Source organism: Kitasatospora sp. NPDC001660 (assembly GCF_053596725.1).
Genome location: NZ_JBSFGU010000031.1, coordinates 1 through 57,671, shown reverse-complemented (window position 1 = coordinate 57,671; position 57,671 = coordinate 1). Strand labels below are relative to the sequence as shown.

General features: G+C 72.9%; 35 protein-coding genes (1 of these 35 running past the window's edge). 21 read left to right on the top strand and 14 right to left on the bottom strand.

What is annotated here, in order from left to right; genetic code table 11:
* From ACWCXH_RS27745 to ACWCXH_RS27695, 11 genes are all read left to right on the top strand, one after another.
* Window positions 1–18: the 3' end of a hypothetical protein gene (locus ACWCXH_RS27745; RefSeq protein WP_449804206.1), read on the top strand. It extends 240 nt beyond the left edge of the window; the window shows 18 of its 258 coding nt (coding positions 241–258); the start codon falls outside the window, past its left edge; it ends in the stop codon at window positions 16–18.
* Window positions 19–92: 74 nt separating this feature from the next.
* Window positions 93–737 (top strand): hypothetical protein, encoded by a 645-nt coding sequence (locus tag ACWCXH_RS27740; protein WP_449804205.1) that lies wholly within the window; start codon window positions 93–95, stop codon window positions 735–737.
* Between the two features lie 60 nt (window positions 738–797).
* Window positions 798–1,121, top strand: a complete 324-nt coding sequence (locus ACWCXH_RS27735; RefSeq protein ID WP_449804204.1) for a hypothetical protein — start codon at window positions 798–800, stop codon at window positions 1,119–1,121.
* Between the two features lie 17 nt (window positions 1,122–1,138).
* Window positions 1,139–2,239, top strand: a complete 1,101-nt coding sequence (locus ACWCXH_RS27730; protein ID WP_449804203.1) for a hypothetical protein — start codon at window positions 1,139–1,141, stop codon at window positions 2,237–2,239.
* Window positions 2,236–2,766, top strand: a complete 531-nt coding sequence (locus ACWCXH_RS27725; RefSeq protein WP_449804202.1) for a phage baseplate assembly protein V — start codon at window positions 2,236–2,238, stop codon at window positions 2,764–2,766. The genes ACWCXH_RS27730 and ACWCXH_RS27725 overlap by 4 nt, the downstream gene beginning before the upstream one ends.
* A gap of 9 nt (window positions 2,767–2,775) precedes the next feature.
* Window positions 2,776–3,123 (top strand): hypothetical protein, encoded by a 348-nt coding sequence (locus tag ACWCXH_RS27720; RefSeq protein WP_449804201.1) that lies wholly within the window; start codon window positions 2,776–2,778, stop codon window positions 3,121–3,123.
* A complete protein-coding gene (locus tag ACWCXH_RS27715) occupies window positions 3,120–3,494 on the top strand; it encodes a GPW/gp25 family protein (protein ID WP_449804200.1) in 375 nt (124 codons plus the stop codon). Before ACWCXH_RS27720 ends, ACWCXH_RS27715 begins: the two co-directional genes overlap by 4 nt.
* Window positions 3,491–6,331, top strand: a complete 2,841-nt coding sequence (locus ACWCXH_RS27710; protein WP_449804199.1) for a putative baseplate assembly protein — start codon at window positions 3,491–3,493, stop codon at window positions 6,329–6,331. The genes ACWCXH_RS27715 and ACWCXH_RS27710 overlap by 4 nt, the downstream gene beginning before the upstream one ends.
* Window positions 6,328–9,687, top strand: a complete 3,360-nt coding sequence (locus tag ACWCXH_RS27705) for a putative baseplate assembly protein (protein ID WP_449804198.1) — start codon at window positions 6,328–6,330, stop codon at window positions 9,685–9,687. Before ACWCXH_RS27710 ends, ACWCXH_RS27705 begins: the two co-directional genes overlap by 4 nt.
* Entirely contained in the window at window positions 9,684–11,930 is a 2,247-nt protein-coding gene (locus tag ACWCXH_RS27700; protein WP_449804197.1) for a hypothetical protein, read from the top strand. Before ACWCXH_RS27705 ends, ACWCXH_RS27700 begins: the two co-directional genes overlap by 4 nt.
* Window positions 11,931–12,005: 75 nt before the next feature.
* Window positions 12,006–13,391, top strand: a complete 1,386-nt coding sequence (locus tag ACWCXH_RS27695; RefSeq protein WP_449804196.1) for a DUF6519 domain-containing protein — start codon at window positions 12,006–12,008, stop codon at window positions 13,389–13,391.
* A gap of 224 nt (window positions 13,392–13,615) precedes the next feature.
* Here ACWCXH_RS27695 and ACWCXH_RS27690 read toward each other — a convergent pair whose 3' ends face one another.
* Window positions 13,616–14,068 (bottom strand): cupredoxin domain-containing protein, encoded by a 453-nt coding sequence (locus tag ACWCXH_RS27690; RefSeq protein WP_449804195.1) that lies wholly within the window; start codon window positions 14,066–14,068, stop codon window positions 13,616–13,618.
* Between the two features lie 528 nt (window positions 14,069–14,596).
* Here ACWCXH_RS27690 and ACWCXH_RS27685 point away from each other — a divergent pair.
* From ACWCXH_RS27685 to ACWCXH_RS27675, 3 genes are all read left to right on the top strand, one after another.
* The gene (locus ACWCXH_RS27685) at window positions 14,597–16,660 is read left to right on the top strand and encodes a PEP/pyruvate-binding domain-containing protein (protein WP_449804194.1); all 2,064 of its coding nucleotides are present in this window, start codon (window positions 14,597–14,599) and stop codon (window positions 16,658–16,660) included.
* 98 nt (window positions 16,661–16,758) lie between these two features.
* Entirely contained in the window at window positions 16,759–18,114 is a 1,356-nt protein-coding gene (locus tag ACWCXH_RS27680) for an ATP-grasp domain-containing protein (protein ID WP_449804193.1), read from the top strand.
* A 31-nt stretch (window positions 18,115–18,145) separates the two neighbouring features.
* On the top strand, window positions 18,146–19,285 hold the full coding sequence (locus tag ACWCXH_RS27675; RefSeq protein WP_449804192.1) for a nucleotide disphospho-sugar-binding domain-containing protein: 1,140 nt from the start codon (window positions 18,146–18,148) through the stop codon (window positions 19,283–19,285).
* A 192-nt stretch (window positions 19,286–19,477) separates the two neighbouring features.
* On the opposite strand, the gene ACWCXH_RS27670 is transcribed toward ACWCXH_RS27675, so the two are convergent.
* The gene (locus tag ACWCXH_RS27670) at window positions 19,478–20,155 is read right to left on the bottom strand and encodes a macro domain-containing protein (protein WP_449804191.1); all 678 of its coding nucleotides are present in this window, start codon (window positions 20,153–20,155) and stop codon (window positions 19,478–19,480) included.
* Between the two features lie 156 nt (window positions 20,156–20,311).
* On the opposite strand from ACWCXH_RS27670, the gene ACWCXH_RS27665 reads away from it, so the two are divergent.
* The gene (locus tag ACWCXH_RS27665) at window positions 20,312–21,934 is read left to right on the top strand and encodes an ADP-ribosyltransferase domain-containing protein (protein WP_449804190.1); all 1,623 of its coding nucleotides are present in this window, start codon (window positions 20,312–20,314) and stop codon (window positions 21,932–21,934) included.
* 444 nt (window positions 21,935–22,378) lie between these two features.
* Here the strand turns inward: ACWCXH_RS27665 and ACWCXH_RS27660 are convergent, their stop codons facing one another.
* Genes ACWCXH_RS27660 through ACWCXH_RS27650 form a run of 3 tightly spaced genes read right to left on the bottom strand, consistent with a single transcriptional unit; the run spans window position 22,379 to window position 26,191 of the window.
* Window positions 22,379–23,605 carry a vWA domain-containing protein gene (locus ACWCXH_RS27660; RefSeq protein WP_449804189.1) on the bottom strand — a complete coding sequence of 409 codons (1,227 nt, stop codon included), beginning with the start codon at window positions 23,603–23,605 and terminating at the stop codon, window positions 22,379–22,381.
* On the bottom strand, window positions 23,602–24,837 hold the full coding sequence (locus ACWCXH_RS27655) for an AAA family ATPase (RefSeq protein WP_449804188.1): 1,236 nt from the start codon (window positions 24,835–24,837) through the stop codon (window positions 23,602–23,604). The genes ACWCXH_RS27660 and ACWCXH_RS27655 overlap by 4 nt, the downstream gene beginning before the upstream one ends.
* Window positions 24,838–24,892: 55 nt before the next feature.
* Window positions 24,893–26,191: a hypothetical protein gene (locus ACWCXH_RS27650; RefSeq protein ID WP_449804187.1), complete on the bottom strand. Its 1,299-nt coding sequence runs from the start codon at window positions 26,189–26,191 to the stop codon at window positions 24,893–24,895.
* Between the two features lie 171 nt (window positions 26,192–26,362).
* Between ACWCXH_RS27650 and ACWCXH_RS27645 the strand changes: the two genes are divergently transcribed.
* Window positions 26,363–26,818, top strand: a complete 456-nt coding sequence (locus ACWCXH_RS27645; RefSeq protein WP_449804186.1) for an N-acetyltransferase family protein — start codon at window positions 26,363–26,365, stop codon at window positions 26,816–26,818.
* A 7-nt stretch (window positions 26,819–26,825) separates the two neighbouring features.
* Here the strand turns inward: ACWCXH_RS27645 and ACWCXH_RS27640 are convergent, their stop codons facing one another.
* From ACWCXH_RS27640 to ACWCXH_RS27625, 4 genes are all read right to left on the bottom strand, one after another.
* Complete coding sequence (locus tag ACWCXH_RS27640) at window positions 26,826–27,881, bottom strand: MDR family NADP-dependent oxidoreductase (protein WP_449804230.1); 1,056 nt, start codon at window positions 27,879–27,881, stop codon at window positions 26,826–26,828.
* A gap of 24 nt (window positions 27,882–27,905) precedes the next feature.
* Entirely contained in the window at window positions 27,906–29,546 is a 1,641-nt protein-coding gene (locus ACWCXH_RS27635; protein ID WP_449804229.1) for a phytoene desaturase family protein, read from the bottom strand.
* A gap of 77 nt (window positions 29,547–29,623) precedes the next feature.
* Window positions 29,624–31,330 carry a phytoene desaturase family protein gene (locus ACWCXH_RS27630; RefSeq protein WP_449804185.1) on the bottom strand — a complete coding sequence of 569 codons (1,707 nt, stop codon included), beginning with the start codon at window positions 31,328–31,330 and terminating at the stop codon, window positions 29,624–29,626.
* The gene (locus ACWCXH_RS27625; RefSeq protein WP_449804184.1) at window positions 31,317–40,604 is read right to left on the bottom strand and encodes a non-ribosomal peptide synthetase/type I polyketide synthase; all 9,288 of its coding nucleotides are present in this window, start codon (window positions 40,602–40,604) and stop codon (window positions 31,317–31,319) included. The genes ACWCXH_RS27630 and ACWCXH_RS27625 overlap by 14 nt, the downstream gene beginning before the upstream one ends.
* A 428-nt stretch (window positions 40,605–41,032) precedes the next feature.
* Here ACWCXH_RS27625 and ACWCXH_RS27620 point away from each other — a divergent pair, with 428 nt between their 5' ends.
* Window positions 41,033–42,211 carry a cytochrome P450 gene (locus ACWCXH_RS27620; RefSeq protein ID WP_449804183.1) on the top strand — a complete coding sequence of 393 codons (1,179 nt, stop codon included), beginning with the start codon at window positions 41,033–41,035 and terminating at the stop codon, window positions 42,209–42,211.
* Between the two features lie 46 nt (window positions 42,212–42,257).
* Here the strand turns inward: ACWCXH_RS27620 and ACWCXH_RS27615 are convergent, their stop codons facing one another.
* On the bottom strand, window positions 42,258–42,719 hold the full coding sequence (locus tag ACWCXH_RS27615; protein WP_449804182.1) for a rhodanese-like domain-containing protein: 462 nt from the start codon (window positions 42,717–42,719) through the stop codon (window positions 42,258–42,260).
* A 258-nt stretch (window positions 42,720–42,977) separates the two neighbouring features.
* Between ACWCXH_RS27615 and ACWCXH_RS27610 the strand changes: the two genes are divergently transcribed.
* Window positions 42,978–44,222: a cytochrome P450 gene (locus ACWCXH_RS27610; RefSeq protein ID WP_449804181.1), complete on the top strand. Its 1,245-nt coding sequence runs from the start codon at window positions 42,978–42,980 to the stop codon at window positions 44,220–44,222.
* 8 nt (window positions 44,223–44,230) lie between these two features.
* On the top strand, window positions 44,231–44,566 hold the full coding sequence (locus ACWCXH_RS27605) for a hypothetical protein (RefSeq protein WP_449804180.1): 336 nt from the start codon (window positions 44,231–44,233) through the stop codon (window positions 44,564–44,566).
* Window positions 44,567–45,071: 505 nt separating this feature from the next.
* Here the strand turns inward: ACWCXH_RS27605 and ACWCXH_RS27600 are convergent.
* On the bottom strand, window positions 45,072–45,986 hold the full coding sequence (locus ACWCXH_RS27600) for an NAD(P)H-binding protein (protein ID WP_449804179.1): 915 nt from the start codon (window positions 45,984–45,986) through the stop codon (window positions 45,072–45,074).
* Between the two features lie 1,020 nt (window positions 45,987–47,006).
* On the opposite strand from ACWCXH_RS27600, the gene ACWCXH_RS27595 reads away from it, so the two are divergent.
* The gene (locus tag ACWCXH_RS27595; RefSeq protein ID WP_449804178.1) at window positions 47,007–48,290 is read left to right on the top strand and encodes a vanadium-dependent haloperoxidase; all 1,284 of its coding nucleotides are present in this window, start codon (window positions 47,007–47,009) and stop codon (window positions 48,288–48,290) included.
* Window positions 48,291–48,474: 184 nt separating this feature from the next.
* Here ACWCXH_RS27595 and ACWCXH_RS27590 read toward each other — a convergent pair whose 3' ends face one another.
* The 3 genes from ACWCXH_RS27590 to ACWCXH_RS27580 form a co-directional block, all read right to left on the bottom strand.
* Window positions 48,475–52,656 (bottom strand): glycoside hydrolase family 38 N-terminal domain-containing protein, encoded by a 4,182-nt coding sequence (locus ACWCXH_RS27590; RefSeq protein WP_449804177.1) that lies wholly within the window; start codon window positions 52,654–52,656, stop codon window positions 48,475–48,477.
* A 127-nt stretch (window positions 52,657–52,783) separates the two neighbouring features.
* A complete protein-coding gene (locus tag ACWCXH_RS27585; RefSeq protein WP_449804176.1) occupies window positions 52,784–54,856 on the bottom strand; it encodes an endo-beta-N-acetylglucosaminidase in 2,073 nt (690 codons plus the stop codon).
* A gap of 155 nt (window positions 54,857–55,011) precedes the next feature.
* Window positions 55,012–56,103, bottom strand: coding sequence for a LacI family DNA-binding transcriptional regulator (locus ACWCXH_RS27580; protein ID WP_449804175.1), 1,092 nt, complete (start codon window positions 56,101–56,103; stop codon window positions 55,012–55,014).
* Between the two features lie 171 nt (window positions 56,104–56,274).
* Between ACWCXH_RS27580 and ACWCXH_RS27575 the strand changes: the two genes are divergently transcribed.
* Window positions 56,275–57,564: an ABC transporter substrate-binding protein gene (locus ACWCXH_RS27575; RefSeq protein WP_449804174.1), complete on the top strand. Its 1,290-nt coding sequence runs from the start codon at window positions 56,275–56,277 to the stop codon at window positions 57,562–57,564.
* Window positions 57,565–57,671 lie beyond the last annotated feature (107 nt).

Genomic DNA, 57,671 nt, shown 5'->3' with positions numbered 1-57,671 from the left:
CCAGGAGGAGGCCGATGAGCGGGCGGGCGAGCAAGACCGCCCCGGCCCGGGCAGGCGCTCCGGCCGGCAACCACGCGCAGAGGAGGTGACCGGTGGTACCCACGTCCGCACCGCTTCGCGGCGGCTTCGTCCTGCTCGACCCCGAACAGGGACGCGTCCTGCGGGTCATGCCGTTCCAGTACAACCCCGACAGCCTGACCCGCACGCTGCAGCCGCAAGCGGTCGGCGGCGAGGCGGCGGACCGGCTGGAGGCACTGCGGCTCAAGGGCCCGCCGCACGAGACCTTCAAGTTCGACGCCGAGTTCGACGCGGCCGACCGGCTCGGCACCGGATCCCGCCCCGACCCGACGGCCGGCACCGGGCTGTTCGGGGTGCTGTCGGCACTGGAGACGGCCGTGTACCCAGCCAGCGCGCAACTCCTCCACGAGAACGGGCTGGCCGCCACCGGGATACTCGAGATCGCGCCGACGGAGGCGCCGCTGACCCTGCTGGTCCTGGGCGTGCGCCGGGTCGTGCCGGTGCGCATCACGGACCTCACGGTCACCGAAGAGGCCTACGACGGGGACCTCAACCCGATCCGGGCCAAGGTGGGCGTGACCGTCCGGACCCTCACCGTCGACGACGTCGGCTTCACGCACAAGGCCGGGCTGCTCTACCTGCGCTACCACCAGGGCAAGGAGCAGTTCGCCGGGCTGCCGGCGAACGACCCGGCCGCGGTCGGATTCACCGGGATCTGAGCCCTGCACCCCGGCACCGGGATGCGAGGACGGAACGGGACAGCCCCGAGAGAGGCAAGGATGCTCGAACCCACCAGCAGGTACCACGGCCTCCCCACCGCCACCTGGACATCGCCGGACGGACGGCCCGTCACTTACGTACGGCGACGCTTCCTGCCGCAGCCGGACGACCTGGCGTTCGTCGCCGAGCAGGTCGTGGCACCCGGCGACCGGCTCGACCGGGTCGCCGCCCGGCAGTACGGCGACCCGGAGCAGGCCTGGCGGATCGCCGACGCCAACCGCGCGATGTGGCCGGAGGACCTCACCGCGGTACCCGGCCGGCGGCTGCGGATCGCCCTGCCCTACGGTCTGCCCGGGCCGGCCGCGGGACCGGCCCTGCCGTGATCCGAAGCCTCCAACTGATGCTGCTGGTGGGAAAGGTCCTGCCGGTGCCCGCCCCGGCCGTGCTCGTCGACGCCCTGCAGTCGGCACAGGTCACCACCTCCACGGTCGGGGCGAGCGGCTTCCAGCTGACCTTCGCCGCGGGCCGGAGCTCACCGGTGACCCAGGTGCTGCTGCCGACCGGCCTCCTCGACCCGAAGACCCGTGTGGTGCTGACGGCCCTGGTCGGCGGCCTGCCGCAGGTCCTCATCGACGGCGTGATCACCCGCCAGGAACTCGTGCCCGGCCGTGACCCCGGCACCACCACGCTCACCCTCACCGGCGAGGACCTGTCCCTGCTGATGGACCTGAAGCACAACGAGCGCTGCTATCCGGGAATGCCGCACCACCTGCGGGCGATGACGGTGTGCGCCCTGTACGCGGAGTACGGCATCATCCCGTTGGCCGTCCCCCCGGTGATCGCCGACCTGCCGAACCCGGCCGTCGAGATCCCCGTCCAGTCGAGCACCGATCTTGCGTACCTGCGTTCCATGGCCGCCGACGTCGGATACACCTTCTTCATCGAGCCGGGGCCCGTGCCCGGGACCAGCCTCGCCTACTGGGGACCGCACGTGCGGGCCGGGCTGCTCCAGCCGGCACTCACCGTCGACAGCGGCCCGGCCACCAACGTCGAGTCGCTGAGCTTCGGCTTCGACGGCCTCGCCCGCACCCAGTACACCACCAGGCTGACCGAACCCATCACCAAGATCTCCTTCGACGTACCGATCCCGGACATCAGCCTGCTGCGCCCGCCGCTCGCGCTGAGGCCCGCCCCGGCCCTGCGCGAGGAACCGGTACCGGACCAGACCGGCCGCTCCCTCCCCGAGATCCTCCTGCTGGGTCTCGGCGGCACCGCCGAGTCGGCCGACGCCGTCACCGGCCAGGGCAGCCTCGACGTGCTGCGCTACGGCCACGTGCTCCGGGCCCGCCACCTGGTCGGCGTGCGCGGTGCGGGCCTCGCCTACGACGGCGTGTACTACGTGCGCAGCGTCACGCACAGCATCAAGCGCGGCGAGTACAAGCAGAACTTCACGCTCAGCCGGGACGGCCTCGTCCCGATCACACCGGCGGTGATCCCGTGACGACCCCGCGCACCAGGAAGTGGCACGGTCTGTACCAGGGCGTCGTGGTGTCGAACGTGGACACCTCCGACATGGGCCGCCTGCTGGTACGGGTGCCCGACGTCCTCGGTGACCTCCCCTGCATCTGGGCGGCGCCGCTCTCGCCCCTGGCGGGCACGGCCAGCGGCATGTACGTGGTGCCGCTGCCCAACTCCGGCGTGTGGGTGCAGTTCCTGGAAGGCGACCCGAACCGGGCGGTGTGGGTCGGTTTCTGGCGCGGCGGCGCCGACGAGGTGCCCCCGGCCGCCCGGACCACCCCGCCGGGCGTCCCGCAGATCGTGCTCGCGACACCGTCCCAGAACGCCCTGGTGATCAGCGACATGACCGCTCCCACGGGCGGCATCATCCTGCAACTCCACGGCGAGGCAGGCCCGTTCATCAGGATCAACGAGGCGGGCATCGAGATCTCGTGCGGCCCGGGCCTGGCCAGCATCATGCTCACCGGAACCCAAGTGATCGTCAACAACGGCGCCCTGATGGTGCAGTGAGAGGATGCGATGCCTGGACTGATGCTGCACTCCGGAGCCCTGATCATGTGCGCGCACCCACCGGGCGTGGCGAACATCCCCGTGCCGTCGCAGGAGAGGGTGCTGGTCGCCCTGCAACCCGTCGCCACCGTCGCGGACACCCTGCTCGTCGCGGGCTGTGCGCTGTCGGCCAGCGGCGGCTCCCCGTGCACCGCCCTCACCTGGCTTCAGGTCTCCACCAGGGTGCTGGTCGACGGGCAGCCCGTGCTGCTCCAGCCCGGTCCGCCCCCGAGCACCGGCGCCGCCATCGCCATCGGGAGCCCGCCGCCCAACCCGCCCCTGGTCCAGGCCATGCAGATCCGGGTCTGGGGGATGTGAGGACGGTGGACATCGCCTTCCCCTACCGGATCGACGCCCGCGGTCGCACCGCCGCCGCCACCGACCACGCCGCCCACGTCCGCGACCTGGTCGAGCAGGTGCTCTTCACCTCCCCCGGCGAGCGGGTGAACCGACCGGACTTCGGCTGCGGCCTGCTCGACCTGGTCTTCGGCGCCAACGGCCCCGAGCTGGCGGCGGCCGTCGAGATGACCGCCCAGGCCGCCCTGCAGCGCTGGCTCGGCGACCTGCTCACCGTCGAGTCGCTGAGCGTCACCGCCGAGGAATCCGCCCTGCGCGTCTCGGTGGATTACCGGCTGACCGCCACCGGGCAGAGCCAACGCGTACTCATCGACGGGGGAACGACACCGTGAACGCACCACTGAGATGCGACGACGAACGGCGGCGGGCGGCCGTCCGGGCCCGCGGGCTGGCCGGCCTCACGGGCGTGACGCCCTCCGCCGACGGACGCAGTCTCACCGTGGCCCTCTTCGGCACCGTCCCCGACGGACTGGACCGGCACAGCTTCCGCGTCGAGGGCGGCCGGCGGGTCACCGGCATCCAGGTCGTCTCGGTCTCCCGGGCCGAGCCGAACAGCGGCGACGAGCTGACGCCCTTTCTCCATCTGGCCCTCGACCGGCGCGGCGACGGCTCGGCCTACCGGCTGCGCGCACTCGGCGCCGGTTTCGACGCACGGTACGCCTGCCAGGAGTTCACCTTCCGGCCGGCCCCGCCGGATGACCTCGACTGCGCTCCGGGACGCGACGACTGTCCGCCGCGACTCCGTCCCGAGCCGGCCCTCGACCACCTCGCCAAGGACTACGCGAGCTTCCGCCGGCTGCTCCTGGAACGGCTCGCCCTCACCATGCCCGGGTGGACCGAACGCCACGCACCCGACCTCGGCATCACCCTGGTCGAACTGCTCGCCCACGTCGGGGACCAACTCAGCTATTTCCAGGACGCGGTGGCGACCGAGGCCTACCTGGACACCGCCCGGCTGCGGACCTCCGTCCGCCGCCACGCCCGCCTGGTCGACTACCCCATGCACGACGGCTGCGCGGCCCGCGCCTTCGTCCTCGTCGAGACCGCCGCGCAGATCACCCTCGAACCCGGCGACATCGGGTTCACCGCGGCCCCGCCGAGCGGCTTCCCGCAGACCGGCCCGGTGATCGACGCCGGCGAACTGGCCCGCAGCCGGATGCCGGTCTTCCACCCGCTCCAGCAGCACGAGATCGTCCTGAGGCCCGAGCACAACCGGATCAGCCTGTGGACCTGGGGCGACCGCGCGTGCTGCCTGCCCGTCGGCGCGACCGAGGCAACCCTGCTCGACGAAGTCGTCGGCGCCGGGGCCAGGGCCGACCACGACGGCTACGGCGACGACGACGACAACGGGCAGCGTCCCGCCCGGCCACTGCGGCTCGCCCCCGGGGACATCCTGGTCTTCGAGGAGGTGCTCGGCCCGGTCACCGGCGCCCTGGCCGACGCCGACCCGGAACACCGGCAGGCCGTCCGCCTCACCCGGGTCACCGAGAGCATCGACGCGCTCTACGACACCCGGGTCCTCGAAATCGCCTGGGCCGCCGAGGACGCCCTGACCTTCCCGCTGTGCGTCACCGCCCCCGGCAGCCCCGACCGGGAGGTCTCCGTGGCCCGCGGAAACGCCGTCCTGGTCGAGCACGGCACCTGGAACTCCTGGGCGCCGGGCACCGCTCCGGAGCAGCTCCGCGTCCCCGCGGCCGACGGGCCCGCCGCACCGATCGCCAGAGCGTTCACCCCGGTGCTCGCCGGGACCCCGGTCACCCGGACCGCGCCCTATCCCCGCCCGGCCGAACTCTCCGCCGCACAGGCCCGGCAACTCGCCCGGCTGCCCGACCTGATCCGCGACCGGCTCCGCGACATGAAGCACTCCGGCACCCCGCTCACCGCATCCGACCGACGTCTCCTCAGCACTCTGCTGCCGGCCGGCCGGCGAAGCCGGTACCGCCCCGACGACGATCCCGGACGAACCGTCGCCACCCTGCTCGCCCGCTTCGACGAGATCCTCGACACCAGGCTCCGGCGCCTGGAGGTCCTGGTCCGGCGAGCCCGGTCGGGCCGCATCCTCGACCCCGCCGACATCGGCTGGGAACTCGCGCACACCTGGGGCGAGGAGGCCGCGGCGTCCGTCGACCCACGGAACCCCGCACTGCACGGCCCGGCCCGCGACGCGGTACGGACCGACCCCCGCGCAGCCCTGCCCGACGTCCGGATCCGGGTGGAGGGCACCGCCGACGACCAGCACCCCTGGCAGATCCGCCGCGACCTCCTCGCCAGCCGGCCCCGGGACCGGCACATGGTGGGAGAGACCGACGACGACGGACTGCTCCGACTCCGGTTCGGCGACGGCCGGTGCGGCGCCGTCCCACCCCCGGGAACGACCCTGCTGGCCGCCTACCGCACCGGCAACGGCCGGGCAGGCAACGTCGGCAGTGGGGCCGTCAACCGGATCGCCTCCCGCACCACCGGGCTGGAGGCCGTCCTGGGGGTCCGCAACCCGCTGCCCGCCACCGGCGGCACCGACCCCGAACCCGTGGCCGACGTCCGACTGGCCGCACCGCGCGAACCGTTCCGCAAACTGCTGCGCGCCGTCACCGCCGAGGACTACGCGACCCTCGCCGGCCGCCTGCGCGGCGTGCAGCGCGCCGCCGCCGCCCTGCGCTGGACGGGCAGCTGGTACGAGGCGGACGTCACCGTCGATGCGATCGGCCGCAGCGACGTACCGCGCCCGCTGCTGGAGGAGATCCGGCACGAGCTGCGCCGGTACCGGCGGATCGGACACGACGTGGTCACCGGGCCGGCCCTCCAGGTGCCGCTCGACGTCGCCCTCGACGTCACCGTCGACCCGGACCACATCACCGGGCACGTGCACCGGGCCCTGCTGCTGGCCCTGCGGCCGGGCCGGCTCCCGGGCGGCGGCCTCGGCTTCTTCGACCCCGACGCCCTCACCTTCGGCACCCCGGTACGGGCCAGCCGGCTCGTCGCGCTCGCCGTCGGCGTCCCCGGGGTCCGGCACGCCGAGGTGACCCGGCTGCGCAGGCTCCACGACACCGCGGAGGGCGTGCCGGCCTCCGGGGTCCTCAGGCTCAGGCCCGAGGAGATCGCCCGGCTGGACGACGATGCCGCCCACCCCGAGAACGGGCGGCTCACCCTCAACCTGCGAGGAGGACGATGAGCGGCCCGACCTGCCGCGGCAGTTGCTGCAGCGGCATCGGCACCAGCACGCCGACGCCGATCTGGAACCGGCCCGGACTCCCCGCACTCGGCTACCGGGTCGGCACCTACGGCCAGTTCCTGGACTCCATGCTGGCGCGGCTCTCCGGCGACTCGCATCCGCAGCTGGCCACGCTGACCACCCGTGAGCCCGACGACCCGTCAATCGCCCTGCTGGACGGCTGGGCCGTCATCGCGGACATCCTCACCTTCTACCAGGAGCGCATCGCCAACGAGGGGTACCTGCGGACCGCGGTCGAGGAGGAGTCCCTGGCCCGGCTCGGCACACTCGTCGGTCACCGTCCCCGCCCCGCGCTCGCCGCCGGCACATTCCTCGCCTACACCCTCGACCCGGGTACCCGCTCGACCGTCCCGGCGGGCTCCCAGGTCAAGAGCGCCCCGCCGCCCGGGGGACTCCCGCAGACCTTCGAGACCTCGGAGGACCTCACCGCCCGCGCCGAGTGGAACCGGCTACCGGTCCAGCAGACCGGCCTGCCCGGCATCACCCCGGACACCGCGGGCAGCCTGCCGCTGCTGGAACTCTCCGGCGTCCACCCCACCATCGGCGCCGGAGACCGTCTGCTCTTCACGTTCACCACCCCGGACCACAACTGCCTGCGCGTGGTGTCCGCCGGCCGGCCCGACCCGCAGCCCGGCCGTACCGAGGTCGACCTCGAAGTGCCGGGCGCCGTCGAGCGCTACGCCGATTCCCTCGGCCGGCTCGCCGGGGCCATCGAGACGGCGACGCCGGAACCGTCAGCCGAGGGGATCGCGGTGCGCGACGCCATCGAGCTGTCCGCGGAGGCGGCCCAGGCCCTGGCGGGCCTGCTGGACGCGGCGCACGGACGGGGCAGCCTGCCCGACCCGTCCACCATCGCGCCTGCGTTCGGCAGCCCGCTCACCGCCCTCACCCGAGAGATCGGGGCGGCCCAGACGCAGGGGAAACACGAACTCGAGAAGCACCTCAACGCAGTGGCCGAGGCGGCCCGGGCCGCCATGGCAGCCGCCACGGAAGCGGCTGCCGAGGCGGGTGCAGAGGCCGCCGCCGAAGCGGCCGACACGGAGGCCGTGGCGCCGACTCCCGCCGAGCCGGAGCCCCCGGAACAGCCGGCGGCCGGCGCAGCGGAGGCCGTCACCGTGGTGCTGCCCGCCCCCGGGTTCGCCGCAGCGGCCGCGCCGGGCACCCTTGCGGCAGCAGCCCCCACGACCGCACCTGCACCCGCCCCCAGCCTCCCGGGGCCCCTGCAGGCCGGCCAGGTCGCCACCGCGCTCGACGCGATCGTTCCGCTGCTCGACGGCCTCGCCCGCCCACCCGCGCGCCCTCCGGCCGGCCGGAACGAGCCGCTGCCCCCCGTGGCCGACCTCTTCCGCCCCGAGTCCGACACCCTGCTCCGGCTCCTCGCCGCGGCCCGTCCGGGAATCGCCGGGCAGCTCTACAGCGCCGTCGCCGGCGCCCCGCCCGCCGCCTCCGACCAGTTCACCGGCGTGTTCCGCTTCCGGGTCAAGGCCGCGCCCCTGGGTGCCACCATCCCCGACGCAGTGGACGCCCACGATCATGCCGTGCCAGGCAGCGGCATCGGACAGCTGTCCGCGGAGGCCCGGTCCGGTGACGGCCGGGACCTCACCCTGGACGCCGTGTACGACACCATCCTCCCCGGCAGCTGGATCGCCGTACGGACCGTCACCGCGGAGGACTACGTCCCGGACCGCACCCCCAGGATCATCAAGGTCACCGACGTCACCCAACTGGCCGTCGCCGGTCAGAACTACGCCACCAAGGTGACCCAGCTGCGCCTGGAGAAGCCCTGGACCAGGCGGCCCGCCGAACCCGTCGTCCGACGGGCCACCACCGTCTGGGCGGCGGGGGAGCAACTTCCGGTGGTCGGCCCCCCGATCACCGAGGACGTGTCCGGACGCCGGATCGAGCTCGCCGGCGCCTTCGACGGCCTGGCTCCCGGCCGATGGCTGATCGTCTCCGGGGAGCGGGCCGTCGTCTCCGGGGAGCCGACCGGCCTCGGGCCCACCACCCGGGTGCCGGGCACCGAACTCGTCATGCTCGGCGGAGTCGAGCAGTCCTTCATCCAGCCCTCGCTGCCCGGCGACCGTGTCCGCACCACACTGGTCCTCGCCACCGACCTCGCCTACAGCTACCGCAGGGACACCGTGGTGATCCACGGCAACGTCGTTCCCGCCACCGCCGGCGAGAGCCGCAGCGAGGTGCTCGGCAGCGGCGACGCCACCCAGGCGGGACAGACACTACCTCTACGGCAGAGCCCCCTCACGTGGCTGCCCGCCACCACTCCTGACGGATCGGCACCCACCCTGACCGTCCGGGTCGGCGCGGTGACCTGGCCACGGACCGAGGACCTCACCGCGCTCGGCCCGGCCGACGCCGGATACCGGCTGCTCACGACCGCCGACGGAGGCACCGCCGTCGGGTTCGGCGACGGCCTGCACGGCCGCCGGCTGCCGACCGGTGTGGAGAACGTCACGGCCACGTACCGCATCGGCGGCGGCAGCGCGGGCAATCTCGCCGCGGACCAGATCAACCAGGTGGTGAGCAGGCCCCTCGGAGTCAGCAGCGCCACCAACCCGCTCCCCTCGACCGGCGGCACCGACACCGACGACCCCGCCTACACCCGTACCGCGATCCCCCTGCGGCTCGGCGCGTTCGACCGGCTGGTGTCGGTCCGCGACCACCAGGACTTCGCCCTGGCCTTCGCCGGCATCGGCAAGGCCCTCGCGCGCCGCTGCTCGGACGGCCGCCGGTCACTCGTCCAGGTCACCGTCGCCGCCGTCGCGGACGCCGCCCTGGACGCCGGATCACCCCTGGTCGCCGCTCTGCAGGCAGCGCTGAACCGCTACGGGGACCCTCAGCTCCCCGTCCTCGTGGACGTGTGCCACCGGGTGCGGCTCGTCCTCGCGGCCGGGGTCCGGGTGCTGCCCGACCACGGCTGGGACACCGTCGAACCGGCGGTCCGCGCCGCTCTGCTCCGCGCTCTCGGGTTCGCCGCCGCGGACATCGGCCGACCGGTCTACCTGAGCACGGCCATCGCCGCCGTCCAGGCCGTGCCGGGCGTCGACCACGTGAACGTCGACGTCTTCGCGGGCCTCCCCGACGACCTCCGCCCGGACGACCTGAAGGCGGTCGCGGGCCGCCTCACCACCGCTGCGATCTGCGTACCCGCCGCGCCCGCCGGGGACGGCCCGCAGCAGTCCGCCGGGGACGCGATGAACCCGCTCCGCCCGGACCCGGCCCAACTCGTCCTGCTCGACCCGGCGTTGCCCGAGACCCTCATCCTGCGGAGAATCCCATGACCCCGGACCAGCTGTACGAGCTGCTGCCCGCCGTCCACCGGCGGCGGGACGCCGAGACCGGCGGCCGGCTGGCGGCGCTCCTCGCGGTCATCGCCGAACAGGCCGACGTCGTCCAGGCCGACATCGAGCGGCTCTACGCCAACTGGTTCATCGAGACCTGCGAAGACTGGGTCGTCTCCTACCTGGGCGACCTGGTCGGCTACCGGATGCTGCCCGGCGCGCTCGCCGAGGTCGGCGACGACCCGGCCGAGGCCCAGCGGCTGCGCTCCGTGGCTCTGCCCCGCCGGGAGGTGGCGGCCACCGTCGCCAACCGCCGCCGCAAGGGCACCCTCACCCTCCTCCAGGACCTCGCGGCCGACGTCGCCGACTGGCCCGCGCGCGCCGTCGAACACCGCCGCCTGCTCGCCCTCACCCAGCCGATCCGTCGGTACACGGCCGACGACCACGACATCCGTCGCCGACTGCGCGCCGGAAGACTCGTCGACCTGCGCCGCATCGACGCCCTCGACCGGATCGACGGGCCCTTCGACGAGCTGGCCCACACCGTGGAGGTCCCCCGCACCGGGGCGACCCGCCGCCAAGGGAGGTACGGCATCCCCGACGTCACCCTGCACGTCTGGCGCGTTCGCGCCCACCCGGTGACCCGCGCCCCCGCGTTCTGCATCGACCGGGCCCGTTCCTGCTACACCTTCAGCGTCCTGGGCAACGACGCCCAGCTCTTCACGCGGCCCGCCCCGGAACCGACCGCCGGTCACATCGCGGACGAGACCGACGTGCCGGCGCCGATCAGACGGCGAGCCCTGGCGGAGCGGCTCGCCGATTACTACGGCCCGGGCAAGAGCATCTGCGTGTGGACCGGACCGGGTCGCGGCGACCTGCTGCCGTTGGAGCGGATCGTGCCCGCCGACCTGTCCGGCTGGGCCTACCACCCGCACGGCGGGCAGGTCGCGCTCGACCCGGTGCTCGGGCGGCTCGCGTTCCCCTCCCGGCACGCCCCTGAGGAGGGTGTCTGGGTCAGCTACCACTACGGCTTCCCGGCCGACCTCGGCGGCGGCGAGTACCCCCGGCCCGACACCACGCCGGACTCGCCCGGCACCCGCCGCTACCTGGTCGGCCCGGGCGGGGAATACGCCCGGATCACCGACGCACTCGAACAGTGGCGGACCGACAAGCTCGGCCACCACCGCCGGCACCGCCGTCGGCACGAGCATCCGGACCACGCGTCGGACCACCGCCCACCATCGGACACGCCGTCCCACGCGCCGTCCGACACCGCCACGGCGGCCCCGAGGCCCGCTCCCGTCGAAGCGGTCATCGAGATCACCTCCAGCGAGACCTACCAGGACCTCCTCGACATCCGCCTCGACCGGGGGGACCGGCTCACCGTCCGCGCCGCCGACGGCGCCCGGCCCGTCCTCCGGCTGCTCGACTGGTCCGGCAACCGTCCCGACGCACTGCGGATCACCGGAACGGGCCGTGGCACGGGACCACTGCCCGCCGTCGTCCTCGACGGGCTCACCGTCACCGGTCGCAGCGTCCAGATCCGCGGACAGATCGGGCACCTCACCCTCCGCCACTGCACCCTGGTGCCCGGCTGGGACCTCGACGCGCGCTGCCGGCCGCAGCAACCGGAAGAAGCCAGCCTGGAACTGTTGGACACCCCGGCCGACGTCCTGGTCGAACACACCATCCTCGGCACCATCGTGGCCGGCCGGCACGAGATGCCGTGCGAGCCCAACCGTCTCCACCTCTCCGACAGCGTGCTCGACGCCACCGGACGGCAGTACGCCGCGCTGACCGGTGTGGAGGGCAACCCGGCCCCGGTGGTGCTCTCGGCCAGCCGCAGCACCGTGATCGGAACCCTCCGCGTCCACGCCGCCGGACTGCTGGAGAACTGCCTGCTGGACGGCGAGGTCCAGACCACCGACGTGACCGCCGGGTGCGTCCGGTTCTGCTGGCTGCCCCCGGGCTCCCGCACCCCCCGCCGGTTCCACTGCGAGCCCGACCGCTCCGGGGACCCGGCCCGGGTCTCTCCCCGGTTCGCCAGCACCCGCTACGGCACCCCCGGGTACATCCGGCTCAGCGACGACTGCGCCGACGAGATCCGTCGCGGCGCAGAGGACGGATCCGAACCGGGGGCCCTGCACGACCTCTTCCAGCCGCTGCGGGAGGACGGCCTGCGCGCCAGGCTCGCCGAGTACACCCCGGCCGGCTGTGACAGCGGGATCCACTTCGTCACGTGAGCCTGCCGCCCACCGGGTACGCCGTCTTCCATCATGGGGCAGGTATCCAGCCGCGGTTCAGCCAGGGAGCCAACCATGCAAGGCGACTTCTCCCGCATCACCTTCGATCCGGCCCAGCGCTTCTCGGCCGTCCTCTCCCAGCAGGGACGGGTGCAACTCGACTCCGAGATCAACGAGCAGACGGCGATCCTGCTGTACTACCTGCGCAGCCTGGCCGCCGACGTGCTCGGGCCCGCCGCCTACCCGGCCGGCCCTGACGGAAAGGCCGGCGGCGGATTCAAAGTCGACTTCACGGACGGCGACCTCACCGTGTCGGCCGGCCGGATGTACGTCGCCGGCATCCTGTGCGAGTGCACCGGCGCCGAGTACTGGACCCAGCCCGACGGCTACCTCGACGACAGCGACCCGCCCCTGCCCGCCGGAGCGTTCCTGGTCTACCTGAGGGTCTGGGAGCGGCTGGTCACCGCGAACGAGGCCCCGGCCATCCGGGAGGTCGCCCTCGGCCTGTACGGACCCGACACCACCGTCCGGACCAAGGTGGTGTGGCAGATCTGCTGGCTGCCCCTCGGCCCCGACCTCGCCATCCCCGACAAGGAGACGGCATCCCGGTTCCTCTCCGCCCGGCTCGCCCGGGCCTTCGGCACCGGCCCACTGCTCGCCGCCCGGGCCCAGCGCCCCCAGGCCGAGAGCGAACCCAGCGAGCTGTCGCCCGACTCCGGCTACCGCGGGCCCGAGAACCAGCTCTACCGGGTCGAGGTGCACCGCGGCGGCACGGCCGGAACGGCGACGTTCAAGTGGTCCCGGGAGAACGCCTCGGTGACCCTGCCGATCCGGCCCCTCTCCGGGGCCACGGTCGAGTTGGACACGCTCGGCCGGGACGGCAGGCTCGGACTGGAGACCGGCGACCTCGTCGAGATCGTGGACGACAGCTGGATCCACCGGGGCCCCGACGACACCGCGGACCGGCCGAGCCCCCGGCTCTACACCGTCGCCGAGATCGACCACACCACCCGCCGAGTCGTCCTCGACCCCGACCCGGCCTCGGACCCGAACCGACGGGCCGTCGGCTCCGACCCGGACCGCCACCCCCTGTTGCGCCGCTGGGACCACCGGCTCCCGACGCCGCCGAACGGCGACGGCACCACCGACACCGGCGGAGCCCTCCCGATCCGGGAGAACGACTGGCTTCCGCTCGAGGACGGCGTGGAGGTGCAGTTCGCAGCGAGCGACGACCCGACCAAGCCCCGTACCTACCGCGCGGGCGACCACTGGCTGATCCCTGCCCGCGTCGTCACCGGCGGCGTGGACTGGCCCACCGACTCCCAGGACCGGCCGCAGTCGAGGCCGCCCGACGGCATCACCTACCACTACGCACCGCTCGCCCTCGTCGAAGAGGCCGGTGCCCCCGTCCGCCAGGTCGTCGACCTGCGAATCCCGTTCCCCCACTCCAGCCCCGGCTGAGGGCTCCTGCATATCTGCTCCCACGCCGGGAAGCCTCCGCCGGCTGCGGGTGTTCCGGTGCGGTGGGCGACCAGCACCCGCAGAACCGGCGGGCCAGAAACGGGAGTTGAGCAGAATCAAGAGCGGCATCCCCAGTGGCGGAACCTCACCCACCGGGGCTGCCGCTCAGCGGCAAGCCGAGCCGGCGGCCGCTGCACTGATCGGCCGGGCCGCTTCGCCACGGTCTACTGCACCACGACGGTGCCGTGCATGAAGGGGTGGATCGAGCAGATGTACGCGTATGTCCCGGGCGTGGTGAAGGTGTAGCTGTACGAGGCGCCCTGGTTCAGCGTGCCGGAGTTGAGCGGGCCGGAGCCGCTGCTCGTCACCGTGTGCGCGTCGGCGTCGTTGTTGGTCCAGGTGACGGTGGTGCCCGCGCTGACCGTGAGCGTGCTGGGCGAGAACGCGTAGTTCACCACGGTGACTTGCTGCGCTCCGGCGGCCGCGGCCTTGGGCACGGCCGCCGGGACCGTCTGCGACACCGCGGACGCGGCGACGCCGTGCGATGGTGCGACCGCCGGGCTCCAGGCGCCGAGCGCGCCGAGTCCCACCGCGACGGCAGCAGCCACCAGGGGCTTCCCGATCCGACGGCGCGCACTGTCGTTGCTCTTGGTGTTCCTGGGTGATCTCTCAGGCATGATGCCCACCCCGATGTGTGTCGGCTTTACGCAGGGCCTTTCCTCCAACGTATCCCCCGTGCCGCCGGATGGGCATCTCGGCAGGTTGACTGTTCAGGGCCGCTCGTGACGTGCGCGCAGGCAGGCCCGCTGGTTCGCGCGCTGCCGGATGTGCACGAGGGCGCGGGCAAGGTGCCGCATCCGGTGCGGGCGGGACGCGGCGATGTGGACCAAGGCCGAACGGGCGTTCCGGTGGCCAAGAACTGCGCCGGCGCGGTGCACCCGAGGTCGTATAGGAGTCAACATTTATTGGAACGCTTGATTGCGCATCCGCCACCCCTGCGCATCCTTGATGTGACCTTTGCCACAGCTTGACGTGCCGAAATGGTTTCACCGGCGGAGATCGGCATGGCCGAATCAATTCATTATGGCTTGATGTCACATGATCATTCGTCAAACATTCATATCTGATGGCACTCTGTGTGTAGCCGTACCACCCTTCTGCACCAGGTACACATGATCGTGTACACGATGACGAATGGCTGAACTGTGCGCACTAACCGTTCGGATCGCAACGACGCGACCACACGGCCCCGCCTCGCAGGTGAAAAGCTCACCCTCAAGGAGTTCTCCCAGCTCGCCGGCCACGTCGGCGGCTATCCCTATGTGAAGATCGTGCTCGACCGCGACGAGTCGGTGCTCCACTTCATCGACAGTGCCGACGGCACCCTCCACGTCCGCTACATCGCGTGCGAGATCCTCGGCATGTCGATCGACGAACTGGCCCGCGGGCTCGACTCGTTCAACGACGATGTCTATCGCAATCCCGATCGCCGCTTCTGTCTCGGCACCCTCGCGCGCCACACCCGCCGCGCCACGGAAAGCGGCCACGTGGCCGACGCCTTCCTGTCCCTGGAAACGGTCGATGTCGACACCATGTCCCAGGACATGCTGCGGTTCTTCTACCACCGGGTGCGCGAGCACATCGACCCGTCGCTGCCGCTGGTCCTCAAGCCGGCCAACCACCGGCAGGAGGGCTACGTCGCCCGCATCCCGGAGACCGAGATACCGCGCGTCCTGTCCCACGAGCTCTATTCCACGGCCGCGTTCGTGCCGCTGAGCCCCGGGGCGGCCCACGGACGGCTGCGGGTGTTCCGCTCGGAGGAGGAGTACCGGGCCGACCCCGAGCCGCTGGAGTGGCACGACATCGTGGTGATGCCCCGGGTGCCCGAGGACATTCCCCGGGTGTCCGGCATCATCCACGCCGAACACACCACGCCGCTCTCCCACATCAACGTGATGGCCACCGGCTGGCGGATCCCCAACGCCGTCGGCGTCGGAGCCGTCGACCGGATCGACCGCGCCGGGCTGGCAGGCCGATGGGTGCACTACCGGGTCGACGCCGACGGCGAGGACCTCCACCTCGAAGCCGCGCAGCCCGGCGGCGTCGAGGGTGCTCGGCCGACGCTGCCGGGCGAACGCGTCGCCGTGGACCTGCCCGACCTCACGCCCACCCCGATCACCCCGCTGTCCGGGCTGCGGGCCGACGACCACGTCCGGTTCGGCACCAAGGCCGCCGGCCTCGGCGAGCTCACTCACCTGCTGCAGCACGGCTCACCCCGCTGGCTCGGCTTCTACCGCGTGCCCCGGCCGCCGCGGGACAACCTGCTGCGCTACCTGGCCCGGCAACTCGGCGTCCCGGAGAGCGCGGACGAGGCCGAGCTGACCGCCGCCGCGCAGCTCCTGGTGAAGGAGCACGCCCAGGTGCCGCGCGGGATCGTGCTGCCGTTCTCCCTCCAGCAGTGCTTCCTCGACTCCTCGGCGGAGCTCCGGAACGCCGTGAACCGGCTCAACTCCGAGCTCCGGCAATGGACTTCCCCGCGGGGGAAGGCTTCGCCCCCTGAGGGGAAGTCGCGGATCGAGGAGCTCTGCCTCGAAGCACAGCGGCTGATCCGCAGCACCCCGCTGCCCGACCCGATCCGCACCGAGATCGACCGGGCGATCGACCGGCACCTGTACGGCGCCCCCGTCCAGGTCGTCCGCAGCTCCTCCAACGCCGAGGACCTGCCCGGGTTCTCCGCCGCCGGACTCTACGAGTCGGTGGCGCACGTCAGCGGCACGGGCGCGGTCCACGACGCGATCCGGGAGGTCTGGGCCTCACTGCTCTCGCCACGTGCGGTGCTGCTGCGGAGCCAGGCCGGCATCCCCCCGGAGCACTGCCGCATGGGCGTGATCGTCCAGGAGCAGGTCGGCGCCACCGTCGGCGGCGTCCTGGTCACCTGCAACCCGCTGAGCCCGCAGGACTTCCGCAACGTCTACCTCAACGTCTCGCCGCGCTCGGTGACCGACGTGGTCTCCGGCCGGGGCGCCCCGATCCAGTACCTGTGCAACACCATGGAGGGCGGCAGCCGCACGGTCTCGCTGGGCACCGCCGCCGCCGACCTGGACGCCGGGACCAAGGACCTCCTGCGCCGACTGGGCCTGATCAGCCGGCTGTTGCAGTCGCACTTCTCGCCCGACGAGACGTACGGCGCCCCGGTCGACATCGAGTGGGCGATCGAGGACGACCGGATCAGCCTGCTGCAACTGCGCCCTTTCCGCACCACTGACTGACGCGGCCCGAGCACCACACCGACCGAACGCGTCATGGCCCTGGGCGAGGCGCTGCGAGCGCGCCCCGGCCGAGTGAACTTCTGTCAGGAGAACGCACGTTGAACAAGATTCTGTACGTCTACGTCAAGGGCGGAGCCCCGCTCGAGTACGCCTTCCCGCGCATCGCCGCCTGCGGGGAGCTGCACGTCCTCGCGCTGGCGCCGCTGCCCACGACCGCGGAGGCCGCGTGGCGGCCCAGCTGTACCAGCATCGAGCTGGTGCCCGGGGCGCCGCGCGGCGACAAGCTGGTCGAGCTGATCGTGGAGCACGCGAAGGCCATCGGGGCCGACGCGGTGCTGACCCTCTCGGAGTTCGCGGTGCTGGCCGTCGCGCACGCCGCGAACCGGCTCGGCCTGGCCGGTGCCGGCACGGGGATCGTCCGCGCCCGGGACAAGCGGCTGATGCGGGAGGCGTGGGCCGCCGCCGGCGTGCCGATTCCCGGGTTCCGCCGGGTCGACAGTCTCACGGACCTGGACGCCGCGCTGGCCGAGTTCACACCCCCGCTGCTGCTCAAGCCGGCCTGGGGCGCCGGGTCGGTCGCCCAGATCGTGCTGGACTCGCCCGAGGACGCCGCCCCGGCGTGGGCCGAGATCGAGCGCGGACTCCGGGCCGGCAGCCGGGTCGGCATGAACGAGCTCTACGCCCCGGACACCGACCGGGACCGCCTGGTCGAGGAGATCGCCCGGGGCTCCACCGAGGGCTGGTACGAACAGCCCGGCTACGGCGACTACGTGAGCGTGGAGGGGATCGTCGCGGACGGCGTCTACCACCCGCTGGCCATCACCGCCAAGCTGCCGACCGTGCCGTCCTTCGTCGAGGTGGCCAGCACCTCGCCCGCCGTCCTCCCGGTGCCGCTGCAGCGCAGGATCGAGGAGGTCTCGCGGCAGGCCGTCGACGCGCTCGGACTGGAGAACTGCGGCACGCACACCGAGCTGAAGCTGATGAAGGACGGCGGGCTGGTGGTCATCGAGACCGCGGCCAGGTTCGGCGGCCTGCTGACGACCAGGCAGGTCCACGAGGTCTTCGGGCTCGACCCGATCGGCATGCTGGTCCGGCAGCTGCTCGGCGAGCGCGTCGACTACCCCGCCGCCATGCTGACCGACGGGGTCAGGGCCGCCGCGTCGGTGGCCGTCGTGCCGGCCGACGCGGCCGGAGTGCCCTGGCGGAGCAGGCCGGTCTGGAACCCGCGGGCCGTGGACTGGCAGAGCCTGCTGTCACCGGGCAGCACCATCGAGGCCGTACCCGCCTTCGCCCTTCCCGAGGGCGAGCCGGTGCCTGCCTTCGACCCCTTTGCGGGGTCGCGCAACTGGCTCGGGGTCTACCTGCTGACCGCCGTCGACGCCGCCACCCTGCACCGCGACTGCACCGCCGTGCTGAACGGCCTGGAAGCCGCTCTGCACCAGGCCGCCTCCTGATCCCGCCCGTCCCGACGACCGAGGTTCCTTCATGCGTGTACTGTTCGCCGGCGCACCCGGCTTCGGCCACCTCTTCCCGCTGGTCCCGCTGGCCAGGGCGATGCGCGAGCTCGGCCACGAGGTCGCGGTGGCCTCGATGGACGGCGGCGAGCCGGTCGCCGCGTCCGGGCTGCCGTACCTGTCCGTCGCCCCGGGCGTCGACTGGCGCAAGGAGATCAGGGAGGCCGGCCGCACCCGGCGCCCCGACCTGATGGAGCGGGTGATCGCGACCAACTCGGCCGACCGCGAGGCGTTCGTCCCGCTCGCCGCCCACGTCAACAGCCGGGTGGCCGACGCGATGGTCGAGCTCGCCGCGCGGTGGCGGCCGGACCTCGTCGTGTACGAGTACCAGTTCCCGGTGGCCCTGCTCGCGGCGGCCCGTCTGGGCGTGCCCGCCGTCCAGCACGACCTGGGCTTCGTCCGCACCCCGAAACTGCGCGCGCTCATGCTCGCGGAGATGGCGGACACCTTCGCGCGGCACGGGATCGACCGGCTCCCCGAGCCGGCCGACACCATCGACCTCGCGCCGCCGAGCACGTCGGGGGGCGATCTGTACGGCTGCTCGATGCGCCCCGTCTCGTACAACGGCGAGGGCGACGTCCCCGAGCAGCTGGCCGCACCCGCCCGCCGCCCGCGCGTCGCGGTGACGCTCGGCACCGTGCCGCCCAAGACCGACGGCCTGACCAGGCTCGAACGGGTGATCGCGGCGGCTGCCGACGTCGACGCGGAGTTCGTGCTGGCGACCGGCGAACTCGACCTCGGCACGCTCGGCACCCTGCCGGACAACGTCCGCCCGTACGGCTGGGTGCCGTGGCGGGCGCTCCTGGAGACGTGCGCGGCCGCGATCCACCACGGCGGCAGCGCCAGCGCGCTCGGCGCGCTGGACGCGGGCATCCCGCAGCTCGTCCTGCCCGACGGGTCCGACCGCTTCATCACCGCGAACGCGGTGCACGCCCGCGGAGCCGGGCTGAGGGCGGGTGCCGAGGAGATCGGACCGGCGCTGCTGGACCGGCTGCTCACCGACGAGTCGCTGGGCCGGGCCGCGCGCGAGGTCAGCGCCGAGATCGCGGCGATGCCGAGCCCGGCGGCACTGGCGTCGCGGCTCACCGGCACGACCCGCACCGCCGGCTGAGGCGGCTCGGCGGCTCGGCGGCTGCCCGCGGAACGGCGGTCAGGCCGATCGACAGGGCCCGTTGGTCGACGAGGTCGCCCCGGCGGGCCGGCGCGGCCGCTGCAACGCGGTCGTCGGCCCCACCTGGCACACCGGCTTCTTCGCGGGCCCCTGCTGTCCGGCGCCCTGCTGGGCGCCGGACAGCCGCCGGCCTCAGTTGGTGCGGCGGCGGGTGGCGGTGGTCGGCGGGGTGATGCGGACCGGGTGGTCGGCGGGGGCGTTCTCGATGTCGTCGAGCTGCGCGAGGATCGTGGTGCGCAGGTCGGCGTAGTCCTCGAAGGTGTGGTCGTGGAAGAGGGCGTGGCCCGACCACATCAGGTTGGCGCACACGCGGGCGGGAACGCGGCCGGTGCGGGCGCCCATGCCGACCAGCGCCACCGACTCGATGCTGCCCGGGGCCTTCCGGTTCTGCTGGTGGATCGCCTGGAACGCGGCGGCGCAGGCGAGGGCCACGTTGAGCGTCTCGCTGACGTTCTGCGAGGACGTCTCCATCGTCGGGGCCGAGATCAGGAACTTCGGGTTCACCGCGCCGGACGGCACGCACACCGCGCTGCCCACCGGAAGGTGCCCGGCGAAGCCTGCGCGTATCGCGCGCTGCACCCGCAGCTGGATGCCGGCGCCCAGGTGGCGCTTGATGACGGCGTCCACCCCGCCGTCCATCCGGCCGCGGGAGTTGGTGGGGCTGACCCAGGCGTCGACCTTCTCGTCGAGGATCGATCCGGTGCGGATCTCGATCCCCGGGGTATCGGCGAACGCGGCCCGCCACGCATCCACCACGGTCGTGTTGAGGTCGGTCAGTACCACCCTGAGCGGCGACTGCGTGCGGTCCATGGTCATGCTCCGATCGGGAGTGCGTCCTTCCAACGGACACGAAGCTAGCGCGCCGCACCGACAACGCGGCCCGGCGGCGTTGTCGGTCGGCTCCCGTACGCTCGGCAGCGCTTTCCCACCGTCAGCACGTCGCGACCATTCCGGAGTTCCGCCGCCATGAGCGAAGCCACCCCGCCCCCCGCCCAGCCCGACCCGAACGACCCGCTCGCCCTCACCGAACTGTTCCAGGGCGGCGGCGAACCGTGGCTCCCGCTGCTCAGGCCGGCCATCGAGGCGCGGCCGGACGCGGCCTCCTTCATCGGCCCGAACCGCGGCCCCGCGGTCGTGCCCGTCCGCGAACTGACCTTCCAGGCGCTCAAGCCCAACGCGCCGCACAAGTGGAAGGTGGTCGTCTTCGGCCAGAACCCGTACCCGCGGCCGGAGAGCGCAACCGGCATCGCCATGTTCGACAACACCTTCCACGACTGGAAGGACAGCCAGTTCGGCCGGGTCGTCAGCATCCGCTGCATCATCAAGGCCGCGGCGATGTGGAAGTACGGCATCCCGAAGAAGACGCCGATCGCCGACATACGCGCGCTGCTGAAGGAGCAGGACACCGTCCAGCCGCCGGAGTGGTTCCAGGCGATGCTCACCCAGGGCGTGCTGCTGCTGAACGCGGCACTGACCGCGAGCAGCGACGGTGCGATGGGGCCGGACCGGCACACGGCGTTCTGGCGCCCGGTGGCGGAGCGGATCGTCGAGGAGATCCTCAGCGCGAAGCAGAACGCCGCCGAGGAGGACCGCGCCGTCGTCTTCGCGTGGTGGGGCGCGCACGCGCGCAGCCTGAAGCAGGTCGTGCTCCGGCTGCAGAAGAAGTACCCCGGGGTCGAGGTCCGGCACATCGACCACGCCAACCCGGCCGCGCAGGGCGACATCTTCTGCGACGGCGAGCACTTCGGCACGGTGAACGCCGCCCTCGCCTCGCTCGGCCTCGACGAGGTCGACTGGCTGCCGAGCAGGGGCTGGAACCGGCAGCCGACGGAGGGCGGCGCGGCGGACGACGGCGTCGCCGAGCGCATGGGCGCGTTCATCGCGTCCACGATGGAACTGCACCAGCTGTACCTCGAGCGCCTCGCGAGCGTGAAGGACGAGGGCCTCGAACTCCCGGAGATCACCGGGGTGTTCGACACCCCGCTGATGGACTTCCGGGACGCCGTCGGCCCGGTCGCCGCACTGCTGCGCGGCCTGGACCGGCACGTCGAGCGCTCGCACGAGTTCGGCAAGCGACGTGCGGACGAGGAGGCCGGCGGCGGCCTGTCCTCGGACGCGATCGCCGCGCTCTTCCTCTACACGTGCGAGTCCGCGTTCTACCGGGAGATCAACGCCGTCCTGCGCTCCCCCGACCGGGCGAAGGTGGTGCCGTACCTCCCGTACCTTCGGCTGCTGTTCGCGGCGGTGTCCGGGCTGCCGGCGCGCACCGCACCCCTGTGGCGCGGGGTGCCGCTGGACCTGCGGGCGCAGTACCCGCTCGGGCGGACGGTGACGTGGTGGGGCGTGTCCTCGTGCACGTCCGAGCCGGGCGTGGCGCGGTCGTTCCTCGGCAGCCGCGGGAAGCGGACGCTCTTCGAGGTGACCCCCGCCCGGGCGGTGGGCATCCGCGACTTCTCCTCCTTCACCGGCGAGGAGGAGTTCATCCTCCTGCCGGGTACGCAGCTCAAGGTGACGGAGGTGAAGGCCGAACGCGGCGGACTGTGCACGGTGCGGCTGACGGAGGTCGAGGAGCAGCCGCTGGTGTCGTGAGCGGGCCCCGCCCACCGGTCGGACGGCGGCCTCGCGGGTAGTGGCACCATGCCGAGCAGCCATACGAGTTGACAGGAGCACCGGACACGACCGCCCTGCTGATACCGAACTACGACGTCACCGACCCCGAGCGCCTCGCCGTCTACCGCACCCCAGGGCGATGGCTGACCGGGCGGCACTCACTTCCGCGCGTACCCGAGGTACGTCACGAGGCGCCGGACGCCCGACGCGAGGACGAAGTCGACGAGCGGCGGGATCTCGTCATCGGTGATCCGCCCGGCGCGACGCGCGCGGATCGCCTTGACCAGCGTGCGCGGGTCGCGGGGCTTGAACTCGCGGACGTCCTCGTTGCGCAGACCGTGGCGGGCCAGGGCGGCGGTCAGCTCGGCCGGGGTGCGGCGCGCTCCTCGCTGCCAGGGCCGCCCAGGACCTCCACGGCGAGGTTCATCCGATCGTCACCACCCGGGCCCAGGCCGGGGGCGCGTCCGGGACGTAGTCCGGGTTCTCCTCGGCCCACTTCGGGATGCCCCGGGGGAACAGCCCGACGACCGTCCGGCACGGCGGTTTGACCGAGGGCCAGGGCGTCTGGCCGTCCGTCAGCGCCACGATGACGTCGGGCCGCGTGCGCAGCGCCGCCGCGAACCCCTCCCGCATGTCCGTGCCGCCCCCGCCGATGAGCGGGATGCCCTCGGCCTTGCACAGCGGGTGCACCGTCCCCACCGCCGCGTCGCAGGAGAGCACCGTCACCAGGTCCCGCCGGCCGCCGACCGCGCGGGCGATCGCCGCGACCTCCAGCAGCGCGCTGCCCAGTTCGGCGTCGCTGACCGACGCCGAGGTGTCCACCACCACCGCCACCCGGGGCGGACGGCGGCGCAGGCTCGGCAGGACGATCCCGGGCAGGCTCACCGAGCGCCGGGCCGGGCGGCCGTACGAATAGTCCTGGCCCACGCCGCCGCCCGAGGCCGCGGACCGGACCGCCGCGCCGAGCAACTCCCGCCACGGCTGCGGCGGGTGGAACGCCTCCTCGGCCCAGCGCCGCCAGCCCTCCGGAGCGTTCCCGGGCCGGCCCGCGATGCCCTGGGCCACCCGGAAGCGCACCGCGTCCCGCTCCTGCCTGCTGAGCCCGTGGGCGCCGTCCGGGCCGAGGTCCCACGGGCGCTCCCGGCCGTCGGCGCCGCTGCCGCAGTCGAGCCAGGCCAAGTGCCGGGGGAGCCGACCGAGCCGGAACTGCCCGAGGTAGTCCTCCATCAGCTCACCCTCCGCCAGCTGCAAGTCGGCCGGGAGAACAGCCCCTTCGGGGCACACGAGGCCGTCGCCGTAGACGTCGTCGTTGATCTCGCAGTCGGCGGCGATGTTCATCCGCAGCTGCTCCCCGGGGCCGGTCAGCCCGTGCTGCTTCGCGTACCGCGCGCTGCGCCCGTGGTGGTCGCGCAGGAGGTGGGACACCTCGTGCACCCACACGCCGGCGAGGTCCTCGACCGGCGTCCGGGCGACGAAACCCGGGGAGGCGTAGCAGCGCCAGTGGGCGTCGACGGCCATCGTCGGCACGTCCCGCGACTCCACCACGTGCAGGGCGAACAGCGCCGTCGCCAGGTAGGGGCGGGCCCGGGCGGCCATCAGGCGGGCCGCGAGGAGCTTGTCGACGTCGAGGTCGAGGGCGGTCGCGGTCATCGGCCGCCCTTGCCCGCGAGGACCGCCACCCGGTCCGCCGCGGCGTCCGCGCGCCGGGACAGCGCCACCGCGCCGGCGAGCCGGTCGATCGCGGCCGGGACGTCCCAGTCGTCGCGGCGCAGCGAGGCGAGCGTGGTGGCGGGGACGACGACGACGTCCGGGGCGCCGCTCTGCATCGCATGGACGAGCAACGCCCAGGCCGCGTCCCAGCGTTCGCGCGTCGGCCGGTTGCGGACGGCGGCCACGACGCCGTCGAGGACGGCCTGGCGCAGGTCGCCGCGCTCGGGCAGGACGGCGGCGGCCGGGTCGGTGAGGAGGTCCTCCGGGTCCGGGAGGTCCATCCGGTCGATGCTCGCGAGGAGTTCGAGCCCGGGGCCGTCCCCGACGGTGCCGCGGACGAGCAGCGACAGGACGTCCCGCGAGGAGCCGGCCGCCGTCGCGAAGGCGATCAGGCGCAGCGTCATGTCCCAGCTGCGCGGGGACGGCCAGGCGCCGCCGCGGCGGGCCTCGCTGCTCGGCAGCTGGTGGACGAGCTTGGGACGGGCGGCGAGCAGCCCGCAGACGGCGCGGCGGGCGAAGGCCACCGCCTCCGGGAGGACGGCCGGGTCGAGGCTCGGCAGGGTGGCGCGCGGCCAGGTGCCGCCGAGACCGCGGACGACGACCTCGTGGTCGTGGACCCAGTGGAGGTGGACGAAGCGGTTGGCGAGCGGCGGGCTCAGCTCCCAGCCGTCGGCGGCCGAGGAGCGCGGGTTGGCTGCGGCCACGATCCGTACGTCGGGCGGGAGTTGGAGAGCGCCGATGCGGCGCTCCAGGACCAGCCGGAGCAGCGCGGCCTGGACGGCGGGCGGCGCGGTGGACAGTTCGTCGAGGAACAGCAGCCCGCGGCCGGCCCGGACCAGGCGGACGGCCCAGTCCGGCGGGGCCATGGGGACGCCCTGCTCGGCGGGGTCGTCGCCGACGATCGGCAGTCCGGAGAAGTCGGACGGCTCGTGGACGCTGGCGATCACGGTGGTGAGCGGGAGGTCGAGGGACGCGGCGAGCTGGGTGAGGGCGGCGGTCTTGCCGATGCCGGGCTCGCCCCACAGGAGCACGGGGAGGTCGGCGGCCACGGCGAGCGTCAGGGCCTCCAGCTGGTCGTCCGGGCGGGCTTCGGTGGTGGTGTCGGACAGGAGTGCCAACAGATCGGCGGCGACGTCGAGTTCGGACTTTTCGGGCACGACGGAAGCAGACATGGAGATCACCTTTGGGAAGTGCGAGGAGTTCGAGGAGTTTCGAGAAGAGAGAAGGTCAGCGGACCGGGGTGTGCCGCGGGTGCGAGCGGTGGCCGCGGGGACGGGGCGTGCCCGGCGGGCAGTGGCCGCCGGCCAGGCCGGCGCGGTAGAGGCCGTACGCGATCCGGCGGTGTGCCGCGGCCTCCAGTTCGTCCCGCAGCGGGCCGTCGCGCAGTACGGCGGCGGGGCCGAGCAGCTCCTCGACGATGGCGAGGGCCCCGGCGGTGTCGCCGTGGTCGAGGAGTTCGCGGACCCCGCCGAGCCCGGCCGGGCGCCGGTGGGTGAGGTCGATCACCCGCAGGCAGGGCAGGGGCGGGCCGCCGAGGGCCACGAGCAGTTCCTCGCGGCGGAGTTCCTCGGGGTCGTGGTCGAGCGCGGCCAGCACCCCGTCCACCAGGCCGATCCGGTGCCGGGCGCCCCGGCAGTCGACGAACCGGGGCCCGCCGGGGCGCCGCATCCGCGCCGCCGGGGCGTGTCCTGGCACCAGGGCGGCGGCCACCAGCGGGTGCAGCCGGTCGGGCTCGATGAGCCCGGCGCGCAGCAGTTCCGCGTCCGGCGGAATCCACGTCGCCGCGTCGGGCAGCACCGGCAGGCCGTCCGTCGCTCCGGACGCGGGCGTGCCGTCGGCGTCGAGGACGAGCCGGTGCCGGCCCCCGAGCCGGACGGCGACGCGGCCTGCGGGCAGCCCGTCGGCCGCCAGCAGGATGCGCGCCTCGTCCGCCCAGCGGTCGACGGCGCACGGCAGGCCCGGCGGCACCGCCGGATGCGCCGCGCCATCACCGCCGCGAGCGCCCAACTCGCCCGCCCGGTCGGCGTCCCAGAGGTGCCGGTGCAGGTCGAGGCGGTAGCGGCGGCTCGGCCGTGGATGCGGGTGCGGGCCCGCGTCCGCGCCGTCGGACCAGAGCGCGAGGCTGATCCGCTGGCCGCCGTCCGCCCACGCGGGCGGGGTGCGGACCACCAGGTGCACCGGGCTCCGCCCCTCGCGCCCGGTGCCGGCGTAGCGGGCGAGCGGGACGGTCAGGCCGGGCCGCAGCAGCCCGTCCGGGGCGGTCCTGGGCAGGTGCCAGCGCAGCAGGTCGGGCGCCAACCGTCTCAGGTCGGCGCGGAGTTGTTCACCGAACGCGCGGCCGTAGCTGCGGGTGGCGGCCTTGAGGTCGAGGTCGACGTCGAGCCGCGCAGCGGCACACGCACCCGCCCAGTCGCCGGTGCGGCGGCGGGCGGTCGCGGACTCGATCATGGTGGGCGGCACGGCGAACTCGCGCACGCGCAGCCAGCGGAGGAGACGGGGATCCCGGTTCGCGGAGTGAGTGAGCATCAGCACTCACCTTGCGCGGACGGGACCTCCAAACCGAGGGAGGAGTGAGTCGTCATCGGCCCGGAGCATAGCCGTCCCTCCTCGGATCCGCCAACGCCATCCGCTCCCACCCGCTCCCACTGCCCGGAAAACCCGTTCGCTTTCGACGGACCGGCTGGCAGAATCCCGCCCGTGGAGAGCGACGAGCTGGTGATCCGACGTGCCGAGACCGCCGACGCGGAGGCGGTGGCCGAGGTCTGGCTGCGCTCGTACGACGCCGCGCTGCCCACCGTCCGTCGGCCCCGCCCCGACGACCAGGTCCGCGCCTGGTTCGTGGAGAGGGTCGTCCCGGCCCGCGAGACCTGGGTCGCGGTGGCCGGCGGCGCCGTCGTCGGCATGATGGTGCTCCACGACGGAGACCTCGACCAGCTCTACCTCGCCCCCGAGTGGCGCGGCCGCGGCATCGGGGACCGGCTGGTCGAGGTCGCCAAGGAGCGCTGCCCCGAGGGCCTCGAACTCTGGACGTTCCAGGTCAACACCACGGCGCAGCGCTTCTACGAGCGTCACGGCTTCGTCGAGAGCCACCGCACCGACGGCAGCGGGAACGAGGAGCGCGAGCCAGACATCCGGTACGTCTGGAAGCCGTAGCGCCGGATCACAGCTCGACGAGCACCTTGCCCCGGCTGCCCGCCCGGTCGGTGTACAGACTGCGGTAGGCGGCGGGGATGCTGTCGAAGCCGTGGTGCACGGTCTGCTCGTAGGCGATCTCCCCGCTGCGCACCAGGCCGCCCACCTCGGCCCGCAGGCCCGCCCAGTTCTCGTCCGTGAACCACTCCGGCGCGAAGATGCCGCGGACCGTCGTGCGCGGGAACATGATCATCGGCAGCAGGCGGGGCCCGGTCCGGTCCCCGCCGACCTGGCTGGCCCACTGCCAGCAGACCGCGACCCGGCTGTCGATGTTCAGCATCGTGAACACGACGTCGGTCAGCGTCCCGCCGAGGTTGTCGAAGTACCGGTCGACACCGGCCGGCGCCGCCTTGCCCAGGTCCTCGCGCAGCCGCTCGGCGTCGTCCCCGTCGCGGTAGAGCACGACCGCGTCGAAACCCAGCTCGCTCAGCCGGGCCACCTTCGAGGGAGAGCCGGTGGTGCCGACCACCCGGGCGCCGCGCCGCCTGGCCAGCTGGCCGACCAGCGAGCCGACCGACCCGGAGGCGCCGGCGACCACGACGGTGTCGCCGGGCCGCACGTCCAGGAACTTCGTCACCGTCGCCCAGGCCGTCATGCCCGAGCCGCCCATGATGCCGAGCACCGTCGACAGCGGCAGCGCCTCGTCGTGGTCCCGGGGGTCGAGCAGGCGGTACTCGGGGAAGACCATCGGGAACGTCCCGGTCTGCCACGGTGTCGCCTCGCCGGTGCCGATGACGTGGCTGCGCCAGCCGCCGAAGCCGTGCACCAGGTCGCCGACCGCGAACCGCGCCTGCGGCCCGGCCTCGATCACCTCCATGACGGAGTCGCCGCCCGCGTGGTCGCCGATGGGCGTGTCCTGGGTGATCCCGTGGAGGTACGGGTCCACCGAGACGTACCTCGTGCGGAACAGCATCTCGTCCGGCGCGAGGCGGACGTCGACGTCCTCGACCACCTTCTCGTACATCCGCTCGACGTCCGGGACGCCCTCGACGTGCTCACGGACGATCCACTTCTCGATCCTCACGAAAGACCTCACGAAAGGTGCTCCTCAGAACTGGCCGACGGGGTCGACGAGATGGGTGGGCGGCGGGGCCGTGTCGTCCACGGTCGCGGTGAACGGCCGGCCCTCCTCGTGGCAGATGAACTGCAGGACGTGCCGACCGGAGGCGGCGGCCCGGATCAGGCCGCCGGTCGTGGCCCAGACCCCGGAGAGGTAGAAGTCGCGCAGGCCGGGCAGCACCGGGCCGTTGCGCTTGATCTCCTCCTCCATCGTCTCGCCGCTCTCCACGAACGGCTGCCAACCCAGCACCGAGCCGTCGTAGTTGCCGGTGTAGCGCAGCTGGGTGAGCGGGGTCGACACGTCCTTGACGGTGATCGCGGCCCGGATGCCGGGGTGGTGGCGTTCGAGCAGCTCGATGACGGCGTCGCGCACCCGCCGCTTTTCCCGCTGGTACTCCCGGCCGCGCCCGACCGGCAGGGTGTGCAGCTCCTCGCCGCGGCGGATCCGGGCGGCCTGCTCGGGGCCGGTGCTCAGCGCCCGCCAGGGGGCGATGTCGCTGAAGTAGCTCGCGAAGACGACGCCCGTGCCGGCCGGCGACAGCTCGGGGTAGTGGCGGCTGCGGAACTGGATGTTGATGCTCGGGTGCCGGATCCCGGTGAGCCGCCCGGCGAGGTCCTCGTCGAGCAGGTACGTCGTGCACGGGTCGCCGACCGGGAACGGCTCGCGCAGGCCGAGGAAGACGGCGACGTAGCCGGGGAAGACCTGGTCCCGCTGGTCGATGCAGTGGGTGTAGAGGCGGCGGTAGGTGTCGTTCAGGTAGCGGCCCTTGAGCAGGTCCATCACCGTCGCCCGGCCGTCGCAGGCCGACACCACGACGTCCGCCGGGATCTCCGTCCCGTCGCTGAGGCGCACCCCCACCGCCCGGTCGTCCTCGACCAGGATCTCCTCCACCTTGGCGTTGCAGGTGAGTTCGCCGCCGAGCCGCTTGTAGCGCGCCTCGATCGAGCGGGCCAGTCCGAGCGAGCCGCCCTCCGGCACCCCGGCCGACCGGCCCTCGTGGGCGGCGAGCTGGAAGTAGAACGGCAGCACGGGGAAGTTGGGGTGCTTCTCGTAGAGGATGAAGTTGAACGCCTCGCGCAGCAAAGGGTCCTGGAACCGCTGCGAGTAGTCCGTCATGAGGATGCCGAGCGAGCGGCGGATGAGGTTGAAGTACGGCACGAACGAGGCCAGCATCCGGTAGCGCGCCCAGCGGCTCATCAGCCCGACCGGGCTGAGGAACGGGTAGAGCGTGAGGCAGCGGCGGAACCGGCGCAGGTCGCCGCAGAACTGCTTGATCGGGCGGGCGTCGGCCGGCGAGAGGCCGAGCAGGTGCGCCTCCAGCCGGTCCGGGTCGGAGTAGAAGTAGACCGCCCGGCCGTCCCGCCCGCGCACGACGTTGAAGGCGTCGAAGTTGCGCATCCGCTTGCCCTGGAGGGCACCCAACTCCAGCCAGATCTGGTGCATCTCGTTGCCGGGGCCGCTGCCGAGCAGCCAGCTGACGGTGGGGTCGAAGGTGAACTCACCGCGCTCCCAGCCGGTGCAGCAGCCGCCGGGGATCTCGTGCATCTCCAGGACCCTGGTCCGGTACCCGTTCATCCGGGCGTAGCAGCCGGTGGACAGGCCGCTCAGCCCGCCGCCGACGATCACCATGTTGGGCCTGGTCGTCACACCCATGCGCCCACCTCTCCCCCTGCCTCCGGCCGGGGGGACCCCCGTGCTTCGCTCGCTCACTCGCTCGCTCCCACTGCTTCCGCGGTCTCCACTGCTGCGGCGTCCCGCCGGTCGAGCCGTGGCACGCGGCCCCACTTGCCGGGGTGCCACGGCTCCTCGTTGTCGCTGGGCCAGGCCCGGAACTCCAGGCCGAGTTCCCGGCAGAGGTACTGGACGGCGAACCGCCCGCTGGTCGCCGCGCGGATCAGCCCGCCCATGCCGACCCACTGGCCCGCCATCGAGAAGCCGCGCAGGCCGGGCAGCCGCATGCGGTCCTTGTCGACCAGCCGGTTGGCGGCGTCCTCGGCGTCGGAGAACGCCTGCCAGGCGAGGATGCTGCCGTAGGTGTTGCCGGTGAACCGCTCGGTGGTGACGGGCGAGGCCACCGTGAGCAGCTCGATCCGGCCCGCGAGCCCCGGGTGCGTCCGCGCCAGGAACTCCCGTACGAACTCCGCGACTTCCTGCTTGCGGGCCCGGTAGGCGCGGCGGTCGGCGGCGCGCAGGGCCTTCCACGAGGCGTGGTCGCTGAAGTACATGCAGTGCAGGATCGACTTGCCCGGTGGCGCGAAGCCGTCGCCGTACTGCGAACGCAGCTGCACGACAAGGCTGTTCTGCAGTGCACCGGGCAGCCGGGCGCCCTGCTCGGGGGTGAGCAGGTAGGTCGTGCTGTGCGCCTCGCCGGGCGGGAGCGGGCCGTCGACGCCGACGAACACCGAAACGGCCGCCGGGTACAAGTTGCCCGGACGGTCGAGGAGTTCGTGGTAGAGCCGGTCCGTCGTCGGGCTGGTCCAGCGGCCCTCCAGCAGACGGTCCACCGTGGTCGGGCCGTCGCACGCGGACACCACGTGGTCGGCGTAGTGCGAGGTGCCGTCCCGAAGCCGCACCCCGACCGCCCGGCCGTCCTCGACCAGGATCCGCTCGACCCGGCGGCGGTAGCCGATCACCCCGCCGAGCGAGGTGTAGCGCTCCTCCACCGAGCGGGCCAGCCCGAGCGAACCGCCCTGCGGGAAACCGGCGTTGCCGTTGTGCGCGGCGGCCAGGGTGTACAGGTACGGCAGCAGCGGGAAGCCGGCCGGCTCCTGCAGGAACATGTTGGGCAGGGCCCGCCGGAGCAGCGGGTCCTGGAAGCGGTCGGCGAAGCCGCGCATCGGGGTGGTCGCGGTGCGCCAGAACAGCCGGAACGCCGGGAGGACGGCGCGCGCGGTGCGGAGCCGCTGGGCCACCGTCCGCAGCGGCGGGGGCGTGACCTCCCAGGGCAGGTCGAGGGCGGCGAAGCGGCGCAGGTCCTTGCAGAAGGAGCGGATCAGCGGCGCGTCCGCCGGGGAGGTCTCCAGCAGGTGCCGTTCGAGCCGGTCCGGGTCGTTGTAGAACGTGACGGCCCGGCCGTGCTCGTCGACGACGCGGTTGAAGACGTCGAACTCGGTGACCGACTTGCCGTCCAGGGCCCCGAGTTCGCGCCACACCTGGTGGCCGCCGACGCCCGGCGCGGTGCCGATCAGCCAGTCGATGCAGTAGTCGAACAGGTAGCCCTCGCGCGACCACGCGGTGCAGCAGCCGCCGGGCAGCACGTGCTTCTCGAAGATGCGCGTCTCCATGCCGCTCATCTGCGCGTAGCAGCCGGTGGCGAGGCCCGCGACGCCCGCCCCGATGATGATCACCCGTGGCGGGCCGCCGGGGGCGCGCTCCCGGGCGGTCCAGTCCGGGCCGTGGTCAGGTGCGGCCATCGGCGGTGCCTCCGGCCAGCATCGCGCCCGCCAACTCGGCGTTCCGGGCGGCGAATTCGCTGTCCATCATCTCGGCGTGGGTACCGTGCCCGCCGTGCACCGCGGTGCCGGCCGTGGAGGCGCCCTGCCAGGAGCCTTCCTCGTCGCCCGTGTGGAGGGCGAGCCGTTCGCGGTCGCAGACCACGCCGAGCGGGGCGGCGACCGTGCCGAGGTTGGGCGTGCGGCTGCAGAACTCCAGGTAGTCCCGGGCCTGTTCGATGGTCTCCTGGGCGACGATCGTCGATCCGGTGTGCCGGTACAGGTGTTCGTGGAGCTCGCGCTCGAACGCGGCGAGGTGCTCGTCGCCGAGCGCGTAGGCCTCCGTGATCCGGTAGGAGTCCAGGACGACAACGGCGCTCACCGCGCGGCCGCGGCGCTCCAGTTCCTTGGCCACCTCGAAGGCGAGGTTGCCGCCGAGCGAGTAACCGAGCAGGGCGTACGGCCCCTCCTCGTGCAGCGCCTCGGCGAGGTCCGCGTACCGGGCCGCCTTGTCGTCGCCGGCGAGGTAGTTGAACGCGGCGATCCGGTGGCCGGGCAGGTGCGCGGCGAGCTGGCGGTAGACCAGGCCGTGCCCGCCGGCCGGCGGGAAGCAGAACACCGTCCGCTCCTGCGGCGCCGCCCGGTTGAACCACAGGTACGGTTCGGCGCCGGCCACCTCGCCGGTGATGATCTGCTCGACGGCGCGCGCCATGCCGTGCAGGGTGGTGACCGCGAACAGCCGGCCGACCGGGATACCGATGTTGAACTCGGTCCGCAGGTGGTGGATGAGCTCGATCAACCGGATGGAGCTGCCGCCGAGCTCGAAGAAGTCGTCCCGGAGGCCGACCCCCTCCACCCCCAGCAGCGCCTGCCAGTGGGCGGCCATCCGGATCTCGTAGAGCGTCACGGGCGGATCGTGCCGCTCGCCGCCGGTCTCGACGCGCGGTTCCGGCAGCGCGGCGAGGTCGACCTTGCCGCTCGACGTCAGCGGCAGGGCGGGCAGTTCGGTGAACCAGGACGGGATCATGAAGGTGGGCAGCCGCTCGGAGAGGTGGCGCCGCAGCTCGCCGCGGTCCATCCGGGCGCCCTCCGCCGGGACGCAGTACGCGCACAGCACGGCGTCGCCGCCGGTGTCCTGACGGATCGTCACACACGCCTGGGCGATTTCCGGACGGTCGGCCAGCTGGACCTCGATCTCGCCGAGTTCGATCCGGTGGCCGCGCACCTTCACCTGGTTGTCGATCCGGCCGAGCAGGTGTGCGGTGCCCTCGGCGTCCCAGCGACCGAGGTCGCCGGTGCGGTAGAGCCGGACGGGGCCGTCCAGGTCGAGGGTGGCGAAGCGCTCGGCGGTCTGCCCCGGGTCGTTCGGGTAGCCGTCGGCCACGCCCGCGCCGCCGACCCACAGCTCACCGGCCACCCCGGGCGGCACCGGCTCGCCGTGGCGGTCGAGGATGTAGAGCTCGCTGTTGGGGAACGGCCGCCCGATGGGCACCATCCGGCCCGGCTCCAGGGCGTCGACCGGTCCCTCGAAGTAGGTGCTGTCCACGGCGGCCTCGGTCAGGCCGTAGGAGTTGACCAGCCGGGTGTCCGGCCCGCACAGGGCGCGCAGCCGGGCGTGCTCGCCGGCCTTCCAGAGGTCGGAGCCCACGATCAGCAGCCGCAGGAAGTCCAGCCGCAGGCCCTCGCGCTCGCAGTGGGCGAGCAGGGTGCGGGCCACCGCCGGGACGAACTCGCCGCCGTCCACGGCCTCCTCGCACATCGTCCGGTACAGCCGGGCGGGGTCGAAGAGCAGCTCGCGGTCGACCAGGACGAGCGTGCCGCCGGAGCAGACGGCCCGGGCGAGGTCACCGGTGAACACGTCGAAGGAGACCCCGGCCATCTGCAGGTGCACCCGGACGTCGGTGTCCAGCCGGTACTCCGCGCGCCAGCCGGCGGCCACCGCGGCGAGGCTGCGGTGTGCCACCCGGACGGCCTTCGGGCGACCGGTCGAGCCGGAGGTGTGGATCACGTAGGCGGGCCGGTCCGGGTCGGCGGCGGGCAGGGCGCCGTCGGCCGCCGGCGCGTCCAGCTCCTCCAGGGTCACCAGCGGGGCGGGCAGCCCGGCCGGCGCCGGGTGCCCCTGGTCGACGACGACCAGGGCGGCGCCGGCGTCGGCGACCTGGTAGGCGAGGCGGTCGGCCGGGTGCCCGGGGTCGAGCGGCAGGTACGCGGCGCCGGCCCGCCAGACCGCGAGCAGGGTGGTGATCAGTTCGGGTGACTTGGCCAGGCAGACCGCCACCACCGAACCCTCCCGCACGCCGAGCTCGCGCAGCCGCAGGGCCGCCCGCTGGGCGCGGCGGTCGAGTTCGCCGTAGCTGAGCCGCCGCGCCTCGGGCGGGCCGGCGAGACCGGGGGCCACCACGGCGACGGCCTCGGGGTGTTCGGCGGCGGCCTTGGCGAACAGCTCGGGCAGCGGCACGTCGTGGTCGAGGACGCGCCCGGCGCCGCTGAACTCGGTGAGCACGCGCCGGCGTTCGTCCTCGCCGAGCATCGGCAGGCGGCCGGTCGGCTCGTCCGTGGACGCACGCGTCATGGCGTCCACGAGGTTGCGGTAGTGTCCGGCCATCCGCTCGACGGTCGAGGCGTCGAAGAGGTCGGAGTTGTACTTGAACACACAGTGGAAGCGGCCGTCCGCGCGGTCCTCGTACGCGGACAGTGTCAGGTCGAACTGTCCTTCCTCCTCCGGGAGTTCGACGTAGTCGAGGCGGTAGCCCCCGCGCTCGACCGCGACCTTGTGGGTGAGCAGGATGAACATCGCCTGGAACACCGCCGAGCGGCTGGGGTCGTGCTGCAGCCCCAACTGCTCGACCAGCAGCACGAACGGGTACTCCTGGTTGTCCAGTCCGCCGAGCACGGTCTCCCGGACCCGCCCCAGCAGCTCGGCCACCGTCGGCTCCCCGGCCAGGCTCACGTGCAGCGGCAGCGGGTTGACGAAGTAGCCGTAGACGGAGCCGAACTCCTCCTGCGTCCGCCCGGTCACCGGGCTGCCGACGATGATGTCCTCCTGCCCGGACCAGCGGTTCAGCAGCAGGTAGTACGCGCTCAGCAGCATCATGAACGGCGTGGCGCCCAGCGCGCGGGCCAGCTCGTGCACCCGGGCGCTGAGGTCGGCGTCGAGCCGGAAGAAGACGGACGCGCCGTTGTGCGTCTGCACGGCCGGCCGGGGCCGGTCGGTGGGCAGGCTGAGGATCGGCACCTCGACGGGCAGGTGGCCGCGCCAGTAGTCGAGCATCCGGCGGGCCTCGGGGCCGGCCAGGAAGCGGTTCTGGTGGTTGAGGAAGTCCAGGTAGCGGGCGGGCACCGGCGGGAGTTCGGGGGCGCGGCCCGCCTTCAGGGCCTCGTAGACCTCGAACAGCTCCTCGATGAAGGTGAAGGTCGAGATCGCGTCCGACACGATGTGGTGGACGGCCTTCATCAGCACCCAGCGCTCCGGTCCGCGCCGGAACATCCGCAGCCGCACCAGCGGGTCGCGCTCCAGGTCGTACGGCTTGCGGTACTCCGCGACGATCAGGTCCTGGATCTCCGCCCAGGGCCGGCCCTCGACGTCGATCAGGGCGGTGTCGACGAGGGCCTCGTCCCGGATCCGCTGCACCGGACGGCCCTCCTCCGCGGTGAACGCGGCGCGCAGCGCGGGGTGGCGGGCGACGACGGTGCGGAAGGCCTCGGTGAACAGCTCCGGGTCGATCGCGGTGCGGACCTCGACGGCGCCGCCGATGTTGTAGGCGAAGCCGTCCGGGTGGAGCTGTCTGAGGAACCAGAGCGCCTTCTGGTTGTGGGTGAGCGGGTAGCACTGCTCGTCGGTGTGCAGTTCGACGGCCGCGCGCTCGACCGTGCCGTCGGCGGCGGCGAGGTCGGCGAGGCCGTCGTGGAGGAGGTCCAGCAGCTCGCCCACCGGGCCGTTGCTCAGCAGGGCCACCACCGGCAGCGCGACGCCGAGTTCACCGAGGACGCGGGCGCGCAGCTCCATGGCGAGCAGTGAGTCCATGCCGTGCGCGCCGAGCCGGGTGTCCCCGTCGATCCGATCGGCGCCGATGCGCAGCACGGCGGCGACGGCGGCGGCGAAGCGCTCGGCGACCAGGGTGCGACGGCCGGCCGGGTGGGCCGCGCGGAAGGCGGCGAGGAGCCCGCCGGCCTCGGCCTGGGCGGGTTCGGCGGCGCCCGCCGCGAGGTCGGCGACGAGGGGCGGCGGTGCGGGGTACCAGGCGAGGAAGACCGGCCAGTCGACGACGGTCGCGACGAGCAACTGGGCGCGGTCCTGCCCGATCACCCGTTCCAGGACGGCGGTGCCGGCCCCGGGCGGGAGCGAGCTCATGCCGCGGGCGTCCCGGTAGTGGGCGACGAGGCCGAGCTCCTCGATCATGCCGGTGGCCCAGGGGCCCCAGTCGAGGCTGATCGCGGGCAGGCCGTCGGCGCGGCGGTGGTGGGCGAGCGCGTCGAGGAAGGCGTTGCCCGCCGCGTAGTTGGCCTGCCCGGCCGTGGTGAGCAGCGAGGCGACGGAGGCGAACAGCACGAAGTGGTCGAGCGGTTCGTCGCGCAGGAGGCGGTGCAGGAGGTAGCCGCCGACCACCTTCGGCGTGTACCCGGCGTCGAAGGCCGCACGGTCCATCTGCGGGATCAGGGTGTCGCGGACCTGCCCGGCGAGGTGGAACGCGCCGCGGACGGGCGGGAGTTGGCGGTCGCGGTAGTCGGCGAGCCAGGCGGCCAGGGCGGTCTCGTCGGTGACGTCCACCGGCGCCACGATGGCCTCGGCGCCGAGTGCCTCCAGTTCGCGCAGGAAGGCGATCCGCCGGCCGGCCGGGCTGTCGGGGTCGGTGTGCCGCCACTGGCCGCGTTCGGGCAGGGCGGTGCGGCCGAGCAGGATCAGCCGCCGGGCGCCGCGCCGCACGAGGGTGCGGCACAGCAGCCGGCCGAGCGCACCGAACGCGCCGGTGACGAGGTAGCTGCCGTCGGGCCGCAGGCTCAGGGGCAGCGGGCGGGTGAGGCCCTCGGCGGGGCGCAGCCGGCCGGTGAGGCGGCGGCCGCCACGCAGGGCGATCTCCTGCTCGCCGTGCACGGTCAGCTCGCGCAGCAGCGCGTCGGCCTCGTCGGGCAGGTCGGCCTCGTCGGGCAGGTGGACCCCGTCGGGCGGGTCGGTGGAGGCGTCGAGGTCGATCAGCGTGCCGCGCTGGGCGGCGAGTTCCTGCTGCCAGAGCACCCGGCCGAGGCCCCAGGCGGGTGCGCCGAGCGGTTCGACCCGGTCGTCCGGGCCGGTGGCCTGGGTGCCGCGGGTGACGATGTGCAGCCGCCCGTCCGGCCGGGCCGCGGGAAGGGCCTGGGCGAGGGCGACGAGCGAGTAGGCGCCGAGGCCGGCGAGCCGGTCGAGGTCCTCCCGTCCGCTGGCTTCCAACCGGGGCAGGTCGAGGTTCCACAGGTGGACGACGGTGCGGAAGGCCGGGTCGAGGTCGGCGAGGAGGCGGGTGAAGTCCGCGGCGCAGTCGGGGCGGACGGTGGAGCCGTCGGCGGTGTGCCCGTAGCCGTCGCCGGGCCGCACGAGGTGGCAGCGGACACCCCGCTCCCCCGCCAGGGCGGCCAGCCGCTCGGCGAGGCCGCCGGCGTCGGCGAGCAGGACGAGGTCACCGGAGTCGGTCGCCTCGGCCGGTTCCGCCTCCACCCAGGCGAGTTCGGTGAGCCAGCCGTCGATGGTGGCGAGGCCGACGGAGGAGGCGGCGTGGGCGACGTCGGCGACCCGGAAGCCGGTGATCCGGCCGAGCGGGGTGCCGTCCTCGGCGTACAGGGCGAGGTCGCCGAGAAGTTCGTCCCCGGTGTCGCGGGTGACGGTCGCGTGGGCCCAGACCGTCCGGTCGCCGACCGGGCCGAGGCGCACCTCCCCGACGGACACCGGCAGCCGCACGCCGCCTGCGCCCGCCTGGAGCACGTCGGCGGCGAGGAGGGTCTGGAAGCAGGCGTCGAGCAGCACCGGGTGGACGTGGTGCCCGGCGGCGTCGCCGGTGGTCGGGGCGATCCGGGCGAGCGCCTCGCCGGGAGCCGTCCATACCTCGTCGATGGCCTGGAACGCGGGGCCGTAGTGGTAGCCGTGGGCGGCCAACTCGCTGTAGCAGTCCGCCTTTTCGTGGCGGGTGCCGCGTGCGCGGAACGCGTCGGCGTCGAGGGACGGCCCGTGGGCGCGGCGCTGGCCGGTGCGGACCCGGCCGCTCGCGTGCACCACCGGATCGCCGCTCGCGGGCAGCGAGGCGACGGTGAACCGGCCGTCGTCGGGGGCGAAGGAGAACTGCGCCCTGGTGGGCTCCGCGTCGGACAGCACCAGGGCCCGGGCGAGGTCGACGTCGGCGAGCACCACGTCCGTCCCGCCGGTCAGCGCCCGGACGGCCTGGGCGGCCATCTCCAGGTAGCCCGCCGCCGGAAAGACCGCGCTGCCCTCGATCCGGTGGTCGGACAGGTACGGCAGCTTCTCGACGTCGAGCGCGTTCTCCCAGGTCGGCTGCGCGGCGGCGGTGCGGCGGCCGAGCAGCGGGTGGTCGGACTCGCCGCGGCGGACCTGCTCGACCGGGCGCGGCTCGGCCCAGTACCGGTCGCGCCGCCACGGGTAGCACGGCAGCGGCACCGGGCGGCCGGCGGGGTGCAGGGCCGTCCAGGACGGCTCGACGCCGAGGGTGTGCAGCTCGGCGAGCGTACGGGCGACGCGCTCGGGCTCGTCGTCGCGGCGGCGGATGGACGGGAGCGTCCGTGCGTCGGTGTCGCCGAGGCACTCGCGGATCGCGTGGCCGAGCACCGGGTGCGGGCCGATCTCCAGGAACAGCGTGTGCCCGTCCGCCGCCATCCGCTCGACGGCGGCCTTGAAACGCACCGGGCGGCGGACGTTGCGCCACCAGTAGGCGGCGTCCAGCTCGGGGCCGAGGGCGCGGTCCTCCACGGCCGTCAGGTAGAGCGGCACCTGCGCCTCGCGCGGCGTGATGTCCGCGAGCGCCGCCAGCAGCTCCTCGCGGATCGGGTCCATCCGCAGGCTGTGGTACGGGACTTCGACGTCCAGGAACTTCACGAACACCTGCTCCTGGCGCAGTTCCTCGGCGAGTGCGCCGAGCGCGTCGGCGTCGCCCGCGAGGGTCACGGCGCTCGGCCCGTTCACGGCCGCCAGCGACACCCGCTCGCGGTGCGGGCGGATCCGCCGCTCCGCGTCGGCCTCGGGCAGGCCGACGGCGAGCATCGTGCCCGTCCCGGCGAGCCGGTGCTGGAGGCGGCTGCGGTGCAGCACCACCGTGACGGCGTCGGCCAGGTCGTACACCCCGGCCGCGTGGAACGCGGCGACCTCGCCCGTGCTGTGGCCGACGACCGCGTCGGGCCGCAGCCCGCGACTGCGCCAGAGCGCCGAAAGGCCCACCTGGAGCGCGAAGTTGGCGGTCTGCGCGAGCCAGGTCTCGGCCATCCTCGACTCGCCCTCGTCACGGGAGAGTTCGTCCAGCAGCGACCACCCGGCCTGCGCGCGGATCTCCCGGTCGCACGCGTCGACGGCCTCGCGGTAGACCGGCTCGCTCTCGTACAGCCCGCGGCCCATCGCCCACCACTGCGGGCCCATGCCGGTGAACACCCAGGCCAGCCGCCGCTGTCGGCGCTCCCGGGCGCGGCCCTGGACCACTCTCGGGTGCGGCTCGCCGCGCTCGTACGCGGCCAGCGCCTCGTCCAGCGACTCCCGGGAGGAGTACGCCACGGCGAGCCGCTCGGGCAGGTGCTCGCGCCGGTGCGCCAGGGTGTGTGCGAGGTCCACGAGCGGCGCCCCGTCGGCGAGTTCGCGGCGGATGCCGGCGGCCAGCTCGGGCAGTCCGGCCGCGTCGCGGGCGCTCAGCGGCAGCACCGTGCACGGCGGCGCGGGCACCGCTGCGGTCCGCGGCTCGACGGGCTCGCGCGGCGGCGCCTCCTCCAGCAGGACGTGCGCGTTGGTGCCGCCGAAGCCGAAGGAGTTGACCCCCGCCCGCGCCGGGCCGTCGTGCTCGGGCCAGTCGACGACGGTGGTCGGGATCTCGAACGGCAGCGCGTCCAGGTCGATGTCGGGGTTGGGCCGCTCCAGGTTGATGTGCGGCGGGATCCGCCGGTGCTCGAGCGCGAGCGCCGTCTTGATCAGCCCGGCCACCCCGGCCGCGGACTCGGTGTGCCCGATGTTGGTCTTGACCGAGCCGACGTAGCAGCGCTCCCCCGGTCGCCGCCCGACCGCGAGCACCCGGCCGAGCGCGTTCGCCTCGATCGGGTCACCGACCGGGGTCGAGGTGCCATGGGCCTCGACGTACTGCAGGCCGCCGGGCCGCACTCCGGCCTCGGCGCAGACCCGTTCGATCAGGGCGACCTGCGCGTCCGCCCGCGGCACGGTGATGCCGTTGGTGCGGCCGTCCTGGTTGACGCCGCTGCCGATGATCACCGCGTGGACCGGGTCGCCGTCGCGCAGCGCGTCCGACAGCCGCCTGAGCACCACCACGCCGACGCCCTCGGCCCGCACGTACCCGTCGGCGGCGGCGTCGAAGGCCCGCGAGCGGCCGTCCGCCGAGAGGAACCCGCCCTTCGTCTCGCCGATCGTGTACTGCGGCGCCATGTGCAGCAACGTGCCGCCGGCCAGGGCGAGTTCGCTCTCGCCGCGGAGCAGGCTCTGGCAGGCCAGGTGCACCGCGACCAGGGAGGAGCTGCACGCGGTGTCGATCGAGACGCTGGGGCCGCGGAAGTCGAAGCAGTGCGAGATCCGGTTCGACACCATCGTCATCATGGTGCCGGTGGCGGTGTGCGCGGCGAGCGTCTCGAAGCCGAGGTCCGCGAACTGGAGGATCTTGTAGTCCAGGGTGAACGCGCCGACGTACACCCCGACGTCCCGGCCCGCGAGCTCCGACGGCCGCTGCCCGCCGTCCTCCAACGCCTCCCAGGCGACCTCCAGCAGCTTGCGCTGCTGCGGGTCCATGGAGGCGGCCTCGCGCGGGCTGATGCCGAAGAACTCCGGGTCGAAGGTGTCGAAACCGTCGATGTACCCGCCCCGGCCGCCGATCAGCCGCCCCGGCTTGGCCCGGTCCCGGCTGCCCAGCGACGCGACGTCGTACCGGTCGGGCGGCGTCGGGACGAGACAGTCCCGGCCCTCCAGCAGGTTGCGCCAGTACGACCGGTGGTCGTTGGCGTGGCCGGGCAGGCGGCAGCCGATCCCGGTGATCGCGATCCGTTCGCTGGGCACGTCGAGGGGCGAGGTGGTCATGGTCCAATCCGGGGGTTCTGTTCGCGTGGACGAATTCCCTGGACGGAGAAATCCGTTTCGACTGCGAACATGTGGTCCTGGGAAAATCTGATTCCTAAGAAAATCCGATCACTACCGCCGGCGAGTGCGGCGCAATGGCTCACGCCTCGAATAAGTCAACGGAGAGAGGTGGAAGCGGACGGCCGACCAGACGTGCAGTGGCAGACAGCACGCTCTCCTTGGCCATTCGATGGTCGACGAACGGAAACGCCAGTGATGCTAGCCCGAGCCACCCGCCACGAAGCTGACTCGACGTGCGGATAACCCGAATGGCGGAATATAGCCGAGTGTCATTGACGCTCTGCTGGATTCATCGCGCACGCCCCGTGAAAGCTGCTGCCGCACCCCGAAAGCCGACGAATCCCGCGCCGCGCGGGACTGGAGGATCCATGTCCGTCGAGGAGCGCGCGCTGCCGCCCCTGCACCGCCTGGAGCCCGCCGCCTACGGGCCACCCCGGCTCACCGCCCTGCCCAACGGCACGCCCGCCTGGCTGGTCACCCGCTACCACGACGTCCGGCACGTCCTCACCGACCCGGCGTTCGGCCGGGCGACGCTCTTCGCGCCGGACGCGCCGCCGCTCGGCTCCGTCTCCAACCTCGAGGGCGACCCCGGCTTCATCACCAACATCGACGGCCCGGACCACCGACAGCTGCGCACCCTCATGCAGCAGGCCTTCACCCGCAAGGCCGTCGACGCGTGGACGCCCTGGCTCGCCTCCGTGGTGGAACGGCTCGTCGAGGACGTCGTCGGGCAGGGCCCGCCGGCCGACCTGGTGGCCTCGCTCACCATGCCGCTGCCGGTCGACGTGATCAGCCGCCTGATGGGCGTGGAGGACGTCGACCGGAAGCGGCTGCGCCACTGGACGGACCACCTGTTCGCCGACCGCAGCCGGCCGGCCGGCGAAGTCCGGACGGTGCTGGCGGAGTTCTGCGCCTTCGCGGCCGAACTCCTCGACCGGCGGCGGCGCGAGCCCGGCGAGGACCTGGTCAGCCGGATGGTGGTGGCCGCCGACCAGCAGGGCTGCGTCACCGAGGAGCGCCTGGTCAAGCTGGTCTGCGGCCTGATCGCGGGCGGTCACGAGACGACCGTCGCCACGCTCGGCAACGCCCTCGTCTACCTGCTGGGCGAGCGCCCGGACGCCTGGCCGCGGCTCACCTCCGAACCGGCGGCCCAGGCGGCCGCCGACCGGCTGCTGCACACCATCCCGCTCGGCGAGGGGCTGGGAGCCCTGCGGCGCTCGGTGCGGGAGACGGTGATCAGCGGGGTGACCGTCCCGGCCGGCGCGGTGGTGATCGTCGACCGGACGAGCGCCGCCCGGGACCCGGAGGTCTTCACCACGGGCCTCGCCGACGGCCTCTTCGAACCCCTGGAGGCCGCCACCCTGGCCTTCGGCGCCGGGCCGCACTACTGCCTGGGCCCCTGGCTCGCCCGCCTCGAACTGCGCCTCGCGCTCCACCGCCTCGCCACGCGCCTGCCGGGCCTGCGGCTGGACGAGCCGGTCGAGGGGCTCGAATGGCGCCGCGTGTTCTCCACGCGCAGCCCGCGCCGGCTCACGGTGACGTGGTGAGCCGGCGAGCTCCGGCCGACGCCCCCACCGCCACCACTACCACCGCTCAGCAGGCGCAGGAGATGCCCGAGCGCGGGGCCGTCAGGTCGTCGACCGGGCGCTGCTCGGTGCCGTGGTCGGTGTCGTACGCGAAACCCTCGCGGGCCCAGTACTCGAAGCCGCCGAGCATCTCCTTCACCCGGTAGCCGAGACGGGCGAAGGCGAGCGCGGCCCGGGTGGCGCCGTTGCAGCCGGGGCCCCAGCAGTAGGTGACGACGGTGGCCTCGCGGTCGACCAACTGCGGGGCCAGCTCCGGGACGCGGGCGGTGGGCAGGTGCAGGGCGCCCGGGATACGGCCCTGGGACCACGCGACGTCGCTGCGCGAGTCGACGACGACCAGGCCGGGGACGCCGGCCAGCAGGTCGGCGCGCACGTCGGACACGTCGGCCTCGAAGGTGAGGCGCGAGAGGAAGTGCGCGGCGGCGAGGGCCGGGTCGGCGGCGGGGACGGAGAGGACGGCGCTGGTCATCGGGGTGCTCCTGGATGGTTCGGGCGGTTCAGGGGTGGTTCAGGGGTGGTTCAGGGTGATGCGCCGATCCTGGCCCGCACGAGGGCCCGTCCACGAGTGGCGTGATCGCCTCTCTTCGTCAAGATCCCGCCAGCCATCTCCGACGCGCAGAGGGGAGAACTGCGCCGCGGCCCGTCGAGGGGGACGGACCGCGGCGCAGCCGCCGTTCGCATAGAGTCCTCCCTCGACGGACCATCAGGCCGACCGAGGAGCACCACCGTGGCGAGCGAAACGCATCCCGCCGTCCCCGAGTTGGCGGCGGACGTCATCGAGGAGTGGCGGGCGGAGGAGGCCGAGCTCGTCGACCTGCTGGCGAGGGCGAAGCGCGGGATCGGCGGGGTCGCCGCCTTCCGCCTCGGCCCGACGCCGACCGTGCTGGTCACCGATCCGGTGGCCGTGCAGCACGTGTTGGGCCGGCACCCGGACCGGTACGTCAAGCGCTCGCACCGGGCGCGGATGCTCATCGGGGACGGCGTGCTGTCCACCGCCGGGGACGCGTGGAGGCGTCAACGGCGGCTGTTGCAGTCACAGTTCACCGGGACGGGCATGCGGCGGTACGAGCAGCGGATCGCCGAGGCGGCGCAGCACACGGCCGACCGGTGGGCCGGGTACGCGCGCAGCGGCGAGACGTTCGACGTGGGCGACGAGATGCGGCGCTTCGCCCTGGACACGGTGTGGCGGGCGCTCACCGGCCACCAGCTGGACGACGCCACCGACCACGAACTCGCCGCCGTCCAGCGGGTCGTGGCCGCGATGCCGACCCTGCCCACCAACGCGGCCGACGCCCGGGACGCCGTGGCCGAGGACCTCGCCAGGATCGACGCCACCGCCCGGGCCGCCATCGACGCGGCGCGCTCCTCGGACGCGCCCGGCATCCTGCGCGACCTCCTCGAAGCCTCCTCCCAGCACCCCGAATACACCGATCAGTTGATCCGCGACGAACTCGTGACCCTCATCGTCGCCGGCCACGAGACCACCGCCACCGCCCTCACCTGGCTGTTCCTGCTCCTCGACCGCCACCCCGAGGCCCGCACCGCCGACCCCCAGGCCCTGGTCGGCGAGACCCTCCGCCTCTACCCGCCGGCCTGGCTGCTCCCCCGCCATGCGCTGGAGGACGACGTCCTCGCCGGCCACCGCATCGCGGCGGGCACGGACGTCCTCGTCTGCCCGTACCTCACCCACCGCGACCCGGCGCTCTGGCCCGACCCCGACCGCTTCGACCCCACCCGCTTCACTTCCACCGGCACCCGCCCCGCCCACCTCGCCGCCTACCTCCCCTTCGGCCTCGGCGCCCGCGCCTGCCTCGGCACCCAGTTCGCCCTCCGCGAGACCACGGCCCTCCTCGAACGCCTCCTCCCGACGCACACCCCGACCTTCCTCTCCACCCCCACCGGCGCCGCCTACAGCATCACCGTCCGCCCCGACGGCCCGACCCCGGCGGTGCTGCGCCAGGCCTGCCGATAGGCGGAGGCGTGCTGTGCAGCTGGACTGATTGTCAATATGTTGCCGGCCCGGGCTGGCAGTTGATGGATTGCAGGCAGGTGTTACCGGACGTGTTCGGAGGCATCGTGGTCGATGGTGCCGACGGCTGCGACGGCCCCGACGGCGTGGTCGACGGTGTCGACGACTGCGACGACTGCGACGACTGCGACGGCGCTGACGGCCCCGACGGCCCCGACGGTCCCGACGGTCCCGACGGTCCCGACGGCGTGGTCGACGGTGTCGACGACTGCGACGACTGCGACGGCGTTGACGGCTGCGACGGCGCCACTGAAGTGGTGCCCTGCGAAGGTCCCGCCGACTTCTGACAGTCGGCTACGGCAGCAGTCCACCCCTGCCCGAAGTTCACCTGGTAGGCCTTCGCCCTCTCATCCGCATCTTTCCGTTCCTGACTATTGGGTGGCGCCTTCTTTATCGCATCGGCAAGGTCGGCCGGAAGCCCTGATTCGCTACCAGGCGGGGCTTTCGGGACTACTCCACCCGCGGCGCAGGAACGTTCGCCGGCAGTGAACCCCGCCGTGTAGCCGTAACCGCCCTGGTCCCCGCTCTGTGACGGGGCCGCTACGGTTACCGCGCCCACCGGGGAGAGGGCGGGCCTCGCCAGGGCCGTGCCGGCACCGCCGAGGAGCGTGGTGATCGCCACTACGGCGGCTGCGGTGAGCCCACCCGCTCGCTTTACCTGTTTAAGCCTGGATCCTTCAATAGACATTTCAATTTCCATCCTCATCGGTCTTTTTTCATCCAGTTCCCTTCTTCAAGCTATGCCACGGCGTGCGGTGCCGATAGGCCTGGTGGCCTCCGATCCGCGAGTGGTTACGACTGCAGGGCGGGGGTGTTCCTGATGAAACTGTCGAACCCCAGCGGGGGGCGCCCGAGCAGCTCGGCGACGTCGTTCGTGGCCCGGTCGTACCGATTCTCGCGGTGCAGCCGCGCCATCGTGGCGATGTGCTCGAAGACGTGGGGCGGCAGGTCCTGCTCCTTGAGGTCGCGTTCCAGCCAGTCCTCGTACGGCACGTCGACGTAGGTCACGGCACGTCCCAGGGCGGTGGAGAACTCGGCCGCGATGGTTGCCATGTCCCGGGAGCGCGCTGCGGTCAGTTCGTAGACGCGGCCGGACGGCGGAGCCGGGTCGAGCAGGAGACGTGCGATGACCTCCGCCACATCGGCTGCGGCGACCGGCGAGGTCCGGGCGGATCCGAACGGGAGGCGGATCGTGCGGTCCCGCAGGATCGAGGCGACAGCGACCCGGGCGAAGAGCGGATTCTCCATGAACACCGTGGGCCGGACATGGACGACCGGCACCCCCGACCAGTCGAGGACGTGCTCGGCCAGCCAGTGCAGCCGCTGCTGCCGGGATTCGGCATCGCTGGTGAGGCTCATCTGCGAGACCGTCATCTGCGAGATGCTCACCAGCAGTTCGAGACCGTCACCTTCCCGGGCGGCCGCGGCGACCGTCGTCGCAGCCTCCAGGTACGCGGGCGACACGCTCATCCCGAAGTAGGCCCGGCGGCAGCCCGCCAGGGCCTCCACCACGTCGGCGCCGCGTGTCAGATCGCCGACCACCACGTCCACGCCGGCCATGGCCCGCAGAGCCGAGGCCCGTTCGTCGTCGTGGTGTACAAGGGCCCGGACCGGCACGCCCTCGGCATGCAACCGGTCGAGGACCGTTCGTCCGACTCCGCCGACGCCGCCACCAACGCCGGTGACAAGGATGGACTGGAAACGCATCGTCGATCGCCTCCTGCTCTTCCGGACCGGGCGTTCACGGGTCCCGGGCGGGGTGTGGGTCGGGTCGTGAAGGCTGCGCACGGCGCGCGTCCGACGACGGGCGTCGTGGCCGGCAACGTGGTGCCGTCGCCGAGATCCACCCCCGCACCGGACCCCGCATCGACCTCGGTCTTACGCGGACGCCAGGTGCGGGGGCACTTCGCCACCGAGTAGGCTGATCAACTGGGCGAGCAGAGCGTCGAGTTCGCGACCGACGTCGGAGATCCGCTCGTCGTGGCTCACCGTCGAGGGTCTGCATCGTGACCCGGTCGGCCGCGGCGTCGAAGACCATCCGCCGGTCCGGGCGTGTGAAGGGGCTGAACACGATGTGCTCCCGGCCCACATCCACCGTGATGACCTGGTCGAACGTCCGCCCCGCCGGCCAGCCCTTCGATGCCCAGATCGGGCCCCCGATCGAGATGTCGACCTTCAGTCCGCGCACGGTGTTCCACAGTCCGCGGCCGCCGGCCGTGGCGATGGCCAGGTCGAGCAGTTCGTCGGTCATGGACCACACTCCTCCGGTGGTGTGCACCTCCACCAAGGTTGACCGAAGCTCTTGGGTGTCGCACGCGGCGCTGGACGTCAGGCGTCCCGGGGCCGGATTCCCGGGCGGTGAGGTGGCGCCCTCGCTGTCGGAGCACCGGCACGGATCGGGTCGCCCCGCAAGTCGGGTTGGAGTTGCGACGCGGATCGAGTACCCGCAGGCTGTTTATCTGGTATGCGGCCATGATGACGCGAAGAGGAGACCGGCTTCGCGATCCCTGTCGTCGCTCCGGGTCCCCGTCGTCGCTTCGCAGTCCCCCTCGGACTCCGCGGCAGATGTCCTCTCGGCGGCACGTGCCACGGACTCCCCTCTCGATCCCCAGTCTCCGCTGACCGCCTGGCCCGCAGCGGCCTAAGTGATGCACCCGAATGGTCCGGGCATCCGATATGACCACCGGTTGTCACAGCCTGCCACCAGCGAGAAGGAGCCACCGAAACATGAACGGAAAGCAGAAGACACTCGCCATCCTGACGGGAACCGTGCTGGCGGCCGGACTCACCAGCCCCGCCTTCGGGGCCGCCTCCCCCGCCGCTCAGTCACCGACCGCGAGCGCCACCGCTGCGGGGACCGGAACGTCGGTCGTGGACTGGAACCGCGCGCTCATCACCATCCTGAGCGATCCCAAGGCCCAGCCGCCCACCGTCCACCCCACGCGAAGCTTCGCGCTCCTCCAGGCCGCCGAGTACGACGCGGTGGCATCGATCACCCGGACCGATCCCACCTACCTGTTCTCGGTGCCGGCGCCGCAAGGCGCCCGTGCGGACGTCGCAGCGGACCAGGCGGCCCACGACGTGCTGGTCGCGCTGTACCCGGCCGAGCGCGCGAGCGTGGACCAGCAGCTGAACAGCGAGTTGTCCGCGATCACCGACGGCGCCGACAAACAGGCGGGCATCGACGTGGGAGCAGCCGTCGCCGGCCAACTGATCAGCCTGCGCTCCGGTGACGGGTCCTCGGCCACGCCGCCGCCGTTCACCCCGGGCACCGCGCCCGGCGACTACCGGCTCACACCGCCCGACTTCCCCGCACCGGTGTTCACCAACTGGGGCTCGGTCAAACCGTTCGTGCTGACGAGCGGGAACCAGTTCCGCCCGGCGGCGCCGCCGGCCGTGGGCACCCCCGAGTACGCCGCCGCCCTGAACGAGGTCAAGAGCCTGGGGAGCAAGACCAGTACCACCCGCACCGCCGATCAGACCGCGGCCGCGACGTTCTGGGCGGCAGCCCCCGTCTGGAACGTCTGGAACCAGGTCGCGCAGGACCTCGTCACCTCCCAGAACGCGAGCCTGGAGCAGGCGGTGAAGGTCTTCGCCCGGCTCGACCTGTCCCTCGCCGACACCGCGATCGCGATGTACGACGCCAAGTACGCCTACCACGTGTGGCGGCCCGTCACCGCCATCCAGCTCGGCGACACGCACTACAACCCGGGCATCGTCGGCGATCCCAACTGGACCCCGCTCCTGCCGACCGCCCCGGACCCGTCCTACCCCGGCGCCCACGGCGCTCTCAGTCAGGCCGCGGCGACGACGCTCGCCGGATTCTACGGCGCGCAGCACCAGCTCGCGGTGACCTCGAAGGGCGTCACCCGAACCTTCGCCGGATTCCAGGACGCCGCCACCGAAGCGTGGCTCAGCCGGGTCTGGTCCGGCCAGCACACCTCCATCGACAACGGTGCCGGTCAGCAACTCGGCACGCAGGTGGCAGATTTCGTGGCACAGCATCTGTGACCGCCCGCACCCGCACGGCGTGAACGCCCCGTGATGAGCAGCCGACTGTACCCGACGTGTCGGATACAGCCGGCTCCTCGTCACGCAGGCGCCGGTGGGATCGAGGGTTGGCTGTCCCGGTCGGCGACGAGGCGACGGTCCAGGGCCGTGCGGGGGAGCGGGCGGCCGTCGAGGAGGCCGAGGGTCACCGTCGGACCTCCAGGGCGACGGTCGGGCTGTACTGGCAGCGGCCGAACCACATCACCTTGGCCAGCGCCCAGTAGGCGCCCTCGTCGAGGTCCTCGGGGGCGGTGATGTCGAAGGCGATGGCGGAGGATCTCCCGGCCGCGACCGCGAAGCCTCGCACGGGGGCCTCGATCGCCTCCCAGGTGCCCCAAGGGGAGACGACTTGCAGCTCGCCCCGGATCTCGCTCCGGGTGCGGTTGGTGAGGGTGAGAGCGAGCGTCGTTCGGCCTCCGGGGGTGAGGTGGAGCGTCTCATGGGACGCGGCGACCTCCAGGCCGGTGTCTCGGCCTGCCTCGGCCTTGGTGCCCTGGGTGGCCGCCCGATCCTCGGGGGTCCCCCCGGGGACCGGCAGCAGGTCGGGCAGGTCGCCGACGGCGATCGTCACCACGTCCTCGATCTCCTGGCCGTCGTACGTCAGGCGCACGGCGGCGAAGTACAGGCCCGGCCCGGCGTCCGTCGGCGGCGTGAGGGCGACCGGGAAGCGCACGTGTCCACCGGCCTCCAGGCGGTACGGGCGGCTGCCGAGGCTCGTCCGCCAGCCCGCGGGCGGCAGGACGACGGCCGTGCCCTCGACCGCCGCGTCCCGCAGGTGGGAGGAGAGCACCACGGACACCTCGACCGGCTCCCCCGCCGACCGCAGCAGGCCGGGCGACGCACCGACGGACACCGGCAGGTAGCCGAGCGGTGCCGGGCCACGGTTGTGCAGCCAGTAGCGGGCGTGGACGGGCTGGGCGGGCTCCGTCACCGGGCCGAGGGCCGGGCCGTCGGAGGAGGAGGAGACACCGGGCGACGCCAGGAGGGTGGTGATCTGCGAGCCCGCGAGGTCGAGGCGCTCGACCGGCCCGAGCGGGCGTTCCAGGAGGTCGGCGTGACGCAGCTCGCCCAGTCCCAGTGCCCCGCCGAGCTGCACCTCCCGTCCCAGTCCCGTCGACTCGACGAGGCGGAGCGTGACTTCGGGTCCGACCTCCGCCGCCGAGCCTTCCGCGATCGGGTTCCCGGCCGGCTTCAGGGCGCCCAGCAGCACCTCGCGCTGCGGCTCCACGCGCAGCCACGACAGGGTGGACGGCAGCGGGCCGTCCTGAGCGGGCACAACGCGTCCGTACAGCGGGTGGTTGAACTCCTGCCCCTGGGCGGGCAGCGCCTGGGCCCGCCAGTCACCCGCTCCCCCGACCAGCGCGTAGTCGAACTCGTGCGTCCAGTGCTGGAGTTGGAAGGATGAGCCGTCGGGGAGCGTATGCCGGGGCGGGTCGATCCAGACGCCGGACGGCCAGCCGGTGCAGGAGCGCATCAGCGACAGATGCAGCGCGCCGGTCGCGTCCACCGCGAAGCCTGGGAGGCCGAAGCTGAGCAACGCGACGGTGTGATCGACGAGTTGCTCGGAGGAGGTGTCCGGTGTAACCGCCTCGATCGTGGCGTCGGCCAGATCCGCCGCCAGCGCAGCAGGATCCGTGACGACGAGCGCCGGGAGCGCCCGCAGATCCCGCAGGTCCGCGCCGGGCCGCCAGACCTCGGCCAGGGGCGACTCGGCGGGCACCCAGACAGCACCCTCGGACCTGAGCACGCTCGCGTACGACTCACCTGCGCGATCGAACAACCCCCTTGCAACGGCATTGACTTCCGGCCCGCCCACCACGATCCGGAAGTCCGGCAGGTTGGAGTCCACGTCCAGCCACCCGTACCGGGCCCAGTCGGCCCCCGAGGTCGTGGCCGTGACGCCGACCCGGGCGAGCGCCACCACGAGTCCGCGCACCTGAGCGGCGTCGTCGAGCCCGGGCACGACGACCTCGGCCACCCCCAACGCCCGTTCGCCCAAGGGTGATCCAGCCGGGTCGCGCAGCACCGCGCGCGCCGTCGCGCCGAGGCCGAACCAGGTGTTGGCCGGGTTGTCGAGCGTCCACGGCGCCTCGGCGGAGTCGACGTCCGGCATGGCGAAGCCGCGCCCGACGACCGCGCCCGCCACCTCGCTGACCGGCAGCGCGCCGGGCAGGTCGACGGGGAAGCGCAGCCGTAGCAGCCGGTCGGCGCCGGAGTGGTCGACCACCCGGGTCCGGCAGTCGACGCGGTCGAGCCCGCGCCACAGCGTCACCGTCTGCTCGTAGCGGACCTCGTCGGCCGTCCCCGTGATCACCAGCCGCTCCCCGAGCGGGCCGGCCTCCCGCCGGACGGCCGCGGTGCCCGAACCGGAGCCGACCACCGGACCCTTGGGCACGAGGTGCCACGGGCCCTCGCCGAAGTCCGGGTGCTGCGGGTACTCCTCGTAGACGCGCAGCTCGTTCCCGATCGCGCCGTCCCGGATCAACTCCCGGTCGTGCAGCAGGTCGTGGACGGAGCTGAGGCCGCCGCCACGCGAAGGGTCCGCGCTCACGCGGTAGCGTTCGTTGGCGATCGTCCACCCGTCCGACGCCGTCCAGGCATCGCCCGGCGCGCCCTCGACCAGCCGCCACGTGCGCCACCCCAGCGCCGGCACATCGACGGCGAGGAACCGCAGCGTGCCCCGGTCGACGACGCTCGGCACCTCTGTGCCGAGGGAGTCCAGCACCCGGACCGCCTGTGCCTCCGAAGGCAGCCGCACGGCGACCAGGTCCGTCCGGTCGAACGACAGCGTGTTCGTCACGACCACCGCGGACCCCGGGCCGCCGGTCGAGATCCGCCCCACCAGCGCGTCCAGCGCCGTGTCCCGCACCCCCGCCGCGAGGTCGTACGCCTCCCGCCAGCCGCCGAGCAGGTCGAGGTACACCTGGTCGGACTCGGAGCCGGTGATCGCGTCGTGGTGTGCGCCGTACGCGAGGTGGCGCCACACCTTGTCCATCGCCGCCGACGGGTACCGGCCGAGCCCGTGGACGGACGCCAGCGTGGCGAGCTTCTCGGCGTCGACCGCCGCGACCTCGCCTGCGCGCTGGGCCTGCTTGGTGTCGATGTAGGAGACGTCCTTGCCGGTGTACACCGGGTTCATGTCGCGCGTCTGCGGGCTCAAACGCCGCCCGGTGGCGGCGAGTTCGGCCCGGACGGCGTCGAGGAACTCGCGCGGGGTCGCGCACGCGAAGCGCGGCCACACGTACTTGGCCGCCCAGGAGCGGTGGATCTCGGTGACCCACTTGTTCGGCGGGGTGTAGTCCGTCCCGACCGGCAGCAGCAGGTTCCTCGTCGCGCCGACCGGCTTGAGCTTGCGGTACAGCTCGTAGACGGCCCGTTCGGCGGTGGCGAGGTCCGGCGAGGAGTCCATCCACCAGCCCGCCGAGTAGTGGTGGGGCATGTAGTGGGTGAGCACGCCGTCGCCGCTCGGAGCGATCCACTCGAACTCGCTCGGGAACTGCATGACCCGGGCGTCGTCCTTGGCCTCGCGGAAGTTCCTCTGGATCGGGCCCCACTGGTGGAACGGGCCGCGCGCCCAGGCGCTGCCGGTGAGGCCGGCGGCGGCGAGGTGGCCGGGGAACTGCGGGTCGTGCCCGAACACGTCGAGCTGCCAGGCGGTTCGGGGGTCGCCGCCGAGGATGTCGCGCTGGTAGCCGACGCCGTACACGATGTTGCGGATCGTCGTCTCGGCGCCGGTGAGGTTGGTGTTGGGCTCGTTGTACGTGCCGCCGACGAGCTCGACCTGGCCGCGCGCCATCAGCGTGCGCAGCACCTCGCGCCGCTCTGGGTGCTGGTCGAAGTACGGCTTCAGGTAGTCGACTTCGGCGAGGACGAACTTGTACACCGGGTCGCGCAGGGCGAGGTCCAGGTGCGCGTCGACGAGCGCGAAGCCGTTGCGCTCCCACAGCGGGCGGGTGGTGGCGTCGGCGGAGAGCAAGTCCCAGGGGGAGGTGTACGCGGCCTGGGTGTTCCACCAGACCGGGTCGTAGTGGAAGTGCGGGACCATGAACATCGTCCAGCCCGGTTCGGCGACCTCGACGACGGCCTCGGCCACGACGCCCTCGGCGCTCACGGTGACGGGGAGTTGGGCACCGACCGCGGCGCCCGTGATCTCCAGCGGGACTTCGACCGGCCCCGTGCCGGCCGCCTCGCCGCGAACGCCCGGACCGCTGACGGCGATCCGGGCAGCGTCGGGGCCGTCGACGGTGACCCGCAACAGCTGGCGCGGTGCGTCCTCGGGGCCGACGAACAGGTCGGTGCTCTCGACGGCGGTGATGGTGACCGGCACGGGGGTCCTTTCCAAGACAAGCGAGGGGAGGCCACTGGGTCACCACCCACCCGGTGAACGTGATTGTCCGGTACGTGCGGCTGGTCGTCACCAAGCCCACCCAGAAGGCCAATCCGGCCGCCTGCATTCACGAGTTCGAGGCCTTGGGCAATCCGGCCGGCCGGTGCGGCGCGAGGTTGCTGCCCGTCGAGGGTCCCGAGGCCCACGGGACGGTCGTGGATGCGGCCGTCGAACGCCCGTACGTCGTCGAGACCGCCTCGACGTCGATCACCGTGCAGTCCTCCGTGCCCGCGCGGTCCAACGTGCCGACGAAGTAGGCGTCGTTGGGGGTCGCGCCGAGGAACGTCCGGGTGCCGTCGGCGTTGCGCCGGTACAGCTCGTAGTGGTGGACGTCGCCGCCGGGCGCCGCCGTCCAGGAGAGCCGCAGGGACTGGCTGGAGCCGGCGACGACGTCGCTCGCGCCGAGGACGGTGAGCCCGGCGGGCGCGGCCGGTGTCTCCACCGAGCCGTCGTACACGGCGAGTTGGCCGATCCGCACGTCGTAGGAGGGGTCGGAGCCGTCGACCCGGAGCCCGATCTGGGCGATCGTACGGCCCGCGTACGGCGACAGGTCGAGGGTGTGCCGCTCCCACCCGGTACCGGAGTTGTCGCCGAGGTCGAGCGTCGTGAAGCTGTCGGGCGCGTCGGTGAAGGAGACCGCGGCCTCGAGCCTGGTCGGCCCGGCGGCCGGGGCCTTGACCACCATCGACAGCCGGGTGTCCGCCGCGACCGGCAGGCTGGTCTGGTAGAGCCGCACGGTGTTGGGCGAGTCGAGCGTGCCGGTCAGGCGCAGCGAGGAGCCGCCCTGGTAGGCGTCGGTGAAGTCGACGGACGGGGTGAGCTTGCTGCCGTCGGAGCTGACGACCCAGCGGTAGGTGGGCGGGACGTCCTGGAGCGACAGGTTGTTCCAGCCGCCGGTGGCCACGCGGGTGCCGGCGGCGTTGTAGAAGTCCCCTTGCCCGGTGTCGAAGTCGGTGACGAACGGCTTGGCCGTGACGGGCGAGGACTCGGCGACGTAACCGGCGAGGCCGGGCCAGCTGTCGGAGGGGTTGGTGTCGGAGGGGTCGCCGTTGGCGCCGACCCAGTAGCGGGCGTCCTTGGCGTAGAAGTCGTTGCGGTCGGTGGCGGACTTCCAGGTCCACTCGGGCCGGTAGAGGCCGAGCGAGGTGGTGTGCGGCTGTCCGGCCGGGAACAGGGTGTTCCAGTCGACGGTGGTGTTGTAGCCGTTGGCCTCGGTGTCGATGCCGGAGTAGAGCTCGTACTCGCTGCGGCCGAGCCGCCGGGCCAGGGTGCGGGACGAATCCAGGCCGGAGGACGTCCAGCCGAAGTTGAGGAACATGGAGTCCGAAGTGCGCTTCGAACCATCTTGCAGGAATGGGGAGTTGGCGGTGGTGAGCGCGTTCTGCCAGTTCACCGAGCCGTCGCTGGTCATGGCGTCGTACCACATGAAGTCGGTGCCGCTCTGCGCCTTGGTGTCCTGCATGAGCTTCTGCAGTTCGGCGGCGAGGGAGGAATCGCCGCCGCCGGTCTCCTGGTTGATGAACCAGCCGTCGAAGCCGTAGTACTGCGCGGCCTGGACGAGCTTGTCCGCGACGGGGTAGCGGTCGCCGGACTTCCGGACGAAGTCGCGCACCCACTGGACCTGGCCGCCGTAGGCCGCGGGTGGGAAGAAGACCGTGCCGTAGACCTTGACGCCGTTGCGGTGGGCGGCGTCCGTGACGGTCGGGTTCGGGGCGAGGATCAGGCCCTCGCCGGCCGAACCGCCCCAGAAGACCAGCTTGTCGACGTACTGCCAGTAGCCGAAGGCGTAGTAGTTGGGGTCGGCGGAGCCCTGGGAGGGATTGTTGGAGGTGGGCGCGAAGGAGACCAGGGAGGCGATCTTTCCTTCGCCCGCACGGGCGTTGGGGTTGGCCGCGAGGGACGGGTCACTGGTGCGCGGCTGGAGCGGGACGCGGGATCGGTTGAAGCGGGCGTCGGGGTCGGTGGAGGGGTCCCAGTCGAGGATGGTGCTGGGGTACCAGTACGACGCGTAGGGCTGGTTGCCGGCGGCGGCGACCTTCACCGGCGATGGCGCGGCGGGCGAGGCGTGGGCGACGGGCACGACGCCCAGCGCGGCGGTCACGAGCGCGGCGCTGAGCGGCAGGGGGAGGCGTCTTGACATGCGGTGGCTCCGATCGAGCGGAGGAGAGTGGGGGCGGGCCCGTCAGGAACGACGGCGGGCCCGGGTGCATGCGGGCGTGACGGTGCTCATCGAGGGGAATTCAACGAACATGACAGCGAACAGTGCGCAGGACCGGACCCCTCGGCGCAGCGAGGCTAAACCGGTTCAGAATTCGTGTCAACGACCTGTGCGGCAACCACCCCGACCGGTGAGCCGACCGGCCCCGGATGCGCGCCGGGCGGCGCCGTCGACTCCCGCACGGTCAGCCGCGGCGTCGGCATCTGCAGGTCCCGTCCGGGCCCGGCCTCGTCCACGACCTCCAGCAGGCTGCGCGCCACCTGCTCCCCGAGCGCGAAGGTGTCCCGGCTGAGCGCGGTGAGCGGCGGGTGGACGATCCGGGCGAGCACCGAGTCGTCGAAGGAGACGATCGACAGTTCGCTCGGCACCGCGACCCCCATCTCCCCCGCGACGCCGAGCCCGGCCACCGCCATCACGTCGCTGTCGTAGACGATCGCGGTCGGCCGCCTGGCCCGCGACAACAGCGTGCGGGTGGCCGCGGCGCCCTCGGCGTCGCTGAAGTCGGTCGGTACGGACACCGCCTCCTCCAGCCCGAGCCGGCGCGAGGCGTCGCGCAGCGCGCGGATCCGCCGCTGGGTGTGCTGGAAGTGCGGCAGCCCGGCCAGGTGGGCGATCCTGCGGTGTCCGATGGCGGCCAGGTAGTCGATGATCGAGAGCATCGCCTCCCGGTCGTCGGCCCAGATCCGCAGCTGTCCGCCGCCCTTGCCGGGCCCGCCCAGGACGACCGCGGGCAGCCCGAGTCCGTCCAGTACGGGCAGTCGCGGGTCGCGGGTCTGCAGGTCGACGACGATGAAGCCGTCGACCCGGTGCTCGGAGGCCCAGCGCCGGTAGACCTCGATCTCGGCGGCGGTGTCCTCGACGACCATCAGGTGCAGCGCGACGGCACTGGCCGAGAGTACCGCCTGGAGGCCGGAGAGCAGCTGGCCGAAGAACGGCTCGACCCCGATGGTGCGGGCGGGGCGGGCGATCACGAGGCCGACGGCGTCGGCCCGGGCGCCGCCGAGGGCGCGGGCCGCGCTGTGCGGCCGCCAGTTCATCTCCTCGGCGACCCGCAGGATCCGGGCCCTGGTCGCCTCGCTCACCCCGGGCCGGCCGTTGAGCGCGAAGGACACCGCGCCCTTGGAGACACCGGCCTGCCGGGCGATGTCGGCGATCGTCGGTCTGCCCACGGGACCGAACTCCTCTCTTGACATCCAAGTTTAGGCGGGAGCATAGTCCCTGGCATAGCTAGACCGGTTTAGTAAGTCAGGTTCTGAATTCCGGCACAATCCCCCCTGTGCACGCACCACTGCGCACTGCTGCGTTCTGGACCCCACCCACCCCTGAACCGGGAGACCTCGATGCGAAGAATCTGGGCGGCACTGACGACGACGGCGGTCACCGCCGCCGCGCTCACCGGCTGCGGGCTCGGCTCCGGCGACGGCAGGAACAGCGAGAGCGTGGCCGGTGCGGCCGCCACCGGCGAGGTCAAGGGCAAGGTCTCGCTCCAGACCTGGGCGCTCAAGCCGAAGTTCACCGACTACATGCAGGGGGTGATCGACGGCTTCGAGAAGAAGTACCCGGGCGTCGAGGTCGACTGGCTCGACCAGCCCGGCGACGGCTACTCCAGCAAGGTGCTCAGCCAGGCCGCCGCCGGCGACCTCCCCGACGTGGTCAACCTCCCGCCGGACTTCGCCCTCCCCCTGGCGAAGAAGGACATCCTCCTCGACGTCTCCAAGGCCGACCCGAAGCTCGCCGACGAGTACGTCGCGGGCGGCGTCGACGCCTACCGCTTCGCCGGCCAGGACGGCGTCTACGGCTATCCGTGGTACCTCAACACCGATGTGAACTACTGGAGTTCGGACCTCCTGACGCAAAACGGCCTGGACCCGAAGAAGCTCCCCGCCAGCCTGGACGACCTCATCGCCCAGGCCCGGGTGATGAAGGACAAGTCCGGCGGCAGGACGTACCTGATGAGCCGCAAGCCGGGCATCGGCGACCTCTACAACGCCGGCGTCAAGATCATGGCCGACGACGGCAAGTCCTTCACCTTCAACACCCCCGAGGCCGCCGCGCTGCTCGACAAGTACCGCGACGCCTTCAAGGAAGGCCTCCTGCCCAACGACGTCCTGACCAACGCCTACGCGGGCAACAGCAAGCTGTTCGACTCCGGCACCGCGGCCTGGACCACCGGCGGCGCCAACTACATCACCTCGCTCGCCACCGACAACCCGACGCTCGCCCCGAAGGTCGTCCCCTCCGCCGCGTTCAACACCCCGCCGCTGTACGTCCAGGGCGTGTCCATCCCCAAGAGCACCAAGAACCCGGCGGCCGCCGTCGCCCTCGCCCGCTGGCTCACCAGCCCCGACAACCAGGCCGCGCTGGCCCACCTGACCAGTGTCTTCCCGTCCACCAAGGCCTCCGCGAACGACCCGTTCTTCAGCAGGAGCGACGGCACCAACGCCGGCGCCGCCAAGGTGATCGCCTTCACCTCACTGGCCAAGGCGAAGATCATCCAGCCCGTCCCGGTCGACGACGCGATGAGCACCGTCATCAACCAGCAGATCGCGCTGGCGATCAGCGGCCGGACGAGCTCCCGGCAGGCGCTCGACTCCGCCGTCCAGCAGTGCGACAAGCTGCTCAAGGGCTGAGGCGTGCTCGCGCCGAGCGGTGGCAACGTGAAGGTGCTGGCGGGCGGCGGGCTGATCGAGGAGGTGCCGGAGCTCGCCCGGGACCGGCGCGAGCGCTGGTGGCGGCT

Coding starts and splice junctions, on each gene's coding strand:
- ACWCXH_RS27720 (WP_449804201.1), top strand. CDS start 2,776: ATGCCTGGACTGATGCTGCACTCCGGAGCCCTGATCATGTGCGCGCAC.
- ACWCXH_RS27625 (WP_449804184.1), bottom strand. CDS start 40,604: ATGACCACCTCGCCCCTCGACGTGCCCAGCGAACGGATCGCGATCACC.
- ACWCXH_RS27600 (WP_449804179.1), bottom strand. CDS start 45,986: ATGCGTTTCCAGTCCATCCTTGTCACCGGCGTTGGTGGCGGCGTCGGC.
- ACWCXH_RS27635 (WP_449804229.1), bottom strand. CDS start 29,546: ATGGTGATCGTCGGCGGCGGGCTGAGCGGCCTGTCCACCGGCTGCTAC.
- ACWCXH_RS27615 (WP_449804182.1), bottom strand. CDS start 42,719: ATGACCAGCGCCGTCCTCTCCGTCCCCGCCGCCGACCCGGCCCTCGCC.
- ACWCXH_RS27620 (WP_449804183.1), top strand. CDS start 41,033: ATGTCCGTCGAGGAGCGCGCGCTGCCGCCCCTGCACCGCCTGGAGCCC.
- ACWCXH_RS27695 (WP_449804196.1), top strand. CDS start 12,006: ATGCAAGGCGACTTCTCCCGCATCACCTTCGATCCGGCCCAGCGCTTC.
- ACWCXH_RS27700 (WP_449804197.1), top strand. CDS start 9,684: ATGACCCCGGACCAGCTGTACGAGCTGCTGCCCGCCGTCCACCGGCGG.
- ACWCXH_RS27660 (WP_449804189.1), bottom strand. CDS start 23,605: ATGACCGCGACCGCCCTCGACCTCGACGTCGACAAGCTCCTCGCGGCC.
- ACWCXH_RS27585 (WP_449804176.1), bottom strand. CDS start 54,856: ATGTCAAGACGCCTCCCCCTGCCGCTCAGCGCCGCGCTCGTGACCGCC.
- ACWCXH_RS27665 (WP_449804190.1), top strand. CDS start 20,312: ATGAGCGAAGCCACCCCGCCCCCCGCCCAGCCCGACCCGAACGACCCG.
- ACWCXH_RS27670 (WP_449804191.1), bottom strand. CDS start 20,155: ATGGACCGCACGCAGTCGCCGCTCAGGGTGGTACTGACCGACCTCAAC.
- ACWCXH_RS27630 (WP_449804185.1), bottom strand. CDS start 31,330: ATGGCCGCACCTGACCACGGCCCGGACTGGACCGCCCGGGAGCGCGCC.
- ACWCXH_RS27595 (WP_449804178.1), top strand. CDS start 47,007: ATGAACGGAAAGCAGAAGACACTCGCCATCCTGACGGGAACCGTGCTG.
- ACWCXH_RS27575 (WP_449804174.1), top strand. CDS start 56,275: ATGCGAAGAATCTGGGCGGCACTGACGACGACGGCGGTCACCGCCGCC.
- ACWCXH_RS27705 (WP_449804198.1), top strand. CDS start 6,328: ATGAGCGGCCCGACCTGCCGCGGCAGTTGCTGCAGCGGCATCGGCACC.
- ACWCXH_RS27650 (WP_449804187.1), bottom strand. CDS start 26,191: ATGCTCACTCACTCCGCGAACCGGGATCCCCGTCTCCTCCGCTGGCTG.
- ACWCXH_RS27675 (WP_449804192.1), top strand. CDS start 18,146: ATGCGTGTACTGTTCGCCGGCGCACCCGGCTTCGGCCACCTCTTCCCG.
- ACWCXH_RS27735 (WP_449804204.1), top strand. CDS start 798: ATGCTCGAACCCACCAGCAGGTACCACGGCCTCCCCACCGCCACCTGG.
- ACWCXH_RS27690 (WP_449804195.1), bottom strand. CDS start 14,068: ATGCCTGAGAGATCACCCAGGAACACCAAGAGCAACGACAGTGCGCGC.
- ACWCXH_RS27655 (WP_449804188.1), bottom strand. CDS start 24,837: ATGTCTGCTTCCGTCGTGCCCGAAAAGTCCGAACTCGACGTCGCCGCC.
- ACWCXH_RS27730 (WP_449804203.1), top strand. CDS start 1,139: ATGCTGCTGGTGGGAAAGGTCCTGCCGGTGCCCGCCCCGGCCGTGCTC.